This is a genomic window from Acetobacter sp. P5B1, from assembly GCF_018811985.1.
Taxonomy (GTDB): domain Bacteria; phylum Pseudomonadota; class Alphaproteobacteria; order Acetobacterales; family Acetobacteraceae; genus Acetobacter; species Acetobacter cerevisiae.
Genome location: NZ_JACRVS010000011.1, coordinates 1 through 56,637, shown reverse-complemented (window position 1 = coordinate 56,637; position 56,637 = coordinate 1). Strand labels below are relative to the sequence as shown.

Below are 56,637 nucleotides of genomic sequence, written 5' to 3'. Positions count from 1 at the left end.
TTGAAGCGCAGGACTATCTGGAAAGCGGTGCAGATAACCGCCTGAGCAGCGGCTGGCTGAACCGCGCTGTTGCAAGCCTTCAGGGTAAAACAAACAGGCCTGATGGATATGGGCTGGCCATGGGGCTGACTATTCCTCTTCTGTTACGTGGAACGGCCCGGGTTGGAAGTTATGCGCCAGCAGGAAGCCAGCACCCCAGCGAAGATCTTTATCATCAGATTTCTGCTCTGAACGCTTCCGACCCGGTTACAGGACCCGCTTTCAAAAATGCTCTCAGAGCGCGAGGCTTTTCAGATGCGGCCATGACGGGGATGCCAACATCTTCCTCGCTCGACAAGCTCCACAAACCCGACGCCTTTACCCAGCTTTCAACGGCCGCAGGACAGATGCTGTCCACCCTTCATGGCCCTCGGATTGCCGCCCTGGAAATCGGGGGGTGGGATACGCATGCGGCGCAGCTTGGCCGTCTGGGAAGCTCGCTCGCCCAGCTGGATCGGGGAATTGATGCGTTGCGTCAAAGTCTGGGGGAGAACTGGAAACATACGGTCGTGCTTGCCATGACGGAATTTGGCAGAACCGTACGAATGAACGGAACAGGTGGCACGGACCATGGCACCGGCACAGTCACCTTTCTGGCCGGAGGGGCCGTCGCGGGAGGAAAAGTAGGGGGAACATGGCCGGGCTTACGCCCCAGCCAGCTTTTTGAAAACAGAGATCTCGCTCCCACAACAGATCTGCGTGCCGTTGCGGCTGGTGTTCTCTGCGATCATCTCCATCTGTCCCCACAGGCCATTGCAACGGTATTCCCCGGCCCGAGAACAGAGCCAATGAAAGGCCTGATTGCCTCGACCTGAAGGGGCTTCTTTCAGACGACTGATCCGAAACTTGCTCGGGGCGTCATGCGAACCCTGAGGCTGGAGAAAACTTTTCATAAACCACTACCTTGCAATAAATGGTTCTGGTTTGTATTGAATAGCTATCGACAGCCACCAGCGAGTCGTCTGCGTCTGCCAAACGCCGGCAGCAGACCCCTCCGGAACAGGAAAAACCGTGGAACCCAACCTTGTTCAGTTCAAGAAAGGCGTGCTGGAGCTGTGTGTGCTTGCCCTTCTCTCCCGGGCAGATTCATACGGTTATGACATTGCCAGCCGCTTGTCTGAGGCCATTGATATGGGGGAAGGCACCATCTATCCGCTCATGCGGCGGATGCAGAAAGATGGTCTTGTCTCAACCTATTTTGTGGAATCATCCTCAGGGCCGCCCCGCAAATATTATGCGCTGACAGAGCATGGCCGCCAGAGCCTGAACAGCCAGCGCACGGCATGGACTGCCTTCACAAAAGCCGTCCACGCCATTCTGGGGTCTGATGACACAGCACCCGCCGCTTCCACCGAACCCTCTCCTCCCCCCACCACTCTGACGGTGCAGAAAACCGTAAGGAACACAAAGGCATGAACAGCAGACAGATGTTCCTGGACCAGTTGCGCGCAGGATTGAAAGGCCTGCCGCGCTCTGTTGTTGAGGATATTCTTGCCGAATATACCGCGCATTTTGACGAAGGTCGTGCTGCCGGTCGTTCTGACGGTGAGATTGCCGCAGCACTAGGTGACCCGGGCCGGCTGGCGCGGGAAGTCCGGGCCGAAACCGGGGTGCGGCGGTGGGAAGATGAACGGAGCCTGAGCAACGCGCTGGGCGCGATTGTGGGTATCCTTGGGCTCGCAGCACTCGATCTTCTGGTCGTCCTCCCTGTGCTGATGACGATAGGCTCCGTGGACCTCGCGTTTTTCATTGTGGGGATCTGCATCTGTCTGGCAGGCAGCCTGATGCTGCCTTTCGCGCTGATTAACATACTGCCGGGGTTTGATGGAGACTGGCTTCAGGGCCTGCTGATCAGCCTTGGCATGGCCAGTGGCGGGGCTTCGATTGTGGCGGTGTGTGCCCTGTTTACCATCGGCACGCTTAATCTGCTCATCCGCTATGGCCGCGCCCATTACCGCCTGATTGCCAAAGCCAATCCCTCCTGATCCGCCTGCTCTTCAAGGAATTTCATCATGATCCGTGGCATTACAATGATCGCGCTGGGTGGCGCAGCCCTTTCCGCTCTTTGCTTTGGTGCGGCAGCATCCCGCGGGCCGGTCCTCTTCCCGGCAACAAAATGGACCGTTGACTGGACGGACACCGGAGCCGCAGGCCCAACCCAGACGCGCACGCTGGACTGGCAGGGCAGCAACGCCCTGACCCTCAATCTTCCTGCACAGATTATCTACAAGCAGGGAGACAAACCCGGCATAACCGTCAGTGGGTCGAAAAAACTGGTAGAGCGTGTCACCCTGAAGGATAACACGCTGGATATGGCAGAAAATAAAAGTCACCATGTCCATTGGCGGAGTAGTTCACTGATCGTCACCATTACGGCCCCGGCTCTGAATACACTCACACTGAACGGGTTTGGCTCTCTGGATTTGCAGAATTACCAGCAGCCGCATCTGGACCTCACCATCAATGGGGCTGCCAGCGTCAAAGCCCATGGCCATACGAACAGTCTTAAGCTGGTTATTGACGGCGCAGCCTCTGTCAATCTGTCCGACATGACGCTCTCTGACCTTGATCTCTCCATGGACGGAGCCGGGTCTGTCAAAGCCGGACCGACGGGGCGCGTTAAAGTATCCATAGATGGGGCGGGGTCCGTAAAACTCACCAACACGCCGCAATCTCTGACACAGCAGATCGACGGGATTGGCTCGGTCTCACTCCCGCACGGCACAGCAAAACCTGCGCCCAAAACCGCTCCGCAGTCCGATAAGGACAGTGACGGCGGGGAGAATGAGGATTTGTCTTTCTGAGAACAGAAGGCATCGTGCATCACGACGCAACAGGCTGACACCCAATGTCAGCCTGTTTTTTTATGCCTTGTGGGTTCAGACAGACTTTGAGAGCAGGTTGATCACCAGCACCCCTGCCATGATCAGCGCAATACCTGCAAGAGCTGGCATGTCCAGTGACTGTTTGAAAACGGTCGCGCCGATAAGGGACACCAGCACGATCCCTACACCGGACCAGATGGCATAAACCACCCCGACCGGGATCGTCTTAATGGGAAGAGACAGAAAATAGAACGCCACCCCATATCCCAGCAGACTGATGATACCGGGCAGGCGTTTTTCAAAACCATGCGACGCGGTCAGGCAGGAGGTTGCAAACACCTCGGCAATAATGGCTACTGCCAGATAGAGATAAGGTTTACCGGGCACGCGTGACCTCACCAGACAAAGAAGCGAAAGCGCACAACGCGCCGTGCGAACCCTGCCAGACAGCAGGGAAAACAGGCAAGAGCATAGCCTGAAAGGAATGCGTCTCTCACGGCGTGTTCAGCTTCCTGTCAGGTTCAGGCTCTATGCAGGAGTTCCTCCTCACCTGGCGCGTACCATGCCTGAGGGAGAAACCATGTTCAGACCAGGGTGTATGGTAGTTGATGAAGCCCTCCCGCTGTTGCTTAGTTTTGCTGATGGCACTCAGCACTCCATATCCGGCCTATGCTCAGAGTGTTTCCTCCTCACTCAACGCGGACACATCCCCTCGTGACCGCCTCTCCTTCCCCGATGCCCTTGCCATGGCATGGGCGCAGGACCCGCTCCGTTCGGAACTAGGCACCAACCGCCGCTCTGCCGAATCCCGGGCCAAGGCTGCCGGAAGCTGGTTTGCCGGCGGCCCGTCCCTCTCCGGTTCCTATTTTGATGACCACGCCGTAGGCTCCAACCTTGGCTATACAACTTATGAAGGCGGCGTGAGTGTACCGCTCTGGCTGCCGGGGCAAGGCAATGCCACCCGCAAGCTGGCCCGTGCTGATGCAGAGGCCGCCGCTGAACGCAGCCGTGCTGAGCATATGGCCCTTGCCGTCCGCCTTCTGGATGCGTCCGCCGCCGTGTTGCTGGCGCATAAACGCGTCGCCACCACGCAGGCGCTGTCCAGCGCTGCCGCACGCCTGAGTGCGAATGTCGCCCGCGCAGCTCACACGGGCGAGATGACACAGGCCGACCAGCAGATGGCGGAAGCCGCCCTCGCCTCAGCCCAGACGGACGCTGCCATGGCGCAGGAAGAAGCCCAGACGGCCACCGCCGGACTGGTCGCCTTGCTGGGGTCTCCGGTGGTGCCCGACCTTCTGGCCTTTTCCGCACCACAAAGCGCTGAGCAGAAACTTGTGGCCCACACAGTGGAAGACAATGACCCGCGCATACGGACAGCGCAGAAAGAAACCGCCGCTGCCCGTGCCGATCTGGTTCTGGCCCGTCGTTCCTTCATGCCCAACCCGGAGATTGGCGTCGGGGCGATTCATGAAAAACAATATGGCAGCCCTTGGGATAACCGCGTGGGCGTAAACTTCACCATGCCTCTGCCCAGTGCCGTGCATAATGCGCCCCTGCTGGCCGAAGCCCGCAACCGCGTGGCAGCCGCAGAAACGCAGGAGACACTGGCCCGCCGCATGGTGCGGCAGGAACTGGTGCAAATCCGCGCTCGCCTGGCCTCAGCCTCTGCGGCGCTCAAAAGTGCACAGACCGCCGCGCAGCAACTGGACCGCCGCGCGGATCTGATGGAACGCTCATGGAAGTTGCAGGAAAACTCGCTGGATGATGCGCTCCGAGCAAGACAGGCGGCCTATACAGCTGATCTGGTGAGAGATCGGGCGGAAATCCTCTGGCACAGCGCCATTCTTCGCGCCCTGATTGCAGCCGGCGCGATACCCGGGCTTGAGCAAACCCCTTCCGCACGGCCCCGGCAACCTTCCGCACTGGTTGTGCCTACAACAGCAGAAACCGACAGCATGAATGATGCCGCCCCTCCGCACACACGGCAACCGGGGGAAGCGCTCCGTATCCCGGAGATGGTCTCCTCCCCCCGTAGCAGTGGCGCACCAATGCCATGAACAGGCATCCGCATACTCCCCGCACCCATGTTCCTGCCACAAGAACATCCCTGTTTTACAACAGATCATGTTTTCAAAAATCGAAATTTTCATTTATGAAATCTCTTGCCGCTGTTCTGCTCGGCCTGACAGTTGTTCCCGTGCCTGCTCTGGCAGAAGGCACACCTCTGCCGCCCCTCACACTCTCTGCTGAGGCCATCAGGAACGAGGGGATTCATATAACCCCTGTCACGCAGGGCACGCTGGCGCATATGCTGCCCGCCATGGCCCGTGTGCTGCCAGATACAACGCGCACCGTCACGCTTCATACCGCAGGCGATGGGAAAGTGCTTTCTGTGCTCGTGCTGCCGGGGCAGACCGTAAAAGCGGGTCAGCCGTTGCTAACATATCAGAACCATACACTGCATCTGGCCCGCCTGCAGAACGCCCAGACACGGGCCGCCCTTGCCGCCGCCAGCGCGGACCGCGCCAATGCTGCGGCGGCGTATGATCGGGCGCGCACGCTGGCAGGCACAACCGTCTCTGTTGGGGAAATGCGCCGCCGACTGGCTGTGCTGAAAGAAACACAGAACACCGTTGCAACCCATGAGGCGGAACTGGGCGTGCTGGCCCATCGCCTGCAGGAAGAATACACCTCGCCTACGGAAACACATGGCTCGGATGAAACCTCGACCATCATTTCCCCTCTGGATGGAACCGTCACGCAGGTTGAGGCAGCAGTCGCTGCGGATGTCGCCCCACCCGTGCCGCTGCTGACTGTAAGTGACACCGCCCATGTCTGGGTTGTTTCAGACGTGCCGCCACAGGATGCGCAACGCATTGTGCCGGGCGGCAGACAGGAAACCTTTTTCGCATCCTCAGGTGACACACCACAGTCCCCGCCCCTGCTCTCCACCATTGAAACCATTGATACCGCGACCGACCCGACAAGCGGGCTGGTGCGGGTCCTCAGCCGCGTTGCCAATCCTGCCGGACAGTTGCGCCCCGGAACAATGCTGAGCAGCCTTTTGCAAACGACACAGACAGGCTCCGGCCTTATTGTACCAGCACAAGCCGTTCAGACTCTTGGAGACCAGACTGTCGTTTTTGTGCAAACCGCACGAGACCATTTTCAGCCGACCCCCGTGCACATCGGCATGGAGGAAAATGACAAAACTCTTATTCTCTCAGGCCTGAAAAATGGCGATCAGATTGTAAGTGATGGCAGTCTGGCGCTGAAAGCCATGGTGCTTCTGCCCGGTATGGATGCGGACTAAGCCCGTGCGGACATTTTTTGAAAAACTGAATCAGGCCCGCTTTCTGCTGCTGGCCTTTCTGGTGCTGCTCATGGCGGGGGGCTGTGTCGTTCTGTCGGGCCTGCCCGTGGAAGCTGTACCGGACATTTCCCCCCAGCAGGTTCTGGTCTCTGCAGTGGCGCCCGGTCTGGCGACGGAAGAAGTTGAAAAACTGATTACCTTTCCTGTGGAAAGCAGCATGGCTGGCATTCCGGACGTGAAGGATTTGCGCTCAGTCTCCCGCTCCGGGGTCTCGGTTGTTTATGTCCAGTTTGAGGATGGCTCCGACATCAATCTGGACCGCACCCGTGTGAACGAACGCATGGCGCAGGCCCGCACGCTGCTGAGCGTGCCCGGTGTCACCCTGAACATGGGACCGCTAACCACCGGCATGGGGGAAATTTTCCAGTTCCAGCTCAAAGGCCCCGGCCTGTCACTGATGGACCTTAACCGCCTGATGAACTGGACCGTATCCCCGCAGCTCAAGCTGGTGCCGGGTGTAGCGGAGGTCAATATTGGCGGCGGTGCTGAAGAAACGTGGGAAGTCACGCTCGACCCTACCCGTCTGCTCGCTTATGGCCTCTCCGTAGGCGATGTGTATCGCGCCATAGATACCAGCAACGCGGCTGCGGGCGGCGGCTGGATTGAGCATCATGCCGAACAGCAGGTTGTCGCCGGACGCGGACTTCTGCGCTCCCTTAAGGATTTTGGGGCGATCACCGTCAAAACCGGACCGGGAGGCACCGCCATACGCCTGCGGGATCTGGGCCGCATTAACACAGGACCACGCACCCGTCTGGGAGCCGTGACGCGCGACGGAAAAGGGGAAATCGTCACCGGCGTGGTGATGATGGAAAAAGGCGCGAGTTCCGATGCCACGCTGGCGGGCATCCGGGCGGCTTTGCCTGCCATCACGCAATCCCTCCCTGCGGGTGTGACGCTGGCCCCTTATTACAACCGCGCCATGCTCACCAACCGCACCATTGCGACAGTGCGGGAAAATCTTCTGATTGGCGCAGCACTTGTTGTGGCCGTGCTGCTTGCAGTTATTGGTAATTTGCGGGCATCGCTGCTGATTGCGTCCGTTATTCCATTCGCGCTGGTCTGCGCCATGACGGGTATGCGGGTGTTTGGCATTTCTGCCAATCTGCTCAGTCTGGGCGCCATTGATTTCGGCATGATTGTGGATAGCTCTCTGGTGGTCGTGGAGCATGTCCTCACCCGTCGGCTGAAGGAACCAAATCTGCCATTTGGAACATTGGTGCGTTCCTCCGCAGAACAGATTGTGCGGCCTGTCAGTTTTGCCATTCTGGTCATCATCATGGTCTATCTGCCTGTGCTGACGCTGGAAGGCATTGAGGGCCGGATGTTCCGCCCTATGGCACAAACCGTCATCATGGCGCTGGCGGCCTCCCTCCTTTACTGTCTGGTATGGATCCCCATCCTGTGCGTTTCCGTGCTGCGGAACACGCATGTGCCGCATGAAACCCGGCTGATGGCATGGTTACGCAGGCATTATCTGCCCCTGTTCTCACGCTGTGTGCGCAGGCCCCGGCTGCTTGTTGGCGGCAGTCTTGGCGTATGCCTTCTGGCCGCCGGGCTGGCCATGACACTGGGCAGCGAGTTTGTGCCCCAGCTGGAAGAAGGCGCGCTGACACTCACAGCCACGCGCCTGCCCAGCACCGCGCTGCAAACCGTTCTGGCGTCCGTCAAACAGCAGGAGCGGCTGATTAAAAGTTTTCCGGAAGTGGAAACGGTCGTCAGCAACACCGGCACCGGCGCGATCCCGACGGACCCGATGGGGCAGAACGAAACCGATAGCTTTATTTTGCTTAAGGAACCTCGTACCGGGCGCTCTCAGGCAGAGCTGGTCGCCGCCATGAACAAGACCCTACAGGAGAACCTGCCCGATGCCCTCTATTCCTGGAGCCAGCCTGTGCAGATGCGGATGGATGATCTGCTCTCCGGCGTGCGCACCCAGATTGCTGTGTCTGTTTACGGGGATGATCTGCTAACGCTCTCCCGCCTGAGCGGACAGGTTGTTAAAGCCCTCAACAGTGTGCGGGGGGCTGCTGATGTGATGGCAGCGGATGAGGGCACAATTCCGTTCCTGCATATCGACGTCAACCGGGAAAACGCAGGCCGACTGAACGTGCGCGTGCAGGATATTCTGGATCTGGTGGAAGCCATCGGGGGCCATATCGGGCGACCTGCAACTGCCAACAATGCCATTATCGCCACACAGGCCCAGCTGGACCCGGCACAAACACGCACCCTTGCCGCAATTGGTGCCCTGCGCGTGCCACAGGCGGACGGACGTGGGACTGTCCTGCTCTCTCAGGTCGCGGATATTCGGCAGCAGGATGGTCCGCCACGCATTAGCCGGGATGGCATCCGTCGGCGTGTGATCATTCAGGCCAATGTGCGCGGCCGGGATCTGGCTTCTTACGTCGCCGAAGCCCAGAAGGCTGTGCAACGCACCGTCACCCTCCCGCATGGCTATACTATCCGCTGGGATGGACAGTTCCGAAACCTTCAGTCCGCGTCAAAAAGGCTGGGTATTGTTGTGCCTGTCGCCCTCACGCTGATTTTCCTGTTGCTCGTTGCGGCCCTTGGCACCGTGCGACTGGCCCTTCTGGTGTTCTGCAATCTGCCTCTGGCCGCCTCTGGGGGAATTTTTGCGCTGGTACTGCGCGGGCTTCCCTTCAGCATTTCTGCCGGTATCGGGTTTATTGCGCTCTTTGGCGTCGCGGTACTGAATGGCGTGGTGCTGGTCAGCACCGCCGAGCAGATCCGCCGCCGGGGCGTGGACGCCGTGCGCGCCGGATTTACTGCCGCCAGAGAACGCTTCCGCCCCGTTATGGCGACGGCTCTTGTGGCCAGTCTGGGCTTTTTCCCCATGGCGTTTTCCGCCTCTGCCGGGGCGGAAGTGGAGCGCCCGCTGGCCAGTGTGGTGATTGGCGGGCTGGTGACGTCCACCCTGCTGACATTGTTTGTTTTGCCTCTGCTCTATGCGCGTTTTATGAAACAGAAGACCCGCCCAAAAGAGGACACTGATCCGCATGCGTATCCTGATTATGGAAGATGAACCCCATCTTGGTGCTGCCGTGCAGGAACGGGTAAGGCAGGCGGGACATACGGTGGACTGGTTTACCACGCTGGAAGATGGCCGCGCCGCTCTGGCAACTGTGCAGTATGATGTGCTGCTGCTTGACCTTGGTCTGCCCGATGGCAGCGGCCGCACGTTGCTGCGGGAAATCCGCCAGACCAGCTCCCCTCTGGCTGTGCTGATTACCACGGCGGAAGATCAGGTGAGCGACCGCATTGCCGGTTTGTCCGACGGGGCCGATGATTATCTGGCCAAACCATATGATCTGGATGAACTGGTCGCCCGGATTGCCGCCGTGGGCCGCCGCTACCGCCCGCTGGTCGATAACCGGCTGAAAGTGGGCGATATCGACATTGATCTGGAACGCTTGCGCCTGACGCGGGACGGACAGGTGATTGACCTGACAGCGCGGGAATGGGCACTGGTAGAGCTGCTGGCCCGCCGCCCGGGTGCAATCTGCTCGCGTGAGCGGATAGAAGATGCGCTGTATAATCTGGGAGAAGAAGTTGGCAGTAATACCATAGAAGTCTTCGTCAGCCGCGTACGCAAAAAACTGGGCGCGGACATTATCCGCACCGTACGCGGACGCGGCTACTGCCTTGAGCAACCAGCAGCTTCATGACCTCGTCCCCGTACAAACCTGTACGCCCCTGGCGGCTGGCAACGCGTCTGATCCGTGGGGTAACGGGGGTGGTGATTGGTTGTCTTGCGATTGTCGCTCTGATGACAGCCGGTTTTACAAAATACGAGATTACAGAACGCCTGGATGACTCCCTGCAGGAAGTAGGAGAGCGGCTGCAATTTGCCGTTCTGGCCCTGAACCAGCAGGGGCCGGGGCATGATGTGGCGCATCTGTCCGATATCAAACCCACATCGCTGGCCTATCAGATTACGGATACCGCAGGCCATGTCCTGCTACGATCTTCCAATGCACCCGCAGTCCGTTTTACCGTGCCGCTCTCCAGCGGATTTTACATGCTGCCGCAGTTCCGCGTGTATGTAACACCCGCTGCACAAGTGGACCGGTTTATTCTGGTGGGGGAACCCCGCCTGCACCGCACACAAGCCACCCATAAAGCCATTCTGATTGCCGTGCTGCCCATTATTGGCTCAGTGCCCTGCATCTGGCTTCTGGTCATCTGGATTGTGCGCCGGGGACTGCGGCCGCTGGTCCGCCTGCAGGATGAAATCCGGGAACGAGGCAGCGGCAACCTCAAACCGGTGCCGGAACTGGCCTTGCCTGTGGAACTTTCCACCATTCAGGTCGCCGTCAATTCTCTTTTAGAGCGTTTGCAAAAAGCGCTTTCTGCAGAACGGGCTTTTGCCGCCAATGCCGCGCATGAACTCCGCAACCCGATTGCCGCCCTGCTGGCACAGGCGCAGATGCTGCGTTCCACAGCCTTACGCAAACCCTCTGGCGCTGCCAATGCAAACCCCGAAAGTGATACCGCTCAGGATGCTGCAAATACCACGCAACGGCTGGATGCACTCATCAGCCAGATCCATCGCCTGAGCCGAACAGTTGAAAAACTGCTGCAACTGTCACGTGCTGTTGCAGGCACGGCGTTGCGGCGAGATCGGTTTGACCTGCTTCCCGTGCTGCATGTAGTGGCGGATGAACTGGACCGGCCTGACCACGCCTGCCCACGCATTGTGATTGAAACGGGTAACCTGACACAGCTGGAGGTTCTGGGGGATCTGGATGCAGCAGGCATCCTGTTCCGCAATCTGCTGGAAAATGCTTTACGCCATAGCCCGCAGGGGTCTGCCGTGCAGGTGCATGTCACCGCCAGCTCCGCTCTTCCGGCGTGCTGTGTGGCTGACACCTCGGCTGCTGCTGATCAGGCACAAGCCTATGAACACAGCGCCTGCGTCACGATTCAAAACACCTGCCCGCCTCTGGGCCCGGATCTGCTCAATCGTCTGACGGACCCGTTTGTGCGCGGCAATCCCAGCACCGAAGGCAGCGGGCTGGGGCTGGCCATTGCACGGACAATCGCCCGGCAAATGGCCATTCGGATGGACTTATTTTCTCCCATCCCCGGACAGAACGATGGGTTTATGGTGCAGCTGACATTCCAGAAAGCCCCTCCCCGCGCCTGACAGAAAGGCCTCTAGCCAATCCGTTCGAGGCCGCCCATGTAAGGCCGCAGGACGTCTGGAACCGTGATGGAACCATCTTCATTCTGACCGTTTTCCATCACTGCAATCAACGTACGTCCGACTGCCAGACCAGAACCGTTCAGCGTGTGCACAAACACCGGAGCCCCACCACCCTGCGGGCGAAAGCGGGCATTCATGCGCCGTGCCTGAAAATCGCGCGTGTTGGAGCAGGACGAAATTTCACGCCATGCTGCCTGCCCCGGTAGCCATGCTTCCAGATCAAACGTCTTGGCGGCCCCAAACCCGGTATCGCCCGCACACAGCAGCACCCGGCGATACGGCACGCCCAGCTTTTCCAGAATTTTTTCAGCACAGCGCGTCATGCGCTCATGCTCTGCTTCACTCTCTTCCGGCGTGGTGACGGACACCATTTCCACTTTTTCAAACTGGTGCTGGCGCAGCATGCCGCGCACGTCACGCCCGGCAGACCCGGCCTCACTGCGGAAGCACTGGCTCAGCGCCGTCATCCGGCGGGGCAGCGTGAGAGCATCCAGAATGTCTCCCGCGACAGAGGCCGTCAGCGGGACTTCTGCCGTGGGGATCAGCCAGCGACCATCTTCTGTGCGGAAGGACTGGTCGGCAAACTTGGGCAGCTTGTCCGTGCCATACATGGCGGCATCATTCACCAGCACCGGCACCTGTGTCTCTTCGTAGCCGTTCTCATCCGTATGCTGGTCCAGCATGAACTGGCCCAGTGCGCGGGCCATACGAGCCAGTGCACCACGCAGCACCACAAACCGGGCACCGGAAAGTTTGGAGGCCGTGGCGAAGTCCATCAGGCCCAGTGCTTCCCCCAGCTCAAAATGCTGGCGTGCCGTAAAGCTGAACTCACGCGGCGTGCCCCAGACATGCTGGACCACATTCGCCGTTTCATCCGGGCCATCGGGCACGGAAGGGTCAAGCCGGTTGGGCAGGCTGGCCAGAATTTCAGCGCTCTGGCCTTCCAGATCGGCCACACGCCGTTCCAGTATTTCCATCTCGGCGCGGATTTCAATGCCTTCGGCTTCCAGCGCGCTGCTATCACCACCAGTGCGCTTCATACCGCCAATTTCACGCGCCAGCGCCTTCCGGCGAGCCTGTTTTTCCTGCAGAGCCGTCTGAGCCTGACGCCGTTCTTCATCCCATGAGACAAGCTTCTGCGCGACAGGGTCGATCCCGCGGCGAGCGAGATCGGCATCAAAAGCGGCAGGGTCTGCGCGCAGAGCGCGGATATCATGCATGGATCAGGAAGCCTCTTCCTCTGGAGTGGTCTCTTCGGACAGCGGGTCCGGCCTGGTCTTAGGTTCAACAAGCCGGGCTGCCACAATGGAAATTTCGTAAAGAAGGACAAGCGGCACCGCCAGCCCTATCTGGGTAATCACATCCGGCGGCATCAGAATGGCGGCGATGACAAACGCCCCCACAATGGCATACCGACGAAAGCGCTTGAGCATATCGGCGGTCACAATCCCCACCCGTGCCAGCAGGGKGAGCACCACCGGCAGTTCAAACGCGACCCCAAACGCCATAATCAGCTTCATGACCAGTGAGAGATATTCAGACACCTTGGCCTGAAGCTCAATCTGCACGCCGCCAGAACTGCCCGGCGTCTGGAAGGACAGGAAGAACCGCCACGCGATGGGGAAAATGAAGTAATACGCCAGCGCCGCACCCAGCAGGAACAGGATGGGCGTTGCAATCAGAAACGGGGCAAAAGCCCGCTTTTCCGACCGGTACAAACCGGGGGCGATAAAAATCCACGCCTGAATGGCAATAATGGGGAAGGACATAAATGCCGCCCCGAAAAAGGCCACGCGGATATAGGTGAAAAAGGCCTCATACAGCGCCGTGTAGATCAGATGCGGCTGCTCACCCTGCTGCCGCATGATCTCGCCCAGAGGCCGGGCCAGAAAGAGATAGATGTCACCTGCAAAATGGTAACACAGCGCAAAACACACCAGAAAGGCCGCGCCGGACCATAAAAGGCGGCGACGCAGTTCAAGCAGATGGTCAATCAGCGGCATGGGCTGATCGTGAATCGGATCATCCTGCAGGGGTTCGTTCTCCTTCATAGCCCGCGCCCGGCCTCCATGCCGTCAAGCGCCTGCGCAGGGTGCTCACCAACTGACTGACCCGGCACGGCTGGCCCCGGAGCCACCCGACGCTGCCCGTGCATCAGCCGCACGGGGGGCAGAATGGCAGGCGGGAAAAGCCGCGCACGTTCCTTAACAATCCGCCGCACATGATTGGGCGGCAGTTCCGGCGGAGCATCCACCACTTCATCTTCCACCAGCGGGTTGAGGTCATCCAGCCCGGCACCGCTTGCCGCAGAAGGCGGTAGGCTGGGCAGACCAACGCTGCGTTCTTCCAGCATGGCGGTCGAACCACCTGTCGTGCCGGCAACAGCGGTGGGACGCGGCGGCGTATCCAGTCCGCGCGGACCTACGGGGCGGACACCGGGGGGCTCGTCAAAAGACCGCGCCAGCGTGCCATCCCCATCAATGGCTTTCATGATGCGGCCCCGTACGTTCAGGTTCCGCAGATCCCGCACATGGTCCCGCACTTCCGTCAGGTCCGCCTCGCGCACCATTTCATCCACGTGCGACTGAAACTCGCTCGCCAGCTTGCGGGCTTTTTTTACAAACCCGGCCAGCCCCCGGATGGCCACAGGCAGATCCTTCGGACCAATGACGACCAGCGCCACCGCTCCTATCAGCGCAATTTCCGACCAGGCAAAATCAAACATCCGCAGGACCACCCATCAGCATGAAGCGGGAGAACGAGCCTCTCCACCCATGCGTCTCTCTTGCACGCGTACCCCCGCCCCATGCCAGTACGCCGGAGAGGGCAGGATTTACGCGCAGACGCCGCAGATCTATCACGACCGCCCCGGCTCGGAAACAGTTGCGGCTCCGGCATCTGCCTCCGGCTGGGCGGATACGTCATCAGGCTGAGCTGCCGCATCCGGTTCCAGTTCGGGCTGAACGGGGGCAACCTCTCCCTCAGCGGGGGTTAAATCAGGGTCCGTTTCAACCGGATCGACTTCTATACCGTCATCGGAAGGAACAACCTCATCCGCATCTACCAAATGCTCTTCAGACGCTTCCGGCTCTGAAGTGGTATGCTCTGTTGCATCCTGGGCGGGCTTTCTAGCTGAGGTCAGCGTATCCGGCACATCCACCAGAAGTTCCTCGCGCCGGGGCAGGTCAGACAGAGCACGCAGGCCGAAATGCCGCAGGAAATCAGGCGTTGTGCCCCACAGCACCGGGCGGCCCGGCACTTCCTTGCGTCCACGCGGGGCAATCAGAGACGCCTCAATCAACGTATCCAGCACATTCTGGCCGAGACTGACCCCGCGAATTTCTTCAATTTCCACGCGTGTGCAGGGCTGGTGATAGGCAATAATCGCCAGCGTCTCCATGACCGCACGCGGCAGGCGACGGGGTTTTTCCAGCACACGGGTTAGAGCCGGAGCCAGATCTGGCGCTGTGCGGAACTGCCAGCCACCGGCCACTTCCACCGGCATGACGCCACGCCCTTCATACCGCGCCACCAGCGCCCCCATGACAGCTGCCACAAAAGCTCCAAGGTCTTCCACCCCATCTGGCACCAGTTGCCGAAGTTCCAGCAATTCCGCCAGACGCCGAAGACTGACCGGTTCGGTACCCGCAAAAATCAGAGCTTCCGCCAGACGCACGGCGTCATCCGGCACGGCAAGCAGCACATCTACGCCTTGCGGCTCTATACCAGACAGAGCGGCTATAATCTCCGGCGTATCGGCCACCGCCTGTGACGGCTGCGATACCTGCGAAGCGTGCGGGATCGTCTCAGATTCTTCGCTCATGGGGTCTCCCTGCCTGTGCGCCGCGTCCTGCGTCCGGGCCTGTCATCATGCGCGGCTGACGTAGCACTTACCTCCGTTGCTTCAACGTCCTTCACCCGCCTGCCAGCCGTTGCGGCGTCATCCTTATGGTCGGTATCCTCGTCCATCGAAACGTCCTGCTCCTCATGCGGGCGCAGCAGGATTTTGCCGAAGGTTTCATCCTGCCGCAGTTCCAGCCGACCGCTTTTGGCCAGTTCCAACCCCGCAATCAGGGTGCCTGCCACCGCAGCCCGCCGCTGTCGCATGGCCTCCTCCCCCACGCCTTCTTCCGGCAACTGCTCTGGCAAAAAGGCGTCCAGACTGTTCCAGCCCGGCGGGGTTTTGCCCAGCAAACGAGTCAGACGGGCAAGCGCATCCTGCACCGTCCAGAACCGGATGGTGCGGGGTGCATAAATCCGCTTCCGGGCGGTACGCCGCATGGCCGCCATATAGGCGCGCATGAGTTGCGGCATATCCAGCGCCAGACCGGAGCGGTCAATTTCAATCAGGGTTTCGCCCTCACCCCGGGCGAACACATCGCGCCCAAGCCGAGGCCGGGCATCCAGCCAGCGGCCCAGTTCCGTCATGCAGGCCAGCTCGATCAGCCGTTCCTGCAAAAGCTCGGCGGCGTCTTCCCCCTCCGCCGCCAGCTCATCTTCCGCTGGTAGCAGCAGGCGGGATTTCAGCCAGGCCAGCCAGGCCGCCATAACCAGCCAGTCTGCCGCCAGTTCCAGCCGCACTTTGCGGGCTGATTCCACAACAGCGAGATACTGTTCCACCAGTTGCAGGATGGAAATGCGGGAAAGATCAACCTTCTGCGCCCGCGCCAGATCCAGCAGCAGATCAAGCGGGCCTTCAAACCCGTCCAGTGACAGCAGGGGAACACGCGGCACACCGCCATCCCCGCCAGCGTCCGCGCCTACCGGAACAGCAACGCCAGAAGCCTCTGCCGGGTCTGGCAGAGGCTCTGATGTTTCCATCTCTGGCACACTCTCAGGCGGCTGCGCGGCATCCATTCTGTCTGCCCTTAATGGACCTGTGTGCAACCCAGCCCGCGTTCCCGCACGGCACTACAGAAGCTGCGCGTTTCCGCGACCGAGGCAAAGCCCCCTACCCGCAGGCGATAGAATACAGCGTTATCCCGCTGTACTTTTTCGATCACCGGTGAGCGGTCTGCAAACAGGGTCGGGTAGCGCGTTTTCAGGCGGCTCCATTCCTGCTGTGCCTGTGCTTCGTTCTGAAGTGCCGCCAGCTGAACGCGGAACTTCCCGCTGGTGCCAGCACTGGCCGCCGGAGCAGCCTCTTCCGTTTTACGAGCGGGTTCAGCGTCTTCCGCAGGCGCAACCTTTTTCAGTGCGGGCTTAGGAGCAACCTTGCTGGGCACGGGAGCAGCGGGGGCTGCCGTCGGTCCGCTGGCTGCGGCATCCCCGGAAGCGGAGTCATCCGCAACACCTGTACCCGTTTCAGGCAGGCTTTCCGGCTGCTGAGGGGCATCGGTTTGGGCAGATGTGCCCGCAGGAGCAGACGCGTCACCTTCCGGCGCAGCCCCATCTGCTCCGGCGGAAGGACCTTTGGCCTGATCGGCAGATGCGACGTCACCGGGGGCGGAACCTTCCGTGGCTGCCGTTTTGGCTGCCTGCTGGCCATATTGTGCGGCCAGCGCCCCCGGATTAGGCTTTTCCGGCGCAGGCACCGGATGCGCCTGCCCGTCATCAGCCTCCGGCGCACTCAGACCATCCACCTGCATCCCGCCCGGATCAACCGGCTTGGTCTTCATGGCAACCGGCGGCGGCCCGAGCACGGGCACCCCGCTCTGATGGTGGCCCATCAGCGCCCAGCCACCAATGCCTAGCACCAGCAGACCACCCAGCCCGGCGGCTCCGTAAACCAGCCTGCGGGTTCCGGTATCGCTGCTCAGAAACTGAGAAATCACGCCTGCCCCGACGCCGCCCGCAGGGGCAGCCGGACGGCGCGGAGGCGGCGCATCATAATCCGTGCTCATGCGTTCCCGCGCACGGTTGATGCGCTCGTCAAAAGACCCTTTGTCGTTTTCGCTCATTAACGCATCTCCTCCACAGGCTCTACGCCCATGACAGCCAGCCCGGACCGAATCACGGTTGCAGTTGCTGCAACCAGTGCCAGCCGCGCCCGCGTGGCATCAGGCGCATCGGGCTGGAGAAAGCGCAGAGACGCATCATCCCGCCCACGGTTCCACAGCGCGTGGAAATCACCCGCCAGGTCCGCCAGATAGAAGGCCACGCGATGCGGTTCACGCGCAAGTGCCGCGGCTTCCACCAGACGCGGCCATTCTGCCATCCGGCGCACGAGCGCCATTTCTGCATCGGAATTCAGGCAATCCAGCGGCACAGCGGCCAGAGCGTCCGGCGTAATGGCCCCGTAAGAGCCTTCTTCCTGCGCGGCCCGCAGCACGGAGCGGCAGCGTGCATGCGCATACTGCACGTAAAAAACCGGGTTATCGCGCTTCTGCGCCACAACCAGATCCAGATCGAACTCCATCTGCGCATCGCTTTTGCGGGTCAGCATGGTGAAGCGCACGGCATCCTTGCCCACTTCATCAATCAGGTCCCGCAGCGTGACGAAGGTGCCTGCCCGCTTGGACATCTTCACCGGCTGGCCATCACGCAGAATATGCACAATCTGGCACAGCACCACTTCCAGCGGCACGGTGTCGTTCGTCACGGCACGTACGGCCGCCTTCATGCGTTTGACGTAACCGCCATGATCCGCGCCCCACACATCCACCATCATCTGCGCACCACGGGCAACCTTGTCCGCATGGTAGCCAATATCATTGGCGAAGTAGGTGTTGGTGCCGTCCGATTTCCGCATCGGGCGATCCACATCATCGCCAAACTGGGTGGAACGGAACAGGAGCTGTTCACGCTCTTCCCAGTCATCCGGCAGCTTGCCTTTGGGGGGCTCCAGCACGCCCTCATAGAGCAGACCCTGTTTTTCCAGCTTGTCGATAGCGGCATCTGTCACGCCATCGCGCAGCACCTGTGCTTCGGACGTAAAGACATTCTGGTGCACGCCCAGGGCTGCCAGATCATCTTTAATGGCCAGCAGCATCTGCGCCACGGCAAAGTCGCGCACCGTGTCCAGCCATGTCAGTTCCGGGGCCGGATTTGCACCGGGTTCCGCCAGATTATCGCCGTACTGAGCGACCAGTGCTTCCCCCACCGGGATCAGATACTCACCACGATATTGCAGGCCGGTCGGGGTCAGGGCGTCAAACGCCTCTTCCGTCACGGTGGTGCCCAGAGCCTGCAGGTAACGCCAGTAAACGGCCCAAGCCAGCGCCTTAACCTGTGCACCAGCATCGTTGATGTAGAATTCCTTGGTAACGTCAAAGCCTGCCTTGGCCATCAGGTTGGCCAGCGCATCACCCACCACGGCACCACGGCAATGGCCCACATGCATCGGGCCGGTGGGGTTGGCGGACACATATTCCACATTCACCTGCACACCCGCGCCAGACTGCGACTCGCCATAGGCTTCCCCGGCCTTCAGCACGGCGGGCAGGGTGGCGCGCAGCACGTCCGGGGTGAGCGTGATGTTCACAAAGCCCGGCCCGGCAGCGGCCACACGGGCAACGCCTTCAACTTTCTCCAGTGCGGCGACGAGGTCCGTGGCAATGTCGGCAGGCTTGCGGCGGGCCGGTTTGGCCAGCAGCAGGGCCGCATTGGTTGCCATATCCCCATGCGAGGGGTCACGCGCCGGGGTGACTTCCACACGGGCCAGCGTTTCTTCCGACACATCAGGCAGCATCGCCCGAACGGCGGCCAGAACGTGGTGACGATAACGCTGGAACAAACAGTCTGACATTACACTCAAGATCCCAAAGAAAGCGGTAGAACCGCGTTTTCAGCCTGCTATGGACAGATCAGTCAACCGGCGATGTTCTTCCATCGCGTAGCGATCCGTCATGGAGGCGACATAATCGGCCACTGTACGCCGCAATCCGGCCTCGTCTCCCGCCAGAGCGGGCTCGCGCCAGCCATCGGGCAGCAACCTGGGCGACTCCACCAGAATGGTAAACAGTTCGGACGTCACATGCTTGGCCTTGTAGGTCATGCGGTTAACGCGCCAGTGGCGGTAAAGCTTTKCAAACAGGAACTTCCTGATGCTCTTGTTGGCCTCTGCCATCTCGGGGCTGAAGGCCACAACGGGTTCCGATGCCGCCCGAATCTCTTCCACGCTCTGCGGGGCCAGATCAGCCAGCCGCTTACGGGTGCAAACCAGCACATCCGTTGTCAGGGCGTGAATGACGCGGCGGACCATTTCGTGCCGGATGCGCTGCTTTATATGCGGCGTATCCTTCGGTAAATCGGCAGCCAGGTTGCGGGCATCCCGCAGGGCATCCCCCACCAGCGGCACATCCACCAGATCATCCAATGAGAGCAGGCCGGATTTTACGCCGTCATCCAGATCATGCCCATGATAGGCAATGTCATCCGCAAGGGCTGCCACCTGCGCCTCCGCCGAAGCATACGTCCCCAGGTCCAGCGACCACTGTGCATCAATCTCCCGCAAACGCGCCGAGGGGTTTCGCACCGGGCCATTGTGTTTAGCCAGCCCTTCCAGTGTTTCCCATGTCAGATTCAGGCCATCAAACGCCAGATAGCGCCGCTCCAGCAGGGTCACCTGCCGCAGGGCCTGCGTATTATGGTCAAACCCGCCCCAGGGCTGCATCTGGGCGGCAAGGGCTTCTTCTCCCGCGTGGCCAAACGGCGTGTGGCCCAGATCATGCGCCAGAGCCACGGCTTCCGTCAGATCCTCATCCAGCCGCAGATACCGCGCCATGGAGCGCGCCACCTGTGCGACTTCCAGAGAATGGGTCAGCCGGGTACGAAAAAAATCGCCCTCATGGTTGATAAAGACCTGCGTCTTATATTGCAGGCGACGAAAGCCGGAGGAATGCACCACACGGTCCCGGTCACGCTGCCAGGGGGAGCGGGTGAGTGATTCCTCTTCCGCATGCAAGCGGCGCCCCCGCTCCGGTGCCATATGCACGGCGTAGGGTGCGAGAGACATCTGTGCGGCAGCCTGTAATCCCATAAGTCTTCCGGTCCTGCTTGCTCTGGTGTGGGCGGTTTTACCCCCGCGTCCATAGAAGAGGCACACTAGGCCATTGCGTGAAAATTGACCATGCACGCCCTCACTGCCCCTTCAAACCAGAGCCCGCGCACGCTATCTACAAAGACATGACCCAGCCCCAGCCCTTTTCCGTCTCCGATGCCGCAGCCGCGCGCATTGCCCGCGTGATTGCATCACGCACCGCTTCTGCTTCTGCAGAGGGGAAAGCCCCACCTGCCGCGCTGCGCGTGGCGGTGGAAGCCGGGGGCTGTAATGGCTTCCAGTATCAGTTCAAACTGATCGGGCCGGACGATATTGCACCGGATGATATCAGACTGGACAAGGGCGAAGCTCTGGTGGTGGTAGACCCCGTCAGCCTCGACCTGCTGGCCGGTGCGCAGCTGGATTTTGCAGACAAGCTGATGGGCGCGCATTTCACGGTCAATAACCCGAATGCAGCGTCCTCCTGCGGGTGCGGCACGAGCTTTTCCGTCGCATGAAAATCGCCAGCTGGAACGTCAATTCAGTCCGTCAACGGCAAGACCTGATTCTGGACTGGCTGAAACGCCATGAACCAGACGTGCTGATGATGCAGGAAATCAAATGCGAAACCACGCAGTTTCCTGCCGAAGTCTTTCAGGACGCCGGGTATGAATGCGCCGTTGTGGGCCAGAAATCCTACAATGGGGTGGCGACACTGGTGCGCGGTGACTTTGAGACCACCACCGACCACCTGCCGGGGTTTGAAAACCCCGCAGCTCGCTATGTTGAAGTGCGCACGCAAGGGCTGACGCTGGGCAACCTCTACCTGCCCAACGGCAACTCTGGCGGGGAAGAGGGCTACGCAACCAAACTGGCGTTTTTCGATGCGCTCGCCTGCCGCGCTCAAAATTTCCTAAATTCTGAAACCGATTTTGTGCTGGCCGGAGATTATAACGTCTGCCCGACAGCAGAAGACTATGCCCCCGGCGCGCTGGGGCCTGATGATGCCCTGGTGCGGCCTGAAAGCCGGGCCGCATGGCGGCGTCTGGTCTGGCTGGGACTGACAGATGCCTTGCGCGCCGTCCACCCTACCGGCACCGCCTACACGTTCTGGGATTATCAGGCCGGAGCATGGCAGCGCGACTGCGGCCTGCGGATTGACCACGCTCTGCTCTCCCCCCGCGTTGCGGAGCGGCTAATTGATGCCCAGCCTGACAAGGAAGAGCGCGCCATGGAACGCCCGTCCGACCATGTGCCGCTGATTGTAACGCTGAAAGACCCGGCTCCCGCAGCCTGATCGCATACCCACGATTAAGTCGCCCGCCTGACGCGGGACGCAAGACGGAGTTTGTCTGTATGAGCACTGCCCCTCAGTCCCTTCTTTCTATGGCAGAGGCTCTGGCGGACGGCAGGCTGCGCAGTCGGGATCTGGTGGAACAGGCGCTGGACCGCGTTGCGGACCCACAGGGTGAGGGTTCCCGCACGTTTGTCGCCGTGCATGCCCAAGCCGCTCGCGCTGCGGCGGATGAGAGTGACCGCCTGCGCAAGCAGGGTCGCCCCCTTCCCGCTCTTTCAGGCCTCCCTGCCTCAGTCAAAGATCTGTTTGATGAAGCAGGGTCCGTGACCAAAGCAGGCTCCCGCGTTCTGGAACACGCCGCCCCCGCCACACAGGACGCCCCGGCCATTGCCAACCTGCGCAAAGCCGGGCTGATTTCCATTGGCCGCACCAGCATGACCGAATTTGCGTTCTCGGGTGTAGGCATCAATCCGCATACAGGCACACCCGCTAACCCGTGGGACAGAGCAAATCGTCGTATTCCGGGTGGCTCCTCCTCCGGGGCGGCCATCTCAGTCACAGATGGCATGGCTGCGGTCGGTATTGGCAGTGACACAGGCGGCTCGTGCCGTATCCCCGCTGCCCTGACCGGGCTTGTTGGCTACAAGCCTACCGCCTCACGCATTTCCACCGCTGGCACAGTTCCTCTGTCTTTTACGCTGGATTCCATCGGTAGTCTGGGACGTACTGCGTCCTGCTGCTGGGCAGCGGATCGCGCCTTGTCCGGGCAAAGCATTAACCCGACGGATGCGCCTGTGGCAGACAGCATCAGCGCGCCGCGTCTGGGTGTTCTACGTAACTACGTGACCGTCGGCATGGACAGCATTGTGGCCCGCACCTATGAGCACGCCCTCCAAAGGCTTGAGCAGGCAGGCGCTATCCTGACAGACGTGACCTTTCCGGAGTTGGACACGCTGCCGGAAATTAACGCGCTGGGCGGTTTCCCCGCACCGGAATCCCTCACATGGCATGAAAAACTTATTCAAGAGTACGCGGATCTTTATGATCCGTTTGTTTTAAAGCGGATTTTGCGAGGCAAAAAACAGACTGCCGTTGACTACATCACACTCCGGCTGCGCCGCCGCGCCTTGATTACCAAAGCGGCTGATGCACTGGATGCGTATGACGCCATCCTGATGCCCACGGTGCCCATTATCGCCCCCCGCATTGATGATCTGCACGATGATGCCGTTTACGCGGCCACCAACCTCCTGCTCCTGCGCAACCCGACAATCACCAATTTTCTGGACCGTTGCGCCATCAGCCTGCCATGCCATGAGCACGGCTCTGCGCCGGTTGGAATCATGGCAATGGGGCATCACATGCGCGATGACCATTTGTTGAATGTTGCCGCGTGGATGGAGCCGGCTTTGGGACAAACCCCCTCTTGAATTAGCCTCGATTTTCTTATGATTATCAAAAGAACTTTTAGAAAATTCTGTTTTAAAAAAGATCAGAAACACCTGATTACGAAAGGAAAAACTCAATCATGAGATGGTTCAGATCACGCTTCATCTGTCACCTTCTGGGCCACCAGTGGTCCCCGTGGGTGCTCCAGCGTTCATGGGATGGGAAGCAGGATTTCCTCCATCGCCACTGCACGCGACAGGGATGTCTCGCAACCGAGAAAAAAGCACCCTGACCCTGAACAGGAAGAAGCCGTTTCCAGTTCCTCACCTTACGGCTATCGTCTTCAAAATCCCGCAGGAGGCGAATTTGAAAAGAGTTATCCCGGCAACGCTCACACTTCTTTTGGCGGCATGCGCAACGCAGGAAAAGCCCCCGGCACCTGCGGACGATATGAGCGCGTCTCAGCCTGTCCAGCCTGCACCGGCTTCTCCAGAACCGACGGCACAGAACAACGCGGAAGCCACCGTTGTGATGAAGGCCGACATCAGCAAAGACGGCCACAACGTAAACTGCCGGATCATATCAAGCGAAAAGCCTGATCTGGACGATATCTCTCTGGATTATTGCCGCAATGAGAACTATCGACGCCCCATCAAAAACGGTATTCCCGTGATCGAGCATGACCACCTGGTGACCGTTAAATATCACGTGGATAAGTGACGGAGGGATCACCGTTCCCCTTACTCAGGAAGCAGGCTTGCTATCATTATTCGCGTAAGCATACTTCCCTCCTCGGTGCAGGGCGCGCTGATACGCGGGGCGGTCATGAATACGGCTCAGGAACGCTTTCACGTGAGGCCGACCGTCCGTTGCCTCGGCGCGGGCGGCAGCGGCCTCAAGAGGGAAGCTCATCTGAATATCCGCTGCGGTAAAATCATTACTGGCAAACCATGCACTGTCTGACAGGCTGCGTTCCCAATAATCCATATGCAGTTTGACCTGCGGATTAATGAATTTTGCCTGCGCTCCTTTCGCAATCAGGAATGCAAACGGGCGGAAAGGCAAAGGGGCCTTTTCTGGCAGCATCCCGAATATCAGTTTGAGCAAAAGCGGTGGCATAGCCGACCCTTCTGCATAATGCAGCCAGTAGATGAAGCGGATGTACTCGGGTGTATCGCGCGCAGGTGCCAGTCGGCCATTGCCGTATTTATTGATGAGATATTCGATAATCGCCCCGCTTTCTGCCAGCGTCACATTACCATCGGTATCTGTGATGACGGGAGCCTTGCCCAGGGGATGAATGGCCCGCAGAGATTTTGGGGCCATCATGGTTTTGGGATCGCGCTTATAAAACTTGATGTCATAGGGCAATTCCAGCTCCTCCAGCAGCCAGAGAATCCGCTGGGAACGTGAATTGTCCAGATGATGCACGGTAATCATGATAAGCGATCCTTCCTGTGGGTATGAGGCCCCGAGCGCCGCCCCAGACAGTATCTATAAGGACCTGATCATGGCTTTGGTTCCGTGCATCGGATGAGGCCTAGTGGAGGAAGGCTTGTCTTAGACAGCTTAGGTGCAACTCAGGGAAGAAGGACCCTGTCCTGCACGAAGCACTATCAGCTCTCTTGGAAGAAGCGTGTTTTCTCAAACGCCTCAGAAGCCAAAGCGCGCTAAAAAACTGCTTTGGTGAAATTTTTCAGTGATGATTTCAGGAATAAGCCTGAAAAGGCTTATCAAGATAACTCTATCAAAACAGATATTTTTTGAAGTTATCTGGCGGAGAGAGAGGGATTCGAACCCTCGGTACGCTATTAACGTACACACGCTTTCCAAGCGTGCGCCTTAAGCCACTCGGCCATCTCTCCGGCGCGGGAGTGGTAATAGCAATTCTGACGGATCAGGCAAGAGGGAAAACGAGCGTTTTTGCCCGTCAGGCCGAAAAAGTGACCGATCGGGCATTTTGGATGAAGCGGGCAATGGCATCCGGGCTTTTGATACCGGGCGCACTTTCCACCCCGGAGGACACATCCACCGTGGGAGCCCCGGTTATCGCCACAGCCTGCGCCACATTAGCCGGGTTCAGGCCGCCCGCCAGCATCCACGGAAAAGTCGGCATCCAGCCCTTCATCAGTCCCCAATCCAGTTGCTGGGCATTGCCTCCGGGGCGCGTCGCGCTGGCGGGCGGCTTTGGCTCAATCAGCAGTCTTTCCACTCCGGCGGGGCAGTGCGCCGGCAAATCAGCGCGCGCAGACACTGGCTGAGAGAGCCAGACAGGCAACCCAAAGCGCGCACGCACCTCAGTCGCCCGCTCAAAAGAAGCATAGATCTGCAAAATATCCAGCGAGACACCCTCCAGCACACGGGCAAGGGTCTCATCATCAGGATGCACAAACAGCCCGACGCGCGCAGGGCCTCCTGCATGCCGGGCAGAAAGCGCATGGGCCTGCGCGGCTGTCACGCAGCGGGGGGAGCGGTCAAAAAACACGAACCCCACCCAGTCCGCGCCATGTGTGATGCAGGCATCAAACCCGGCCTCTTCCGTCAGCCCGCAAATTTTAACACCACGAGCACCAGAGGCCGGATCATGTGCCATGTTACGCGGCCAGTTCTGCCGCAATGGCAGCCGCAGCGGCGGCCGGATCTGCTGCCTGCGTGATAGGACGACCGACTACAATCCAGTCGGCCCCGGCCTCACTGGCCTGCCGGGGAGTCATAATCCGCTTCTGGTCTCCCGCCTGACTGCCAGCGGGCCGGATTCCCGGCGTGACCAGCAAAGGCGCATCACCCAGCGTATCCCGCAGGGGAGCAAGCTCATGCGCAGAGCAGACCAACCCATCAATCCCGGCCTGCATGGCCAGCTTGCCCAGACGCAGCACCTGCGCCCGTGCGCCGTCCATCACGCCGGTTTGTTCCAGAGCGTGATCATCCAGACTGGTCAGCACTGTAACAGCCAGCAACGCGGGCCGGGCATCAGCCGGAAAAGCCTCGTCACACGCTTTGCGGGCAGCTTCCATCATGGCCAGCCCACCAGAGGCATGCAGCGTCAGCATTTTGGGGCGCAGGGTAGACAGGGATTTAATGGCCGCAGCAACCGTATTGGGAATATCGTGCAGCTTAAGGTCCAGAAACAGCGGGGTTGCGCCCGCTACATCGGCCACAGCCTGAAACCCTGCCGCATAGGCAAATTCCAGCCCAAGCTTTACCGCCCCGGCGGATGGCGCCACCGCCTGCGCCCATGCCTGCGCCGTCGCGGCATTTTGTGTATCGAGTGCCGCAATCAGGCCAGTCTTACGCTTCATGTCAGATACGATCTTCCTGCACGGGAGAAGGAGAGGCATGACCAGTCACGGATGATGCGGGAGCCACAACCTGCGGAGCAACGGCAGACGCCGCCTGCACCTGCGCCAGCTGAGCTTCCAGCTCTTTGATCCGCTGTTCCGCCTTGCGGGCGCGGCGGCGCTGCACCAGCTCGGCTGCCCACAGGCAGAACGCCCCCATGATAAAGCCCGTCGCCGCGACGATCAGGGCCAGCACCCCAGCTGAACACTTCCAGCTATAGGTGAGCAGCCACATATCCAGCGGGTCCTGATTACTGGCGCTGAAAATGACAAGAGCCAGCAGGAAGGGGATAACAACAGTGAGTCTGATCATGGGTTTCTCGTAGCCTTCCAGTGTACGGAGAGCAAGGAATCAGATGAAAGAAAAGACGCAAGAGCCGACTACCTCGCTATACCCCAAATTTTTGTTAAGGTTTGATATTTTAATACTGTTCTCATGGGGCAATAAACGGACTACCCCCCTCGCACATCAGGCACTAATCTGTTACTCATCCCGTACTTTGGCGCTTTTCTTCCTTACCCACCATAGATTGAAATTTGACGACAGGAGCCTTTGCACACCATGGCTGACCAGAACGATTTTATGACAGATTCTATTGGCGGCGCTGCAAGTTCCTCCGCAAAACCCGGCGTTTTGATGGGAATCCAATACGTCAAGGCCGTCACATTTCAGGTTATTGGCGCCCCGACCGTTTATGCCCTTGCTCAGGAACGGCCGCAGATTGCCATTATGGTTGATGTCCGCGCCAATCAGATTGGCGAAAACATGCCGAATTTTGAGGTCGAGCTGGTCATGCACTGTCAGGGCCAGACGGCTCCGGGCCCGAATGGTGAAGAGCCGGTGCGTTTGTTTGAAACCAAGATGACCTATGCCGGGATTTTCACACTCAATCATTCGACGGCGGAAACATTTGAGCCGCTCCTGCTGATTGAAGCCCCGCGCCTGCTGTTCCCCGGGGCGCGGAACCTGCTGGTTACGTTAAGTCGTGAAGCCGGCTTCCTGCCAATTGTGGTCCAGCAGATCGATTTTGCGGAACTCTGGCGCAACCGCCGCGCTCAGGGCTGATAAACTCCAGCGCCCTGCTCTTCTCGTTGGTTTGAAGAAAGGCTGATGCGATGACGTCTCTCCAGTTCCCTCCCCTCTGGAAAGCCTTTGACCCAGAGTGGTACCGGCAGGAATATAAAACTGTTCTGGGAGACGTCATCTCGCTCCCGGATGCGGATCTCAAGGCATGGTACGAGGATCAGGGGGCGTTTTCCGGTCATTCTCCTAACCGCTATTTTGATGAAGAATGGTATCGGCGGAACTGCTCGGAAGCACTGGCTGAGATTGCAGCCAACCGCTGCCGGTCAGGTTTTGAGCATTACTGCCGCAGCGGGTTCAAAACGCAGTCCCCCCACTATCTGTTCTCCGAACGGTATTATACATCCCGCTCCCCCGATATCAGTCTGGCCAACCTGGAGAAAAACGGGTTTGCCAACGGCTATGACCATTTCCTGCGGTCAGGCGACAAGGAACATCGGTCCGGGCACCTGTTTTTCAACCCGGAAGTCTACATTCGCAACAGGCCGGAAAACCCGGAACTGGCGCATCTCTCCCCGTTTATCCACCTGCTGCATGCGGACAAGAGCATGCCGGATACGGTGCAGCTTTCCAGCCAGTTTGATCCCACCTGGTATCGCGTCATCCAACCGCAAGCGGTGCAGGCAGTGGAATACGGGTACACGCCCAACCTGCTGTATCAATTTCTGGCTGATTTCACCCCAGACGGTTTCTAACCTTTCCTCTGCCTTCAAATCGTGTGATTGCATGAGCATCACAGGCCGCTGAGCCTGACGTATTTGAGCCCTACGATGCAGAGGATGAAAAAATGACAGAACAGGCCGCTCTTGATCTGGCAGACAAAGGGCTGGATGACAGCCTGAAGCGTCTTTTTGACCTGCTGCGTATTCCCAGCATTTCCACCCAGCCCGACCATGCCCCCGACTGCCGCAAGGCAGCGGAATGGCTGGTGAAGGAGCTGAGCGAGATTGGCTTTGACGCCAGCACGCGTGAAACGCCCGGCCACCCGATGGTTGTGGCGCATGCCAAAGGACCGGAAGGCTCCCCGCATGTGCTGTTCTACGGCCATTACGACGTGCAGCCGGTTGACCCGCTAAACCTGTGGACCTCCGCTCCGTTTGAACCGGTTCTCGTCAAAGGACCGACCGGGGACATGGAAATCACAGCCCGCGGCGCTGCCGATGACAAAGGGCAGGTGATGACCTTTGTGGAGGCCTGCCGCGCCCTGCGCGCTGCCGACGGCACGTTGCCGCTGAGTGTGACCATGCTGATTGAAGGCGAGGAAGAATCTGGTGGCGTAAACCTGCTGCCGTTTCTGGAAGCCAATCGGGATGAACTGAAAGCCGATGTTGCGCTGATTTGTGACACCGGCATGCTGGGCCGCGGTATGCCCGCCATCACCACCATGCTGCGCGGCATGGTGGGCGAGGAAGTCACCATTACCTGCGCAAACCGTGACCTGCATTCCGGTATGTATGGCAACGCGGCCCGTAACCCTATTCAGCTTCTGTGCGATATCCTGTCTGACCTGCGCGACGGCGCAACGGGCCGTGTCACACTGCAGGGCTTTTATGAGGGCGTGCCGGTCATCCCGGAAGAAACGCGTGCCCTGTGGCGCAAGATCGGCCCGAGTGACGAAGAAGGTCTTGCTCCGGTTGGCCTGAGCCTGCCTGCCGGCGAGATTGGCTATACGGCTCTTGAACAGACATGGTGCCGCCCGAGTTGCGAGATTAACGGTATCAGCGGCGGCTATGAGGAAAAGGGCTTCAAGACGGTTCTGCCCTCCAAAGCCATGGCGAAAGTCTCCTTCCGTCTGGTCGGCGATCAGGATCCGGAAGCCATTCGTGCGGCCTTCCGTGCCCATGTTGAAACCCGCCTGCCCGCAGACTGTAAGGCAGACTTCACGGCACATGGTGGCTCCCGCGCCAGCATCGTCTCTGCGGATATGCCGTTCTTGCCGCCTGCCCTGAAGGCGCTGGAAGAAGAATGGCAACATCCAGCAGCCGTCATCGGCTGTGGTGGCTCCATCCCTGTGGTGACGGAAGTGCAGGAAGCTCTGGGCATGGACTCCCTGCTCATCGGCTTCGGGCTGGAAGATGACCGCGTTCATTCCCCGAATGAGAAGTATGACCTGACCTGCTTCCACAAGGGCATGCGCTCATGGATCCGGGTGCTTTACGCACTGGCTGCCCGGAAAACCCACTGACACAAACACTGAGGGACTGACCACCATGCTGGTGCTGACACAAGGTGACCCGGCAGGCATAGGCCCGGAAATTACCGTGAAGGCCTGGCAGGCGCTCCGGGAAAGCGGACCGGCCTTTGCGTTTCTGGGAGACCCGGCTCTTCTGGAAACAGAGGCTCCTGTTCGTGTTCTTGGAAACATTCATGAAGCCCGAACGGTTTTTCGGGATGCCATTCCGGTTTTACCGTTATCTCTGGCTGTGCCGGTCACCCCCGGCGCGCCGGACAGCCGGAACGCAGGCAGCGTGATCGACAGCATCACGCAGGCCGTGCGTCTGGTGCAGGCTGGTGAGGCCTCTGCGGTAGTCACTAACCCCATCAGCAAGGACGTGGTGAAGCAGGCTGGGTTCACGCATCCCGGCCACACGGGGTATCTGGCTGAACTCTGCGGCGTGCCCGGTCAGGATGTCATGATGCTGGCTGGCCCGTCGCTCAAGGTTGTGCCGGTAACCGTGCATGTGGCGTTGCGCAAGGCGATTGAGCAGCTGACGCCAGAACTGATTATCCGCACCGCCCGCACCACGGTGCAGGGATTAAAGCGCGATTTTGGCCTGACCAACCCGCGCGTGGCAGTTGCGGGCCTCAACCCGCATGCGGGCGAAGGCGGACTGATGGGCCGTGAAGAACTGGACTGCATCATCCCTGCCATCCGCACCTTGCAGGACGAAGGCATGACCATTTTCGGCCCCCTGCCGCCGGACACCATGTTCACGCCGGACGCACGTGCCCGGTACGATGTGGCGTTATGCATGTATCACGATCAGGGTCTTATCCCGCTCAAGACGCTGGATATGGCGGAAGGCGTGAACATCACGCTGGGCCTGCCTATTATCCGCACATCGCCTGACCACGGCACAGCTTTTGACATTGCAGGGACTGGACAGGCTGACCCGAGCAGCCTGCTGGCCGCACTGAGGCTGGCAGCAGAACTGGTCGAAAACCGAAGGAAGGCATCATGACGACGACATCCCGCCCCGCCATTCGGCTTGGAGTGAATATTGACCACGTCGCCACTGTTCGGAATGCCCGTGGCGGCGCTCACCCAGACCCGGTTGCTGCTGCTCTGCTGGCTGTGCAGTCCGGCGCGGATGGCATTACCGCGCATTTGCGGGAAGACCGCCGCCATATTCGGGATGCCGACCTCCAGCGCCTGCGCGCAGAGGTTGAAGCGCCGCTCAATATGGAAATGGCTGCCACGGATGAGATGGTCGCCCTCGCCTGCAAACTGCTGCCGCATGCGTGCTGCATTGTGCCGGAACGGCGGGAAGAGCTGACCACGGAAGGAGGCCTGGACGTTGCCGGACAACTCGCCGCGTTGAAACCCCGTGTTCAGGCTTTAGCGGGAAAAGGCATTCGCGTTTCTCTGTTTATCGACCCGGACCCCGCGCAGATTGAGGCCGCCGCTGCCGCAGGCGCACAGGTGGTGGAACTGCATACCGGAGCCTATGCCGAAGGCCGCGCTGGTGAACTGGACCGTTTGCACGCAGCAGCAACACAGGCCGCCGCTGCAGGACTGGAAGTGCATGCAGGGCATGGACTGACTTATAAAAATGTCGGCCTCGTTGCAGCTCTTCCCGAAATCATGGAACTGAATATCGGGCATTTCCTGATCGGGCAGGCCATTTTTGATGGGCTACCGACTGTGATCCAAACTATGAAGCGCCACATCCAGACCGCCTCGGCGCGCTGAGCAGAGACAAGCAGGACAGACTATGGAACAAACGCCGGGCACGCCCAAAGCACTGATGGCGGCTGTCATCGGGATGGGTATTCTGATTGTGGTGGGCACCCTTGGGCTGGTGGGCGTGATTATCCACCGGATGGGGTCTCATACGCCCTCCACCAGTGCCGCTCTTTCTGCCCCGGCTGTTCCCTTGCAGGATGCCCCCGCGCGTCCGGTTCTGCCTGCTGGCACACATCTGATCAGCATGGCCCGTGTGCGGGATGACCTTCTGGCCCTGCATGTGTCCACCAATGGTGAGGACCGTATTTTGCTCTGGCAGGTCAGCACGGGGCGCATTTTGCCCGGCATAGACAGTGCAGCACCCTTTGCTGGTGCTACACCATGACAGGGACTGATTCTTCAGCTGATCTGTCTCTCTCCGCACAGGATGCACAGGAAAATACAACACGCACGCCGCTGACAGCCATCGGCCTAATGAGCGGCACCTCTCTGGACGGCGTGGATGCCGCGCTCATTACAACAGATGGTATCAGGGTTTTTCATCACGGACCGTCTCTGACAGTCCCTTATGATACCGCCCTCCGTGCCAGACTGCGCGATATTCTGGACCGCGCAGCCAGCCTTTCCGCGGATGATGCGGACCTGCTGGACGCAGAACTGGCGCTGACCGACGTGCACACGCAGGCCGTGCAGGCTGTGCGTGCCAAAGCAGGAAACACTCCTGTGGATGTTATTGGCCTGCATGGACAGACCATTCTGCATGCACCTGGCCGCACATGGCAGATTGGCAATGCCAGCCGCCTCTCTGCCGCGACGGATCTGCCCGTCATTCATGATTTCCGCACCGCTGACGTTCAGGCAGGGGGCGAAGGCGCACCACTTGCTCCGCTTTACCATGCAGCCCTGCTGCATGGGCACGCCACGCCCGCTGCTGTGCTAAATATTGGCGGCGTTGCCAACCTCACCCTCATGACTAAATCTGGCGACGTACTGGCGTGTGACACCGGGCCGGGGAACGCTTTGCTGGATGACTGGATGTTCCGCCATACCGGCCAGCCCTGCGATTTTAGCGGCACCTGTGCTGCGCAGGGAACGGTCGATATGGACTGCCTCTCCACCCTTCTGGCGCATGACTTCTTCCACAAACCGCCGCCGAAATCGCTCGACCGGCTAAGCTTCCATCAGGCGCTGGAACAGATTTCCACTCTGAGCGTTCAGGACGGGGCTGCTACCCTCACCGCCTTTACTGCTGCCGCGATTGCCAGCACCCCGCTGCCAGAGCAACCACTGCACTGGTTTGTCTGCGGCGGTGGGCGACACAACCCGACACTGATGCATATGCTGGCGGAAAGACTATCCGGCACGGTGCAGCCCGTCGAAACTCTGGGATGGGATGGTGATGCACTGGAGGCCGAATGTTTCGGGTTTCTGGCCGTGCGTAGTCTGCGCGGGCTGCCCCTTTCCCTGCCCGCGACGACTGGCGTGCCCTACCCGATGCCCGGCGGTCGGCTGACCTGTGGCGGCATCAGCCCCGCAGGCCGCAGACTGTAACCCTATCTATCCCTTTGCCAGAACAGGGCGGAATTGATCTTCCTGTTCTGGCAAGGCACCATGCGCCCAGCATGCAAGAAGGACCTGACCATGAAACGTGCCCTTATTCTTTGCCTGAGCCTGCAAGGCCTGTCTCTGCTCCCCTCCGTGGGCGCAGCACATGCGCAGACGGTGGTTGATGGCAGTGACAAGAATGCAAGCCCGTTTGTAAAATCTACCCTGCATATGCTGAGCACCCGCTTTGCAGAGGACCACCCGAAGTTCCGAAAAATCAGCACCCATAGCTCTGGTGACAAACAAATTGTCTGCGGTGAAATCAGCCTGCAGGGCAGCAAGGTGCCGGCGGCTGAAAATTTCATGCCGTTTGGCGCCACACAGGGGGAAGAAAACCCGCTGGTGTTTGAAGCGCACACCATCCCCCCCGCGCTGGACTTCCGGGAAGTGAACACATGGATCAACCATGGGGCAGACCTTGAGGATCTGGAAGAAATGGGCTGTGTGCSGGAAGGCAGCTACCGCCAGTACAGTGACCGCCTCAATACAGTGTTACAACACAGAAAAATCAACTAACGCAGCCTTCCAATATTACTGGTCTTTCAGAGCGCTCTCCTGAAAGACCAGAACCGAAAAGGGGCCAGCTATCCCCTTTGTGTTATGACAAGGCTGGCAAAAATACCGCTTTCCTGCTGGAAAAACGCACTCTGGGCATCAATTCCCCCTGAGCCCGCAACAAGCAATTGACACCCCCGCGCCTGCGTGCATGACTATTCGGGTCCAAAATAAAAAATAACAAACCCGGTCGTTTTAAAATGAAAATCCTGTATCTGCTGCTCCTGCTGCCCTTCCTCGGGCTGCTCTGGACGCCCCTGTACGACCGCTACACGCCCGTACTGTTTGGCTTCCCCTTTTTCTACTGGTACCAGCTTGCCTGGGTGCCGGTAACCTCCGTTCTCATCTGGATTGTCTGGAAAAAGGGGCATGACGCATGACCGGCATTAACCCCTGGGCGCTGGGCGTCTTTATCCTCTTTTTTGCGGCAACCATCATCATCGGCAGTTCCATCCAGTGGCTCCGCGGGCTGTTCGGCGGCGGGAAAAGTGCGACTGTTTCGTCTGATGAGGAATGGTCCCTCGGTGGCCGCCAGTTTGGCGCGTGGGTCACATGGTTTCTGGTCGGGGGCGATTTCTATACCGCCTATACCGTCATCGCTGTGCCAGCACTGGTCTATGCAGCGGGTGGGTATGGTTTTTTTGCGCTGCCTTATACCATCATCGTCTATCCGTTCATTTTTCTCGTCATGCCGCGCCTGTGGAAACTGGCACATGCCGGGGGCCATGCCACGGCAGCGGACCTTGTGCGGGCCCGCTTTAACAGCCGTCCGCTGGAAATTGTGGTAGCCATCACCGGCCTGGTGGCGGTTATGCCCTATATCGCTCTCCAGCTGATCGGCATCCGTACGGTCATTCAGGCTCTGGGCCTGCCGGGCGATATCCCGCTGATCATCGCCTTTGTCTCACTCGCCGCCTATACATGGCTCGGCGGCCTGCATGCTCCTGCGCTGACGGCCTTCATCAAGGACATCATGATCTACATCGCCGTTCTGGTGGCGGTTACGGTCATTCCGCTGCACATGGGGGGCTATGCCGCGCTGTTTGCCGGGGCTGATACCAGCCAGCCGGTTCTGCATGCCGGTCAGGGCCTGCCTTATGCCACGCTGGCGCTTTCCTCCGCTCTGGCGGCCTTCCTGTATCCGCATACGCTCACCGGTATTCTGGCGGCAAAATCTGCGGACACCATTCGCCAGAATGCCGTGTTCCTGCCCATCTACACCATTGTTCTGGGGCTGATTGCCATGCTGGGACTGATGGCACACACCGCAGGCATCAAGACGGACAATGCCACCATGGTTGTGCCGCTGCTGTTCCAGAAGATCTTTCCGGCATGGTTCAGCGGCTTCTGCTTTGCCGCCATTGCGGTGGGTGCGCTGGTTCCGGCAGCTGTCATGGCCATTGGGGCGGCCAACCTTGTGACTAACAACCTGCTGCCTCCGCAGAAAGACCCGGTTCGCACCAGCCGCATCACGGCGCTCGCCGTTAAAGTTGGCGCTCTGTTGTGCGTGCTGTTCCTGAACGCCAAATTCGCCATTGATTTCCAGCTGCTGGGCGGCGTGATTATCCTCCAGACTTTCCCGGCACTCATCCTTGGCCTGCTGCGTGTCCGCTTTTCGGCTGTTGCCATGCTGGCGGGCTGGGCTGTGGGCGGCATTTTCGGGCTGGGCCTGTGCTGGATGGACGGGCTGAAACCCATCCATATGGTCGCACTTGGTCCGCTCTCCGGCATGATCTCAACGGGGCTGTTGTCTCTGATGGTCAATCTGGTGGTGGTCGGGCTGGTCACACTGATTAAACCGGCTGCCGAAGTCCCGAATATGTCGGGAGTTGAGCCTCAGAAGCGCACGCTCGTTTCCTGATCAACGAAACCAGCTGACGGCTTCCTGCTTTACAGTGCCCCGCAGAGACAGTTTTGCCTCTGCGGGGCATTTGTCTTTTTACGGAAATAATTTCCATTGCTCCGGCAGCTCTGGTTCGGCACCCTTTGGTCTCATTCTGCCAGAAGGGTCTCCTCATGCCAGACAGCACGCCGCCGCAGATGGGTTTTGGCCAGATGGATCTCGGGCTGACAGACACCCGACCCAAACGCGTCACGCTCAGCCCGGGTGCCACTCTGCTACGGGGTTTTGCGCTGGAGCAGGCAGAAGACATCTTGCGCGCCCTCACCCCGGTTCTGCACGCAGCCCCCCTCCGTAGGATGCTGACACCCGGAGGGCGGCAAATGTCTGTCGCCATGACAAGCTGCGGCACATGGGGCTGGATTACCGATCAGGCAGGCTACCGCTATACGCGCACAGACCCGACCACACAGGCCCCCTGGCCCGCCATGCCGCCCCTCCTCTTTCAGCTTGCCAGCCGCAGTGCTGCCGCTGCGGGCTTTGAAGGCTTTCAGCCCAATGCCTGCCTGATTAACCGCTATGAAGCCGGCACCCGTATGACAGCGCATCAGGACAAGGATGAAGGCGATATCACCCAGCCGATCGTCTCTGTCTCACTCGGTTTGCCCATCCTGTTTTTATGGGGCGGCCTGCAACGCACCACGCGCGCGCATCCCATCTTGTTGGAACATGGGGATGTTCTGGTGTGGGGTGGCAAAGCCCGGCTGCATTATCATGGGGTCAAACCACTGGAACAAGGTTTGCACCCACTAACCGGCCCTGCCCGCTTTAATCTGACGTTCCGGTACGTGAAGCAGGTTGCCCTTTGACTGATGGTGTCTGGGCGTGCGCGCACCTTTTCAGCACTTTTCCGTACAACATCTGCCATCACGCTAGCGCAACAAGACACTTCTCTTTTACACTCTCGCCTCTGATACCTGTTTCCTTTGCTCCGGACACTTGTTCATGCCTGCTTCCTTCCGCCTCTCCCGCCGTATGGCTCTGAAAACCGGTACATTGGCCACCGGACTTGGTCTGCTCGGCATGAACGCCGCATGGGCACAAAACGCGCCCACAGGGCGCTTTGCCACTCTCGATCCGATTTTCCAGAAAGCGGTTCAGGAGGGCAAAACCCCCGGTGCGGTCGCGGCCATCGGTCAGGCCGGACAAACGCTGTGGAAAGGTGTTTTTGGGAACCGGGCGCTGGTTCCTCATAAAGAACCGATGACATGGAACACCCTGTTCGACATGGCATCTCTGACCAAGGTTCTGATCACCGCCCCGGCCATTATGCAGCTGTATGAACGCAGCCTTGTAAAACTGGATGAACCGGTCAGCACGTATCTTCCGGCCTTTGCTGCCAAGGGGAAACAGGCCATTACCGTCCGCCTGCTGCTGACCCACTATTCCGGTCTGGCCCCCGACCTTGATCTGTCCACGCCCTGGCACGGCAAGGAAGCTGCTGTTCAACGTGTGATGGACGCTGTCCCTGTCCATCCGCCGGGTGAGCGGTTTGTTTACAGCGATATCAATTTCATTACGCTGGGGCTGATTGTTGAAAAACTTTCGGGCCTCTCTCTGGATGTTTATGCAACGCAAAACATCCTTCAGCCTCTTGGCCTCTCCCGCACCTTCTTTTTACCGGACAGCGCCCTGCACGATGCCATAGCCCCTACCCAGTATGATGAGCAGAACCAGTTGCTCCGTGGCGTGGTGCATGACCCCACCACGCGCCGCATGGATGGCGTTGCCGGGCATGCCGGCCTGTTCTCCTGCGCGGATGATATGCTGACCTATGCGCATGCTCTGCTGGCTCGTCGGGCCGGGCTACCCTCAGCCTTCCCGCTGCGCCCGGAAACGCTTGTGCTGATGTCCACCCCACAGCAACCTGCCGGTAAGTCTGATCTGCGCGGGTTAGGCTGGGATATCGCAACGCATTATTCGTCACCACGCGGCGAATATTTCCCGGCGAATTCCTTCGGGCATACCGGCTTTACCGGCACCTCTCTCTGGCTGGTGCCGGACAAGGAAACATTTGTCCTGATCCTGACCAACCGTGTCCACCCGGACGGGAAAGGCAATGTTATCGCCTTGCGCAAAGATGTGGCGACCACTGCCGCTCTTGCCCTGCAAACATCCTGATTTTGACTTAGTGGATTGTGCCTGACGGGCTTTTTTCAAAAACGCCCGTCAGAGTCAGCTTCACATCATCCCCCACAGCGGCCATGGCGTTTCTGATCCCAAAAGCGCTGCGTTGAATGGTTCCGTGGGCTTCAAACCCGACGGTATAATCGTGATCCATCGGGTTTTTGCCTGCCCCGACAAAATGGACATGCAGTGTTACGGGCCGTGTCACGCCATGCAGTGTCAGACGTCCGGCTACTTTGGCCTGTGACAGACCATCCGACACAATCTGTGTCGAAACAAACGTGGCATCCGGATATTTGCGGACATCCAGCCAGCCTTCGTCCCAGAGCGTTTCTGTGACGGAACCGGAAGTTGTCGTCAGGGACTGCACAGGTAAGCGCAACGCGACATGGGATTGTTCAGGATGGGCAGAATCAAGCTGGAGAGAACCCGACACGCCAGAAAACAAGCCATGATACCAGCTGACACTCAGGCAGGAGACTGAAAAAACCACCTGTGTACGCAGGCCATCCACATGATACAGACCGCCTTCCACAGCAGGAACTTCCACCACAGCGGGCATCACGTCTGATGCCCGCACCGGCTCAGCAAAGCTGAGCGTCAGCAGAGTTCCCATCCCAACCAGCAGAAAAAAGGCGGCACGTTTCATTGTGCTCTCCCTGTTTTATCGTTCCTCCGATTGAGTGTGTAAGCGGGTTAGCTGGCTGCGAGTTCCCTCACATGTCCGCGTGCGTAAGTCTGCGTCAGAGGCTGCCTTCGCTTTTGCGCCACATTTTGACCTGCCGTTCTATCCACTTCTGGGCAGAAACCTTACGAGACGGATCAAGCATGCGGTACAGGCGCAGGATATCATATTCATCCGGCGTGACTGTCAGAGCGATATCTTCCTGCACATAACCCGTGAGGAAAATTTCCGGCTCCACACCAAACAGGGCGGCCAGTTTGGGAATATGCTTTCTCGCACTCCCTTCCCGTCCCGTCTCCCAGAACGCAATGGCTGGCCGTGACACGCCCAGCGCATCCGCAACCTGCTGCTGCGTCAGCCCGGCGGCCTTACGCAGGATCTTCATTCTCTGCCCGAGATCAGCCCCGGGAGAGACAATATCCCGTTCTTCACTATCGTTTACATGGTCCTCAGACTGGTCAGACATACTGGGTATGTTCCGTCTTGATTGTACCATTTCGTGCTCTCCCAAACATCCGATACGGTTTCCGTATGCGAATGTGGCTCTTACTCTGCCCTAAGCGTGTTTACAATTAACAGGCTGCTATGCCGCATAGTACAGCAGACGCTTGCACAATCCTGTGCAGAAAAATGTTGCCATGCTGAACAGATAGTCCTCTATCACCCGTTCAGGATGGTTAACAGAAATTTTTTATGGATTTTATTACAAAAACCCCCAATCCGTAAAAGGACTGGGGGCTAAATTCATTATACAGAGCATATAAAGTCAGAAAATATTTTACGTATTAGAGTAAATTATTTTCTGACACCTGATATTTAGAAGCTTTGGGTAATACCCGTCAGAATAGTCCGGCGCAGACCATATTGCGGCGCTCCCACACCAATACCGCTGCCATCACGCAGCAGATAGGCGCGGTCAAACAGGTTGGTAACGTCAAGCCGAAGCTGCGTGTTGCCAAGGAAAGAATGCCCAAACAGGTTCTTGAAAGTCTGCACCGCGGCAAAGTTGAACGTTGCATATTGCGGCACAACAGCCCCGTTCGGCACATCACCATCAGCGCGAAGGCCACTGCCATAAACCATGGTGGCGGAAACCCGCAGCGGGTGCCAGCTTTTGTGGAAGAAGCTGTAAGCCGCCCCGGCAGAGGCCGTCCAGCGCTGGTCGTGATCCAGATGAATCCAACGATGGCTGATGTAATTCAGATCATCCTGCCCGAAGTTGAACTGCGCACTGGTGATATCTTTGCCAATCGCGCGAGACCATGAGAAATTCCCGTAAAGAGACAGCGGCCCCTTGTCATAGGAAGTGCTGACCTCGTAGCCGTTCACCTGACCTTTACGGTAGTTAAAGCCACTCAGCACGATTGGCGCGCCAAACTGCCCTTCATCAATCAGGTTATCAGCCAGCTTGTAATAGGCATCAAAAGACACGCGCCAGCCTGGCAGGATCTGCTGCTGAATGCCGGCATCAAAGTAATGGTCGCGCTCCGCCTTAACTGTTGAGTTCTGCATAACCTCTGCAGCAGAACTTGTGTTTGCAAATTTATAAAGCGCAGAGCTGCTGACCACTTCAAACGGCGGCGGAGTGAAGTAGCGGGAATAACCTGCGTGCAGCGTGGCCCCTTTCCAGGGTTTCCAGACAACGTTCAGACGCGGACTGACCTGCTTCTGGCTGGTATATTCGCTTACTCCATCAAAACGCAGACCGTAGTTAATGGTCAGGTTGCGCAGAGGCGTCCATTCATCCTGTGCATACAGGCCGTAAACCGTGCCGGTCTTACCGCTGCCGTCATAGACTTTGACAGGCGCTGAATCAAAGGTCGGGTTGCCATCCTCATCAACACCGTTTGCCCCGAAGACCGTGGAATCAGTTTTGGAGACCGTGCGTTCCACAAAAACCTGGAAGCCAAAGCGTACGGTATGATCTTTTGCAGCATGCCAGGTCACGTCATGCTGTGTGCCGGTGGAGAAAATGGACCGAGCCGCCCGCTGGGCAATACCGTTATAAACCAGATCACCCAGCTCATCCGGTGAATAACGCAGGCTGCTATAACGAGTAAAAACGGAGCTTTGCAGGCTGAACGCGCCAATTTCTTTCTGGAGAGCCAGAATAGCAAAATCCGTAATCTGCTTCTGATGTTCATTCAGACTGGCACTATCCACACTGCCATCAAGCTTTTGCGCCAGATTACTCCCGGTATAAGAGGGTTCTGCAAACTGCGTCTGCTGACCGGGGTTATTTGGCAGCTGATACTCCGCGTTAGACACACCGGCAATAAAGCTGATCCGGGTATTTTCATCCGCTGTGTACCGGAGATGCCCGAGGAAGTGATACTGATTGCTCAGATCATGCACGGCGTTAAAGGATTTGGTCGTGTTTTCAATCCCTACGCGATCATGCACAAAATCTGCAGTCGCGAAGTAATCCCACTTCCCCTGATGGCCGCCATACTGAAGAGACGGGAAAAAGTAATCCCGTGCGCCACCGTAAATGGAGGCGTTCCCGCCTGCATTGGTCGTGCCGTTCTTGGTGGTGATATCCACCACAGCCGCCTGCAAAAATCCGAATTCACTTGGCAGCGCGCCCGTGGTCAGGGACATGCTATCTGCAAAGCGCGTCATCAGAGCCTGACCGAACACATTCAGACCTTCAGGAAGCTGTACGCCATCCAGCCGGAACTGCACTTCGTTATGGTCACCACGCACATGGATCTGACCATAGCTATCCTGCGCCACACCGGGAGCCTGCAAAAGCACCTGATTCAGCGGGGTATTATCCCCGCCCGGAATAGTTTCCAGCGCCTTACGGTCAAAACGGTAAACCGTAGCCCCTGTATCGGGCTGGAGTTCTGATCTGGCACGGTCCAGATGGGCGGTGACCGTCACGCGCTCCGGCGTGTTTGCCAGAGCCGGCTGAATAGAGACGGTTTCCTGCCCCGAGGGCTTTCCTTTAGCCGTATCGTTCTGCTGCACCTTGCGTGCAGAGGTCTGTGCCGTCTTTTTTTCCTGAGCGGATTTTTTCTCAACTGTGGGCTGAAGTGTTTGCGCAGTCTGCGCGGTACCGGCAGGCAAAGCCTGAGCCTGAGCTTTTTCGATACAGAACAGAAAACCGGTTGTCGTGCAGACAGTTGAGCATGCCAGCAGAAAAGAGAGACGAGACACCAGCATAAGATATCGGCCTTTAAGGGTTGGGGAATGAACTAATTTCCGCCTCTTATACGTTATGATATAACGTATCAACGCAATTCTAAGGAAAGGCTTAACCTTACCCGCCCCCTGTTACCTGCAAACCACACTCCCCTCTCCTGCTTTTTCTCCGCTTGTGCCCGCTCAGATTTTCTCGTAGTAATCCGCTCAACCCTCTACGTCCCGTTCGTCTAGAGGCCTAGGACATCGCCCTCTCACGGCGACAACACGGGTTCGAATCCCGTACGGGACGCCATTGGTTTCATTGGCTTTTTTGGCAATACTTCTCCAAAAAATATGGGTTTTTGCACCATTTTTGCACCATCGCGAGGAACGTCGTAGTGTTCTCTCATGGTGGACGAAATCAACACGCCTGCAGGTGATGTCATGAGCGGACGCACGGATCCCTCTACAGGCAAGCCTTTACCTCGCGGCGTGAGCTATCGTGGCCCCAAGCAATACATGACCCGTAAGGTGGTCGATGGCCGCCGGGTGCAGCAGACTTTCTCCTCTGCCGCACAGGCCCGGCGCTGGCTCAATGAAACGGCCGCCAAAGCAGAACTGGGCCAGTTCACAGATACACGCCCTCTCGACAAGATGACGATTGGCACACTTGTTGAACGATATCGCGATGAATGCATGGCCGATCGGAAAGCTGACAGGATCGGGCATATCCCAGCCATTCTGCGCGACACCATACTGTCTTCGGTACGATTATCGAAATTCTCAGCCGCAGACGTCCGTGGCTTCCGTGAACGTATGACCGCGGCCGGATATGCAGCCGCGACTGTGGTGAAGCGCCTTAATCTTTTGGCCTCCATTATCCAACATGCTATCTCGGAATGGGACATCGCCATTGTGAACCATGCGTCTGGCCGCGTTGTAAAACGACCCGAGGGGGCTGACAAAAAGCGGAACCGACGCCTCAAGGAAAATCGGGATTCCTCTCTTCCAGGAGAATTTGAACGCCTGATTGAAGCCGTCAGCGGCTCCCCTCACCCGGATGATGTCTGGCTTGTGCGATGGTCGATTGAGCAAGGCACACGCCGGGGCGAAGCCCTACAGCTTCGCTGGTGCGACATTGACCTTCAGCGTCGCACCCTGAAGCTGGGCGGCGAAAGCGGAAAGACCAAGACGCATCGCCATCAGGAAGAGCACGGGCCAGAGATACGCCCCCTCACGCCGGGCGCACGTCGCCTTCTGATAGAGAAGCTTGCCGCGCTTCCGCATCAGCCCAAACCAACACAGCTCCTCTTTGATGTCGGGACTGAAGCAGCGTTCAGTGTCCGATATGGCCGTATGGTACGAGATGCCGGACTGAAAGATCTGACCTTTCACGACCTGAGACATGAAGCAACCAGCCGGTTAGCAAAATTGCTGCCCAATCCGCTCGACCTCAAACGCGTCACTGGCCATCGCGATCTAAAATCACTGGACCGCTATTACCAGCCCGTTCCTGAAGACATCAGTCGTCAGATTGAGGAAGCTGAACGTGTGTTGGGTATGCTGTCGGAAGATAAGTCCCTGAAGGACTGAAGTCTCTTCATCTCCAGTCAGAACCTCATCACTTCGCCAGAAAATGGAATGAGAGATCAGAGAAAGAATTTTCTTTCTCTGATCTCTCTTCCTGTGCTATCAGGTTTTCACGGTTCAACACCGTTCTTCTCCCCAAAAAACAATCTGAAATCTTGTGTCCTTTGGGGAGTCCTGCATCCTTGGCCCAGTCACCCGTCACGCCTAAAGTTTTGCGCTATCGCGATGCCGCAACCTATCTGGGCATTAGCCATGGTCGATTACGGAATCTGGTGAGCGAGGGACGTGGTCCAGCTTCCGTAACCTATGGCAAACGGGACAGGGCTTTTCCAATTGCCGCTCTGGATGAGTTTATCGACCAGCGTACAACTGGCTATCAACCCGCTACGCCAGAACCCGTCACGATCAAACGTCGGCCAGGCCGACCCCGCAAGACCGAACACCGCAACCAGAAACAGATGGCTCATTGGACTGCAATCATGATGGCACTGTTTATGACCTATCTTCTCTGGGTCTATGGCTTTCTTGGCGTTGCAACCGGCTTCATGACAAACTGAGAACCATTAAAGAAACAGCACTCCTCGTTTTTGCCCGCGAGAAGACAAGCCTGCCATATCTGGAAGGTTCTGTTCGCTCCTTGGACAAAATACAGATGCATCAGATCTCCTGACTATCACCAGAATTTGCACTGAATATAACTTCCGCTTACGCCCTCATCTCAGACACCTAAGCGGTCACGACGGTTGCCCGTAAGCCGACATTGTTAGCACAATCTCAATCAACCATCTTTGAGACACTCCCGTCATTCCCGGTGGCCTCAGCCAACGATGGTTCTCATCAGAACGGGGCATTCCTTGCTTAATCGCACTGTCGGCCAGATACGAGCAAGGCTGCCGCCAGCGTGGGTTGTTGACGATTTCGCTCTACTTGATTGCGCCGTAAGGAAAATCGAAATAGGTTTGAACGGAGACAGCACCTCAAAAACAGTATGCTTGAGGGTGAAATGGGGTGCTATTAGGATGACTGGATGATGTCGGGTGTGCACAGCAATCAGGTAAATAGCGAAAATATCGCTCTTCGATTACCGAACACTACACGGGCAAAGGATTGGCTGTCGCAGTTTGACTTCTTGCATCAGGAAATTGCAGTTAGACTGCTTAGTTCTCTTACGCTCGTATCACACTCCGCATTTGAGCGAGCGCTGCAATCTCTGATCGAACACGAAGCCTCGGCGATTGAGGGACCAGTTGCGCTTTACGCAACACGCGAAGCCGATCCGAACCGCAATTACTTTGAGGTAATGGGAAATCCACATTCCCCATTCGAACCGCTTTCAGCGGTACCCCCCGGAGCAGATCTAGGCAGTGAAGCGAGATGTGCCGCCCTCATCCGCAATCTTACGAAAACGGCTAAGGGCAAGTTTCTCAATCATCCCTCCCTTGAAACACTGCGTAAAGAGCGCGCGCGGGCGATCTTCGTCGTTGATGATATCATTGGATCGGGTAAGCGCACGACCGAGTTCATTTCGGCGATGTGGCATTCGCCAAGCATTATGTCGTGGCATAGTCGCCACCAGATTGTGTTCAAGGCGCTCGCCTTCACAGCCACGGCCCGCGGCCAGCGATGCGTCGGCGCACATCGGTGCCAGCCTGAGGTGATCATCGCAAGGGATTGTCCAACCTTCGAGGACGTTCTTTGGCCTGACGACATCGAGCAGAAGGTCAAGGATATGTTCGTGACCTATGGCGCTCGAACCTCACGTCCAAGGATGAAGTTGGGCTTTGCCGACAGCATGGCCGCTCTCATCTTCGAGCATGGTTGCCCTAACAACGTGCCCGCTATTTTCTGGGCACCAGCGAGCAAAAAAGCGAACTGGGAACCATTGTTTCCCGATCGTTCAATTCTGTCCGAAGAAGCATCCGCCTTTCCCCCCGATATTTTCGCTCGGGATCCGGTCGCGATCTTGAGCGAGCTATCGGATAACGATGAGGCTGTGCCAGCCGCAATATTCGGGCCCGCGCCACTCGGAATGAGTGCGACTACGATCCTCGCGCTTGTTGCCAAAGGAATCCGCAGTCGCGCCGCGCTTAATTATGCGATCGGATACGACATCAAGGAATGTACCACTATGCTCGATCGCTGCGTGGCGCGTGGATATCTGACGCCGACGTTACGGTTGACGCCCGCCGGACGTGCCGAACTCAACTTCGATGGCCGCTCTTCGAATCGTCTGGGACGGCTTCCCTCTGTCGGATCTGACGTGTATTATCCCCGCCAGTTGAGGGGCCCACCGGGAGGCTAGTGCGCGTCCGCAAGGACGCATTGACGTATGCTCAACGGCATGCGTTGGGGCGCGGATTTCCGCTGCCCTCAGAACAAGTCCGCGCTTGACAGGAGGTTGCATGCGACCTCTCTAATCGAGCGCATGTCTCCGGATAGGCCGCATGCATCCGCCTGCGGCGGATATCAAAGTAGTCCTCTATGTGGTCTCCTCAACGCTATCGTGAATTAGGTCTAGAGAAGGGGGTCGACCCAGAAGTCGTCGATCGGAGCGCCGAGGCGATTTCGGATTTCCTCGACTCGTATGCGACCCTGCCGCCAATCCTGACTCTGGGACACTTGGCTGCGCGGACCGGCATCCCCTATTACAAGCTGCGCAAAATCGTGGTCGGCCAACGCACGCTCGAATATCAATATTTCTGGATCAGGAAACGCTCTGGAGGGCGTCGGCTGATCAGCGTTCCCGAACCAGATCTGATGCATATCCAGCGCTGGATTGCTGGACATCTGCTCGCCAGACAGCCGGTCCATCGCGCGAGCGCTGCATTCCGCCCGAAGGCGTCGATCAGTAAATGTGCGAGGCAGCATTGCGAAGCGCGCTGGCTTATCAAACTCGACATCAGCGGATTCTTTGGGTCAATTAGCGAGATTCAGGTCTACCGTGTCTTTCGTAGAATGGGATACGCGCCGCTCGTCGCGTTCGAGCTTGCAAGACTGTGCACCCACGCGCCGGCCAACAGCAAACGGTACCAGCAGGATTCCAAATGGTTAGTAAGGAAGTGTGAATCGCGAAAATTTTATACGCAATGGGGCATCGGCTATCTCCCGCAAGGAGCTCCATCAAGTCCTATGCTGTCGAACCTGATCATGGTGGAGGCTGACAAAAAAATTGCGAAACTCGCTACCAATCAGGGACTGACCTATACGAGATACAGCGACGATATCACATTCTCGACGACGCGAGGCTATGACCGAGAGAGAGCAAAGAAGATCGTGCGCGACACGACGGCGATCCTCAGGCGCATGGGGCTGGCCGTCAACGACAAGAAAACGCGGATCATCCCGCCTGGCGGGCGCAAGATCGTGCTCGGATTGCTTGTTGACGGATCACATCCGAAGCTTACGCGTGATTTTCGGGATCGGCTCCGCCAACACCTTTATTACTTGCAAAAATTCGGCCCCGAAGCCCACCAACTCGAACGCGGTTTTGATACGGTCTCGGGCCTTTATCGGCATGTCCGTGGCCTTATCGATTTCGCAAAATCAATCGATGCGAATTATGCAGCTCGTGTTCAAAAAAAATTCGAGGCCATTAAATGGTCTCTGGATTTTAGTGATTAACCTATGACACTATTCATGTTCATTATCTCCTGAAAAATCTTGACAGCTTATTACGCCGCTTCGTCTTACTTGCAGAGAGAAATGTCGACGCAATGACGCTCCGAAAACGGCAATCACTAGTGTCCTTGACAAAGTCATCCACGTCCTTTGGCTCCTTTTTCGGTCCCAAGAAAGCTGATGGTCGTTTGTTAGGAAAGGCGCCAGCACTCTTCTATGACCGCCATGAGGTGCTAGGCAGATTATTCGCTCGGTAGCCGTTATAAACGTGAATGCTACGAATAGCTATTTTCGGCATCCCTTCCCAATAAGCGACATACCGCTCCCCCGAACCGCCTGTTCGCTCAATATGGGCGGTGCAGACGGGCGGCAGTCGCCTTCATGTCGGACATCCAAGCGCTTACAATGGTTGCCAAGAAGCCGACATTGTTAGGCGAACCGTAATAGGCCGAGTTCGAGACAATTCTGTCATTCCAACGCGGAACCGCGCCCCTACATAACGCTGCAGTTCTCAGGCGAGAAAGCCCTAACGGTCCCACGTACAAAGCAGCCAGCAAGGCCTTGCTGGCCTAGCCAGACGACTTCCAGTTGGGCAAAGTTGGTGCTGGCATCCGGCGTCGGCTGCATGTTCAATAGGAAGAAGAATGGCCACCATCCCCCGTTTGAAATTTGTTTCGGTCGAATACGACAAGCCTATCCCGATCGGTCTTAAAGACACCTTCGTTATCCGTGGAGACAACTGGAACGATTTTGGGAACTATGTCCGATTCGATCTCTACTGGTGCGACGGGCGCAAGGGTCGGACCCAGATCGGAAAGATCAAGATTCTCCAAGGATCGGAGAAGGGGAAAGACTGGTCGGTAGACCGCCGCACGGTACTACCGAACAGCTTCAGCGACGATATCGGGTCGCCCTTCATCTCACTCGGCCAGTCAGAACATTATTACAGTTGGATGCGCGATACGTTCGGCGATGATGCCGTAAAAGTCCTGAAGGCGCTGCGTGATATTTCGGTAATGCCGGGGTTGGCTAGCAGGTTCGATACCTCGACCGTCTTCCGCAACGCCCTGCTACGGGAAAATATTGCGCATCGGGCCAGGCGGTTCGGCGACGCCTGGTCGCAAGGCTTTCGCCCAGACGAAAAGCCCTCGTTCAGCTATGTATGCCAGCTGTCGGATGACGAGCAGTCCTTCAAGACGGATTTCGACTTCCGTCCGACCGATATGCTACCCGGCCGCGTCGTGGGCCTTATCGGCCGCAATGCTGTCGGTAAGACGCGTTTCCTAGCAAAACTGAGCAATGACCTTGCCCAGAACCGCCGGATTTCAGCAAAAGCACTGGAAGAAAGCGATGATCGCTTCCCGGATGGACGGCCGCTGTTCAATCGCGTCTTGGCGGTCTCGTACAGCGCGTTCGACCGTTTCCGTAGACCAAGCTCACACCCCGAGAGCAGCTATGTGTATTGCGGCATCCGCGATGAGGGCGGCGGTTTCTCGCAAGTCGGACTGCAGCGCACTTTCATGGCTAACAAGGCACGCGTCAGAGAGCATGGCCGCGTTCAGGACTGGGTCGGGCACATCGCTAAGATTTTGGACGACACGAGTAAACTGAGCAAGGCGGAATTGCGCGCGGAGATCACGAGCGATAATGAAAGTAGTGTTCTGTTCGATCGGCTGAGCTCAGGCTAGGCGATTCTTTGCCACTTTGTTACTGGCCTGCTCGCTTGGCTCGAGAGCGAAAGCCTCGTCCTGTTCGACGAACCTGAAACCCATCTCCATCCCAATGCAGTTGCCAACCTGTTCGTCGTGCTGACCGAAATCCTGGATCAGAATGCGTCCTATGCGATTGTGGCAACGCACTCACCGTTGGTTATTCAACAGATACCGTCGAAACGGGTTCTACATTTCACGCGGGAGGGGGGTGTCACCTATGCCGATTCCCTGCGCTTCGAGAGCTTCGGCGAGGGGATCAGCGAACTCACTGAACACGTCTTTCGCACGAGCGAGGCCGAAAGCCCCTATCGGGATGCTTTGGATTTGATCGCACGACAAATGCCCCTCGAACAGGCCCTTGCCTTGTTTTCCAATCCGCTGGGCATGAACGCAAAGGCCTATCTTCTCGCGCGGTACGTCCAGGATAGCCAGAAGTGAGGAAGCTAGCGACATGGTTTATGCCACCGACCCATATCCAGCGCTTCGAGTATATCCGGGACAAGAAGAACATAATCTCGCGCAACAAGCTCGTAAATCAACAGGCCGACATCCGCGCACGCTTCATCGACTATGAGACGCGCTTCGCCCACAACACGCTGGCAGGCATACCCGCATCGCCGCTGCTAGCGATCAAGGACGAGTTGCGATCCTGCTACGGCCGCAACAGCGGTATGAAGGCGCTTCAGGATGCGATTGAGGCAGCGCAGGAAGACGGTCGGCTCGTCTGGTGCCCTTATTGTGGTATCACGACGCCTACGAGCTACGATCATTATCTGCCCGCAAGCGAGTTCCCCGAATTTGCAGCACATGCGCTCAACATCGTTCCGGCTTGTGCGAAATGCAACTCGGCCAAAGACGATATCTGGCTGACGACAGGTGTCCGTCAGTTTATTCATTTCTACCTAGATGACATACCGGTCTTTCCTTATTTGAGCGTCCAACTTGTCGCGGATCCGCTCGCGCAGGCGGTCGGCGCGGTATTCGGCTTAAGTCAGGCCGGTATGCCGGCATCGATATGGGCCGTGATGGAGTCCCATTTCCGCCGCCTCAAGTTGATCGAACGCTACAACCGGCAATCGAACACGCTTGTCAATCAAGCGCTCAAAGTGTCCAAGGTCTACCTCGACAGTGGTGGCCATGATGCTGCTTTGTTCTTGGAGAATCTCGCTGCGGATCAAGCGAACCTGTTCGGATCTTATGATCTGCGTGCCGTGCTATGGCGCGCAATGAGCGCAGACCCCGATCTTCCGGTTTGGATAGGCTGGCTCTGAAGCTGTGTCTACATGCCCGCGAGTGCCGAGCGGATGCTGCCTGATCCAGCGTTCAGGCTACCCTTGGCTGGTACGCCAGCGGCAGGTTCAGGTAAAAGCTGCTGTTCAACACGCCGCTTGCGCACGGACACCTCTGATCGGCAGCCGCCACGAACGTGAATGCTGCGAATGGCGGCTTTACTTCTACCTATTTCCAATAGCCGACCTTCTGTTCACTCCCCATTGCAGTCATTCCAAAGAATATGGATTCTTTATTAGACGCCAGCCGACACATAGTGCCTGGCGGACAGATGCTGGCAGCACAATACGATCCAGAAGGAAGGTAACGTAATGCCTCTGGTTACCAAAGGAGTCAGAAATCTGTCAGGACTTTGAGCAGATGTCGGAAATCACTCACACCATGAAGCTGAGGAGCAAAAGCCCCTGGCTCCTCCAGACACCCTGACCATCAAACAAAAACCGAAACTGTCATTCATCCTGCGCACATCCAACACGTCTAAAAAACACGGAATGCGCAGGCTGTGTTGTTCTGTGCCGTCGCAGAGGTACGAAGCCATACTGCTTAAAGAGCATGGTCAGATTGGTTTCATTAAACCATTGCAGATGCTCCGGCGGACAGATATCGGACCATATTGCCAGATCCTGCGGTGTAGCCCGGTGCCCCGCATCCGGTGCAGAGAGATAGACAACCGCGTTTGGCCGTGTGATGGCCCGAAGGGTTTCCATGAACATCACAGGACTTCTCAGGTGCTCAAGCAACTCTGACGAAAACACAAAATCAAAGCGCAGCTCCCGTTTTGCAAAGGCTTCAATATCCTCGGCAAAAAACCTCTGCTCTGGAAAACTGCGCTGGGCAAAGGCAATGCTGTTCTCGCTCAGATCAACGCCCGTGCCACTTCGCGCAAAACGACACAGAGCCGCCAGCATGTGTCCACCGCCACACCCCAGATCTACTATGTCACGATGATACACATATGGAATAAACCACAGACTCCGCCAGAATGCGCGCCACCGGCGGGAGCGATCCTTGGGATAGAAATCCGCACACGCGCCCCGGTAGGTCGTCGCATAATAGGCGGCGATAACCGCCTCAGTCGGCATGGGGTCAACAAACAGGAACGCGCAGTTTGAACAGCGCACAATCCTGTAACCATTCTTCTCAAGCTGTGGGTGACACACAGCGTGACACACTGGACACGTCACAGCAGGACGCACCGAGACATCAGGCAGCGGAAATAAATCCATTTTTTCAACTGGAGATTACTGTGAGGACATCGGCCGCAACGAGGGGCTGGATGTCCTCACAGCACAGCTTTTCTTCTGGAAAACCGTTTAACTCTGGAGTGTTTTCAGGAACTTATACTGATGGGTTGGGCCATCCCATCTCCAGAAAGGCTGTGTGCTACCCGGTTGCCCGAAAGACAGATCATGCACGCCATCCTGTGTAGTCGACAGAATGGTTATATCGACAGCACCATTGTGCCAGACAACCCGATTGTCACGATCAAGAACAGTGAGTTCACCCCCTGTCTGCCCCCAGCATGAGTCCGGATCATAGGTCACGGTCGCACCCTGCAGAACACCACCAAGATCAAGATGCAGAACGCCGATCCTGTTCCGGTTCCCACAGGCATTTTTATATCCGTGTGCGGTTTTTTCCAGATCAGGAACATGCCGCAATACGGCATCATCTTTTGCCGTTGCAACCGGCAGGTCACTACCCGAATAGCTTTTTAACTGGTGAAACGCCGTTCCCGCATCCTGTGCATGTGCTGTCGACACCAGACCACTGGCCGCACAGAGCATGAGAGACAGAGTTGTCATTTTTCTTATCATTTTCTATTTTCCTGTAATCATATTTTAGAAATAGCATCTCACTGGAAGGCTGGATGAGAGGTCCCCTGCCCTCTCGTTACTCCACACCGTAAAGCTGACGCCTGTGAGCATCAGCATCGCATTTCTTGCGCACTTCTTTAACGCTCCCCCACAGGCCGATCCCTGCAGCAAAGGCAATGAAGGGGTGCCACCACATCCCGATCGCAACACCACACAGAACCTGCCCCATCACACCGCCATGGCGTGCGATCTTGTATTCTTCCCTGTGCTTGGCTTCAATTTCCCCGAATTCGGCCTCATACTCTGCCCGACGCTGCTCCAGCCGACTGGAAGACTGCGCGCCAGCCGCGTCCTGCTCACCCATGAAACACCTCATGCACAAGACCGGCGACAACCAGCATGATCCCCACTGGCATCATGATGTCCGTTGCCAGAAAGACCGCACCCAGCCCGATGACCGCAATCACGGCGAGCCCACCCAAGAGTGTCAGCATCTGCCCCTCCCGTCCCGTCTATTCACTTAAAGGCGCCCGATATCACGACACAGGCCCAGCAGATGCGAGAGCCGCTGTTGCAGGACAGTGCCCAGAACGATCAGCCCTTCGAGCAAGCGGGCTCCATCACTATCGCCACGCAGATCATCCAGTCGGCTTCGAAGCAATCCGTGCTCCAGTTCGACCAGCCTGAACACGTCGTGCAGGCCCGCATGTAACTCTTCGAGACGAGGATCCGAGGTATTTTCATGAGACGCAGACATCATAATCCCTTCGACAAGACGAGGGTTTCATGCGAAGTTCGAGAGGCAAACAACGACGCCTCGCACATTAACCTTTCTCAATACATACGATGTTCCGACTATACATACAAGCGGTTTTCTGCATATTTCAAGCCTCCTTGTTCTTCTGGAGGCTTAATGTCCCGACGCAACCGAAAGCGCCCGCTCATGGATGATCAACTGACCCTCATGCGTGAACGGGGAGAGCGGCTCCGTCAGGCCGCTCAGGCCATCGGTATTACACGCGCAGCCAAAGCCGCCGGCGTGCCTTACACAACCCTGCGCGACTATATGAATGGCGGAGAAATGAAGTTCTCTTCCATCGCCTCTCTCGCACGAACCTGCGGTGTGTCTCTCGACTGGCTGGCCTACGGCGTCGGAGAAGAACCACCCCCTCCCCAGACACAGGAGGAAACACCCAGCAGGGGCGGCCATCAGGCCGTTATCCCCTGGCTGGACAATCGCGAAGACGGGCTGCGTATCAGCAAAAGCTGGCTGACCAGAACGTTCCGGCAGGATGGCACAGCCTTACGGCTCGTGAGCGTCATTGGGGATGCCATGCTCCCCACTCTGGTCGAGAACGATCTCGTGATCCTCGATACCGCCAATCAGCAAATTCATGGTAGCGGCCTGTTCGCTCTTGCTGTGGACGACAGTATCCTGATCCGGCGACTTGAACGCCGACTGGGAGGCGGCCTGCGCGTCATCGCTGACAATGACCGCTATCCCCCTCAGGATCTGACACAGGACGAAGCCTCCGACCTGAAGATTGTCGGGGAAGTGCTCTGGACTGGGGGCGTTCCCAAGCGTTAAGAAGCCCCGAGAAAGGCTCCGCAATGCGCTACAAATGATTTTTCGTAGATTATAGTCATTTCTTCGCTTGTTGTATGAGTTTCTTCGCAGTATTTGTTCCTGAGAAATACCGCCTGTTTTGTGGTGGCGATCTCAGGAGTCCTCTGTGCTGTTCTCCCCTGCCCTTCCTCCGCTGACAGACCCTCGGCCGGGTCAGGCCGCACTTGCCCCGTTCGGCAGCTATCCCATGACACGACGCCAGCACCTTGCCCGCATGCTGATGCATGAACGCCCGCTAGGACGAGGACGCTTACGGCGTGTAGCAGTCTCATGGTTCCAGCAGGGACCCCAGATCGTAGATGGCACCTTGTTTGGCTATCGGGTCAGATTTTATCCGCGCGATAACCAGACCGATGCCAAGGGGACACTCTGTGGTGCTCTTTATAATAGACGTGAACTCCGCTGGCTGCGCCGCATCCTCTCCCCAGACGCCAGTTTCGTGGATATTGGCGCCAATATGGGGTTTTTCTCCCTGTACGCGGCCCGCTGCCACACACGCAAAATTCTGACGATTGAAGCCAATCCGGTTCTGATAGCCCGGTTTCGGGAAACACTTGCCCTGAATGAGCCCCTTCCGATCTGGTGTGTTTCCTGCGCGATGGGCGCGACATCGGGAAATGGAGAGCTGAGGCCCCGTCAGCAGGCAGATCTTCGCCGCCCCTTCCGAAAAAACACAGGCAGGACAACAGGCGGCGACCATCCCCATTCGTCCTCTCAAAGATATTGTCCAGGACGCCGGTCTGAGGACCATCACTCTGATGAAGCTTGATATCGAAGGAATGGAACATTCCGTGCTGGACACCTATTTTAGAGATGTCTCTCCGATGCTTTATCCGCGATACCTGATTCTGGAACGTCCCGTTTGCCGAGAGGCGCAACACGCCCTGGAGCATTTGCTGATTGCCAGTTCACTTTACAGGATCAGCGGACGCACACGCGCCAATGTTCTTATGTCACGAAACCCTTCATAAAAAACGATAGATTTCAAAAATAAGATCATTGTTTCAAAGATTCCCTCTATCTGGAAAAACTGCTGCCTGCGAACAGGCAGCAGCGTTAAGATCAGCTCTGGCTTGGGGAGCCTTCCAGCGCATCACACGCCCGTTCAAGCTTCTCGGTCAGATCCTCGCCCAACAAAATCAGACCATCGATGGTGTCTGTCGATCCATCCCTCACCTCTTTCAGACCAGCAATCAGCGCAGCACGCATGATCAGCATGACTTCATAGACATCCTGAACCGGCGCTGAAGTCGCGCAGAATTGATTTGACATGGATAATTTTCTTTCTGAAAAGTCATTATCCTCAAAAACTGAAGAAAAACCTCGCGCGCAGTGACACGGGAGCCCCGACGACACACGAACACGATGACCTCTTCCTTTTTGGGGAGAAGGGCGACAACCCTTCGAAAGCTTCTCAAGAAGATTAAGGGAAACGCTGGTTCTCGATCAGGACAGCTGACCTACGGAAACCAATCAAACGGCAGCCGCAGATCACTCCAATGGGAAAAAGGGGCTGCACAGAGCAGCCCCTTTTCCATCCATCTTCTCTTATACGTTACTCGAAGTCACGGTAGACGCGGTCTTCCATGGCCTGCCACCCCTGAGCTTTCCCGAATGGTTCTGACATTGGGGGCGGTAGTGTGCGGGCAACAGAAAGCGCTGCCAGCATATTCAAACGGCTCTCAGTAAGAAGGTGACGCAAGACAACACGCGACTGCATCAAGCGGGTGAACGCTTCACATTCAAACCAGGGGACCTCGAAGCTGGGCTGAAGATACTCGACGATTTCGGCCAAAGAATAGTCACTGCTTTTGCCCAGATTATAAATCCGGGCGAGCTTATGGAGACACAGATGATGCGGCCGTTCTCCCCAGGGCCCGCCGAGAAGTCGATGCAGGAACGAGACATTATAACCCGCCAAACACAAAGGGAGCTTTTGATCATGTGGAAACACAGCGTTGAAGAGACGATCTTCAACGACGAAGTCACTCCCGCCGCGCTCACCGGGGACTTTCTGCAACACCCCCTGAAAGACGCCGCCGTTCACATCGGTAAATGTGTGATCAGGCCGCATCACCAGATCGCAATACGCAAGCGATATCGGCAGCCCCTCTGCAAGCTGAGGCTGTCCGGGACCTGTTGGCGCAATATCGAGAACCCGGATCGTGCCCTCACTCCAGCGCGGCAGGATAGTCGTGTCTTCTTTTGCTATTGTCATGATCACGCTCCCCGCAGCGCGACGTCATCAACAAGATCGATACAGAGATCTTTCAGTGCGTCGGGTCGCGCAAACATGTCGAGCCAGACCACGACCGGTTCAATTTTTTGAGCACGGTAGAATGCGAGACGCTGATCAAGCCGAGCAAGCCATTTCCGCTCATCGTCATTACGGGTGACACGATCAGACCCGCAGCAGCCCACGACTTCTACGTAGCGGGAAATATTTCCTTTTCGTAATGTCAAATCGGCACGGAACCTCCCCTCATCAAGACAGATAGGTTCGTGCACATCAACATGCATGTTGCGACGTTTGAGAGTGGAGAGCATTTGATAGACAATCCGTTCAGGCAGAGAGTCTAAGATTGTGCCGTCATGAGCAACAGATCCTGATGTTGGTAGATGAGGCCAGCGGCGGACAGCCGTTTGCTGCACACGAGACCATTCAAGTGTTCCACTCTCACCGATGAAAACAAGATGCTGTCCGGCAGATCCGATGAAGCGGAACATATGGGAATTGGGCGGTGCGCCGAGAGCAATGGTCATGTCCCGGTAAAGAAGAAGATCCTCATTAGTTGGGTAAAAGATCGAGGACAGCGCAGACGAACTGCTAGTTTTTGTTGAAAGCGTAGCCATGAGATTTCCATGAAGTCGAGTAAACCCGTAAGGAAGCTATGCCGTGAAGGCCTTTTCCTTTTCTGGGGAGGCTGGCCTGCAGCCTCGAACACTCTCCATCTCCTCGACCTGCTACGACTCACACGAAAACAAGATCCACTTTCTTCATAACGCAAGCACGTCAGTGCAGACAGCACGCTCACTCAGGCGCAGAAAAAGTCGGGAACGACTTCTTTCGTCTATTTTTTGAGAATTTTATCATTTTCACCAACATTTATGTTTGTGGAAAAATCGTTGTATTTTTTGCTTATGATAATTGCTGTATTTCAGGACTTTTCAACGCTCCTTGACGAGCCAAAAGGCGGAAAAGTTTTACTACAAATCAAGAACTTAAATCTGTTCTTTGACTGACCAACTGGCTGCCGTAAGGCAGTCAGTACGAAGTGTTTTTCGGTGCCCTGCACCAAAAACACGGTATCGTGCCATCTCTCGGTAATCCCCCCATTTTTAGTGGGGCATTGAATGAGAATTCAGGCAGCTGTTTTTAGTTTCTGGGCGGGGGTTAGCCCGCTGTTCCCCATGTTGGGTCTGTCATGGTTATATGTCCAGAGCCATTGTGTTGCGACCTCCTGCACGTCCTGAATGCTTTCAAACAAATACTGCTCCAGCCATTCCTGCCGTACAGTTCTGTTGTAGCGTTCAATATAGGCATTCTGCTGCGGATTACCCGGTTGCGTCCCGGTTGCGT

At 57.6% G+C, this 56,637-nt stretch carries 61 protein-coding genes and 2 tRNA genes (1 of these 63 only partly in view); 36 read left to right on the top strand and 27 right to left on the bottom strand.

The window, feature by feature from the left end; translation table 11 throughout:
* The 4 genes from KP703_RS09060 to KP703_RS09045 all read left to right on the top strand — a co-directional run.
* Positions 1–854, top strand: partial view of a DUF1501 domain-containing protein gene (locus KP703_RS09060; RefSeq protein ID WP_215754582.1) — the 3' portion only. It extends 355 nt beyond the left edge of the window; 854 of the gene's 1,209 nt are visible here — the last part of the coding sequence; its start codon lies off the left edge, out of view; its stop codon occupies positions 852–854.
* Between the two features lie 196 nt (positions 855–1,050).
* Positions 1,051–1,455: a PadR family transcriptional regulator gene (locus KP703_RS09055; protein WP_062249361.1), complete on the top strand. Its 405-nt coding sequence runs from the start codon at positions 1,051–1,053 to the stop codon at positions 1,453–1,455.
* Positions 1,452–2,024: a DUF1700 domain-containing protein gene (locus KP703_RS09050; protein WP_062249363.1), complete on the top strand. Its 573-nt coding sequence runs from the start codon at positions 1,452–1,454 to the stop codon at positions 2,022–2,024. The genes KP703_RS09055 and KP703_RS09050 overlap by 4 nt, the downstream gene beginning before the upstream one ends.
* A gap of 27 nt (positions 2,025–2,051) precedes the next feature.
* Positions 2,052–2,843 carry a GIN domain-containing protein gene (locus KP703_RS09045; protein ID WP_215754581.1) on the top strand — a complete coding sequence of 264 codons (792 nt, stop codon included), beginning with the start codon at positions 2,052–2,054 and terminating at the stop codon, positions 2,841–2,843.
* 75 nt (positions 2,844–2,918) lie between these two features.
* On the opposite strand, the gene KP703_RS09040 is transcribed toward KP703_RS09045, so the two are convergent.
* Positions 2,919–3,251 (bottom strand): multidrug efflux SMR transporter, encoded by a 333-nt coding sequence (locus KP703_RS09040; protein ID WP_215754580.1) that lies wholly within the window; start codon positions 3,249–3,251, stop codon positions 2,919–2,921.
* A gap of 254 nt (positions 3,252–3,505) precedes the next feature.
* Here KP703_RS09040 and KP703_RS09035 point away from each other — a divergent pair, with 254 nt between their 5' ends.
* The 5 genes from KP703_RS09035 (at position 3,506) to KP703_RS09015 (ending at position 11,407) form a co-directional block, all read left to right on the top strand.
* Positions 3,506–4,921: a TolC family protein gene (locus KP703_RS09035; protein ID WP_252353958.1), complete on the top strand. Its 1,416-nt coding sequence runs from the start codon at positions 3,506–3,508 to the stop codon at positions 4,919–4,921.
* A gap of 95 nt (positions 4,922–5,016) precedes the next feature.
* A complete protein-coding gene (locus tag KP703_RS09030) occupies positions 5,017–6,177 on the top strand; it encodes an efflux RND transporter periplasmic adaptor subunit (RefSeq protein WP_215754578.1) in 1,161 nt (386 codons plus the stop codon).
* Positions 6,167–9,283 (top strand): CusA/CzcA family heavy metal efflux RND transporter, encoded by a 3,117-nt coding sequence (locus tag KP703_RS09025; RefSeq protein ID WP_215754577.1) that lies wholly within the window; start codon positions 6,167–6,169, stop codon positions 9,281–9,283. The genes KP703_RS09030 and KP703_RS09025 overlap by 11 nt, the downstream gene beginning before the upstream one ends.
* Positions 9,258–9,926: a response regulator transcription factor gene (locus KP703_RS09020; protein WP_215754576.1), complete on the top strand. Its 669-nt coding sequence runs from the start codon at positions 9,258–9,260 to the stop codon at positions 9,924–9,926. Before KP703_RS09025 ends, KP703_RS09020 begins: the two co-directional genes overlap by 26 nt.
* Entirely contained in the window at positions 9,923–11,407 is a 1,485-nt protein-coding gene (locus tag KP703_RS09015; RefSeq protein ID WP_215754575.1) for a HAMP domain-containing sensor histidine kinase, read from the top strand. Before KP703_RS09020 ends, KP703_RS09015 begins: the two co-directional genes overlap by 4 nt.
* 11 nt (positions 11,408–11,418) lie before the next feature.
* Here KP703_RS09015 and serS read toward each other — a convergent pair whose 3' ends face one another.
* The 9 genes from serS to KP703_RS08970 form a co-directional block, all read right to left on the bottom strand.
* The gene (gene serS, locus KP703_RS09010; protein WP_215754574.1) at positions 11,419–12,687 is read right to left on the bottom strand and encodes a serine--tRNA ligase; all 1,269 of its coding nucleotides are present in this window, start codon (positions 12,685–12,687) and stop codon (positions 11,419–11,421) included.
* A gap of 3 nt (positions 12,688–12,690) precedes the next feature.
* Positions 12,691–13,518, bottom strand: a complete 828-nt coding sequence (tatC, locus tag KP703_RS09005) for a twin-arginine translocase subunit TatC (protein WP_215754573.1) — start codon at positions 13,516–13,518, stop codon at positions 12,691–12,693.
* Complete coding sequence (gene tatB, locus KP703_RS09000) at positions 13,515–14,192, bottom strand: Sec-independent protein translocase protein TatB (protein ID WP_081894133.1); 678 nt, start codon at positions 14,190–14,192, stop codon at positions 13,515–13,517. Before tatB ends, tatC begins: the two co-directional genes overlap by 4 nt.
* A complete protein-coding gene (locus tag KP703_RS08995; RefSeq protein ID WP_215754572.1) occupies positions 14,185–14,328 on the bottom strand; it encodes a hypothetical protein in 144 nt (47 codons plus the stop codon). Before KP703_RS08995 ends, tatB begins: the two co-directional genes overlap by 8 nt.
* On the bottom strand, positions 14,325–15,200 hold the full coding sequence (gene scpB, locus KP703_RS08990) for an SMC-Scp complex subunit ScpB (RefSeq protein WP_252353967.1): 876 nt from the start codon (positions 15,198–15,200) through the stop codon (positions 14,325–14,327). Before scpB ends, KP703_RS08995 begins: the two co-directional genes overlap by 4 nt.
* Positions 15,201–15,286: 86 nt before the next feature.
* Positions 15,287–16,288, bottom strand: coding sequence for a ScpA family protein (locus tag KP703_RS08985; protein ID WP_215754602.1), 1,002 nt, complete (start codon positions 16,286–16,288; stop codon positions 15,287–15,289).
* 47 nt (positions 16,289–16,335) lie between these two features.
* Positions 16,336–17,367 carry an SPOR domain-containing protein gene (locus KP703_RS08980; protein ID WP_215754570.1) on the bottom strand — a complete coding sequence of 344 codons (1,032 nt, stop codon included), beginning with the start codon at positions 17,365–17,367 and terminating at the stop codon, positions 16,336–16,338.
* On the bottom strand, positions 17,367–19,154 hold the full coding sequence (gene argS / locus KP703_RS08975) for an arginine--tRNA ligase (protein WP_062141763.1): 1,788 nt from the start codon (positions 19,152–19,154) through the stop codon (positions 17,367–17,369). Before argS ends, KP703_RS08980 begins: the two co-directional genes overlap by 1 nt.
* 39 nt (positions 19,155–19,193) lie before the next feature.
* Positions 19,194–20,363, bottom strand: a complete 1,170-nt coding sequence (locus tag KP703_RS08970) for a deoxyguanosinetriphosphate triphosphohydrolase (protein WP_215754601.1) — start codon at positions 20,361–20,363, stop codon at positions 19,194–19,196.
* Positions 20,364–20,533: 170 nt separating this feature from the next.
* Between KP703_RS08970 and KP703_RS08965 the strand changes: the two genes are divergently transcribed.
* The 4 genes from KP703_RS08965 (at position 20,534) to KP703_RS08950 (ending at position 23,793) form a co-directional block, all read left to right on the top strand.
* Positions 20,534–20,905: an iron-sulfur cluster assembly accessory protein gene (locus KP703_RS08965; RefSeq protein ID WP_061507537.1), complete on the top strand. Its 372-nt coding sequence runs from the start codon at positions 20,534–20,536 to the stop codon at positions 20,903–20,905.
* Positions 20,902–21,684, top strand: coding sequence for an exodeoxyribonuclease III (locus KP703_RS08960; protein ID WP_215754569.1), 783 nt, complete (start codon positions 20,902–20,904; stop codon positions 21,682–21,684). Before KP703_RS08965 ends, KP703_RS08960 begins: the two co-directional genes overlap by 4 nt.
* 59 nt (positions 21,685–21,743) lie before the next feature.
* On the top strand, positions 21,744–23,114 hold the full coding sequence (locus KP703_RS08955) for an amidase (RefSeq protein ID WP_215754568.1): 1,371 nt from the start codon (positions 21,744–21,746) through the stop codon (positions 23,112–23,114).
* Between the two features lie 325 nt (positions 23,115–23,439).
* Positions 23,440–23,793: an energy transducer TonB gene (locus KP703_RS08950; RefSeq protein ID WP_215754567.1), complete on the top strand. Its 354-nt coding sequence runs from the start codon at positions 23,440–23,442 to the stop codon at positions 23,791–23,793.
* A gap of 24 nt (positions 23,794–23,817) precedes the next feature.
* Here KP703_RS08950 and KP703_RS08945 read toward each other — a convergent pair whose 3' ends face one another.
* From KP703_RS08945 to KP703_RS08925, 5 genes are all read right to left on the bottom strand, one after another.
* Positions 23,818–24,513 carry a glutathione S-transferase gene (locus KP703_RS08945; protein WP_215754566.1) on the bottom strand — a complete coding sequence of 232 codons (696 nt, stop codon included), beginning with the start codon at positions 24,511–24,513 and terminating at the stop codon, positions 23,818–23,820.
* A gap of 334 nt (positions 24,514–24,847) precedes the next feature.
* A tRNA-Ser gene (locus KP703_RS08940) sits at positions 24,848–24,938 on the bottom strand.
* 65 nt (positions 24,939–25,003) lie between these two features.
* On the bottom strand, positions 25,004–25,666 hold the full coding sequence (locus KP703_RS08935) for a phosphoribosylanthranilate isomerase (protein ID WP_215754565.1): 663 nt from the start codon (positions 25,664–25,666) through the stop codon (positions 25,004–25,006).
* Position 25,667: 1 nt separating this feature from the next.
* Positions 25,668–26,372, bottom strand: coding sequence for an orotidine-5'-phosphate decarboxylase (gene pyrF, locus KP703_RS08930; protein ID WP_215754564.1), 705 nt, complete (start codon positions 26,370–26,372; stop codon positions 25,668–25,670).
* 1 nt (position 26,373) lies between these two features.
* The gene (locus KP703_RS08925; protein WP_215754563.1) at positions 26,374–26,724 is read right to left on the bottom strand and encodes a lipopolysaccharide assembly protein LapA domain-containing protein; all 351 of its coding nucleotides are present in this window, start codon (positions 26,722–26,724) and stop codon (positions 26,374–26,376) included.
* Positions 26,725–26,973: 249 nt separating this feature from the next.
* Between KP703_RS08925 and KP703_RS08920 the strand changes: the two genes are divergently transcribed.
* The 12 genes from KP703_RS08920 (at position 26,974) to KP703_RS08865 (ending at position 37,583) form a co-directional block, all read left to right on the top strand.
* Positions 26,974–27,477 (top strand): protein-export chaperone SecB, encoded by a 504-nt coding sequence (locus tag KP703_RS08920; protein WP_082779356.1) that lies wholly within the window; start codon positions 26,974–26,976, stop codon positions 27,475–27,477.
* Between the two features lie 50 nt (positions 27,478–27,527).
* On the top strand, positions 27,528–28,190 hold the full coding sequence (locus tag KP703_RS08915) for a hypothetical protein (protein WP_062271402.1): 663 nt from the start codon (positions 27,528–27,530) through the stop codon (positions 28,188–28,190).
* A gap of 92 nt (positions 28,191–28,282) precedes the next feature.
* The gene (locus KP703_RS08910; RefSeq protein WP_215754562.1) at positions 28,283–29,680 is read left to right on the top strand and encodes a dipeptidase; all 1,398 of its coding nucleotides are present in this window, start codon (positions 28,283–28,285) and stop codon (positions 29,678–29,680) included.
* A 25-nt stretch (positions 29,681–29,705) separates the two neighbouring features.
* Positions 29,706–30,677: a 4-hydroxythreonine-4-phosphate dehydrogenase PdxA gene (gene pdxA / locus KP703_RS08905; RefSeq protein WP_215754561.1), complete on the top strand. Its 972-nt coding sequence runs from the start codon at positions 29,706–29,708 to the stop codon at positions 30,675–30,677.
* Positions 30,674–31,408, top strand: coding sequence for a pyridoxine 5'-phosphate synthase (locus KP703_RS08900; RefSeq protein ID WP_215754560.1), 735 nt, complete (start codon positions 30,674–30,676; stop codon positions 31,406–31,408). Before pdxA ends, KP703_RS08900 begins: the two co-directional genes overlap by 4 nt.
* A 22-nt stretch (positions 31,409–31,430) precedes the next feature.
* On the top strand, positions 31,431–31,787 hold the full coding sequence (locus tag KP703_RS08895; RefSeq protein ID WP_062271394.1) for a hypothetical protein: 357 nt from the start codon (positions 31,431–31,433) through the stop codon (positions 31,785–31,787).
* The gene (locus tag KP703_RS08890; RefSeq protein WP_215754559.1) at positions 31,784–32,953 is read left to right on the top strand and encodes an anhydro-N-acetylmuramic acid kinase; all 1,170 of its coding nucleotides are present in this window, start codon (positions 31,784–31,786) and stop codon (positions 32,951–32,953) included. The genes KP703_RS08895 and KP703_RS08890 overlap by 4 nt, the downstream gene beginning before the upstream one ends.
* Before the next feature lie 90 nt (positions 32,954–33,043).
* Positions 33,044–33,523, top strand: coding sequence for a hypothetical protein (locus KP703_RS08885; protein WP_252353957.1), 480 nt, complete (start codon positions 33,044–33,046; stop codon positions 33,521–33,523).
* A gap of 239 nt (positions 33,524–33,762) precedes the next feature.
* Positions 33,763–33,942: a DUF3311 domain-containing protein gene (locus tag KP703_RS08880; protein ID WP_062142706.1), complete on the top strand. Its 180-nt coding sequence runs from the start codon at positions 33,763–33,765 to the stop codon at positions 33,940–33,942.
* Positions 33,939–35,423, top strand: coding sequence for a sodium:solute symporter (locus tag KP703_RS08875; protein WP_215754557.1), 1,485 nt, complete (start codon positions 33,939–33,941; stop codon positions 35,421–35,423). The genes KP703_RS08880 and KP703_RS08875 overlap by 4 nt, the downstream gene beginning before the upstream one ends.
* A gap of 155 nt (positions 35,424–35,578) precedes the next feature.
* The gene (alkB, locus tag KP703_RS08870) at positions 35,579–36,271 is read left to right on the top strand and encodes a DNA oxidative demethylase AlkB (RefSeq protein WP_373687464.1); all 693 of its coding nucleotides are present in this window, start codon (positions 35,579–35,581) and stop codon (positions 36,269–36,271) included.
* A 136-nt stretch (positions 36,272–36,407) separates the two neighbouring features.
* Positions 36,408–37,583, top strand: coding sequence for a serine hydrolase domain-containing protein (locus KP703_RS08865; RefSeq protein ID WP_215754556.1), 1,176 nt, complete (start codon positions 36,408–36,410; stop codon positions 37,581–37,583).
* A 7-nt stretch (positions 37,584–37,590) separates the two neighbouring features.
* On the opposite strand, the gene KP703_RS08860 is transcribed toward KP703_RS08865, so the two are convergent.
* The 3 genes from KP703_RS08860 to KP703_RS08850 form a co-directional block, all read right to left on the bottom strand.
* Positions 37,591–38,238: a YceI family protein gene (locus KP703_RS08860; RefSeq protein WP_252353956.1), complete on the bottom strand. Its 648-nt coding sequence runs from the start codon at positions 38,236–38,238 to the stop codon at positions 37,591–37,593.
* Between the two features lie 94 nt (positions 38,239–38,332).
* The gene (locus tag KP703_RS08855; RefSeq protein WP_062142696.1) at positions 38,333–38,740 is read right to left on the bottom strand and encodes a helix-turn-helix domain-containing protein; all 408 of its coding nucleotides are present in this window, start codon (positions 38,738–38,740) and stop codon (positions 38,333–38,335) included.
* A gap of 350 nt (positions 38,741–39,090) precedes the next feature.
* Positions 39,091–41,439, bottom strand: a complete 2,349-nt coding sequence (locus tag KP703_RS08850; RefSeq protein WP_373687466.1) for a TonB-dependent receptor — start codon at positions 41,437–41,439, stop codon at positions 39,091–39,093.
* A gap of 201 nt (positions 41,440–41,640) precedes the next feature.
* On the opposite strand from KP703_RS08850, the gene KP703_RS08845 reads away from it, so the two are divergent.
* The 8 genes from KP703_RS08845 (at position 41,641) to KP703_RS08810 (ending at position 49,594) form a co-directional block, all read left to right on the top strand.
* Positions 41,641–41,716: transfer RNA gene (locus KP703_RS08845), tRNA-Glu, on the top strand.
* A 131-nt stretch (positions 41,717–41,847) separates the two neighbouring features.
* Complete coding sequence (locus KP703_RS08840; RefSeq protein ID WP_252353955.1) at positions 41,848–42,996, top strand: site-specific integrase; 1,149 nt, start codon at positions 41,848–41,850, stop codon at positions 42,994–42,996.
* Positions 42,997–43,175: 179 nt separating this feature from the next.
* On the top strand, positions 43,176–43,550 hold the full coding sequence (locus tag KP703_RS08835) for an AlpA family transcriptional regulator (RefSeq protein WP_215754553.1): 375 nt from the start codon (positions 43,176–43,178) through the stop codon (positions 43,548–43,550).
* Between the two features lie 470 nt (positions 43,551–44,020).
* Positions 44,021–45,295, top strand: a complete 1,275-nt coding sequence (locus KP703_RS08830) for a hypothetical protein (protein ID WP_215754552.1) — start codon at positions 44,021–44,023, stop codon at positions 45,293–45,295.
* Positions 45,296–45,474: 179 nt separating this feature from the next.
* Positions 45,475–46,614, top strand: coding sequence for a reverse transcriptase family protein (locus KP703_RS08825; RefSeq protein WP_215754551.1), 1,140 nt, complete (start codon positions 45,475–45,477; stop codon positions 46,612–46,614).
* A gap of 641 nt (positions 46,615–47,255) precedes the next feature.
* Positions 47,256–48,299, top strand: a complete 1,044-nt coding sequence (locus KP703_RS08820; protein ID WP_215754550.1) for a hypothetical protein — start codon at positions 47,256–47,258, stop codon at positions 48,297–48,299.
* Positions 48,300–48,302: 3 nt separating this feature from the next.
* Positions 48,303–48,761: an AAA family ATPase gene (locus KP703_RS08815; protein ID WP_215754599.1), complete on the top strand. Its 459-nt coding sequence runs from the start codon at positions 48,303–48,305 to the stop codon at positions 48,759–48,761.
* 20 nt (positions 48,762–48,781) lie between these two features.
* A complete protein-coding gene (locus tag KP703_RS08810; protein WP_215754549.1) occupies positions 48,782–49,594 on the top strand; it encodes an HNH endonuclease in 813 nt (270 codons plus the stop codon).
* Between the two features lie 468 nt (positions 49,595–50,062).
* Here KP703_RS08810 and KP703_RS08805 read toward each other — a convergent pair whose 3' ends face one another.
* The 5 genes from KP703_RS08805 to KP703_RS08785 form a co-directional block, all read right to left on the bottom strand.
* On the bottom strand, positions 50,063–50,734 hold the full coding sequence (locus tag KP703_RS08805; RefSeq protein ID WP_215754548.1) for a class I SAM-dependent methyltransferase: 672 nt from the start codon (positions 50,732–50,734) through the stop codon (positions 50,063–50,065).
* A 192-nt stretch (positions 50,735–50,926) separates the two neighbouring features.
* Positions 50,927–51,418, bottom strand: coding sequence for a hypothetical protein (locus KP703_RS08800; RefSeq protein ID WP_215754547.1), 492 nt, complete (start codon positions 51,416–51,418; stop codon positions 50,927–50,929).
* A gap of 88 nt (positions 51,419–51,506) precedes the next feature.
* Complete coding sequence (locus KP703_RS08795) at positions 51,507–51,794, bottom strand: hypothetical protein (RefSeq protein WP_215754546.1); 288 nt, start codon at positions 51,792–51,794, stop codon at positions 51,507–51,509.
* Entirely contained in the window at positions 51,787–51,924 is a 138-nt protein-coding gene (locus KP703_RS08790) for a hypothetical protein (protein ID WP_215754545.1), read from the bottom strand. Before KP703_RS08790 ends, KP703_RS08795 begins: the two co-directional genes overlap by 8 nt.
* Before the next feature lie 26 nt (positions 51,925–51,950).
* Positions 51,951–52,190 carry a hypothetical protein gene (locus KP703_RS08785; RefSeq protein ID WP_215754544.1) on the bottom strand — a complete coding sequence of 80 codons (240 nt, stop codon included), beginning with the start codon at positions 52,188–52,190 and terminating at the stop codon, positions 51,951–51,953.
* Positions 52,191–52,373: 183 nt separating this feature from the next.
* Between KP703_RS08785 and KP703_RS08780 the strand changes: the two genes are divergently transcribed.
* The 3 genes from KP703_RS08780 to KP703_RS08770 all read left to right on the top strand — a co-directional run bounded on the left by KP703_RS08780 (position 52,374) and on the right by KP703_RS08770 (position 54,028).
* Positions 52,374–53,018, top strand: a complete 645-nt coding sequence (locus KP703_RS08780; protein ID WP_215754543.1) for a S24 family peptidase — start codon at positions 52,374–52,376, stop codon at positions 53,016–53,018.
* Between the two features lie 145 nt (positions 53,019–53,163).
* The gene (locus KP703_RS08775) at positions 53,164–53,826 is read left to right on the top strand and encodes an FkbM family methyltransferase (protein ID WP_215754542.1); all 663 of its coding nucleotides are present in this window, start codon (positions 53,164–53,166) and stop codon (positions 53,824–53,826) included.
* Positions 53,756–54,028, top strand: coding sequence for an FkbM family methyltransferase (locus tag KP703_RS08770; protein ID WP_373687465.1), 273 nt, complete (start codon positions 53,756–53,758; stop codon positions 54,026–54,028). Before KP703_RS08775 ends, KP703_RS08770 begins: the two co-directional genes overlap by 71 nt.
* Before the next feature lie 91 nt (positions 54,029–54,119).
* Here KP703_RS08770 and KP703_RS08765 read toward each other — a convergent pair whose 3' ends face one another.
* The 4 genes from KP703_RS08765 to KP703_RS08750 all read right to left on the bottom strand — a co-directional run.
* Positions 54,120–54,329, bottom strand: coding sequence for a hypothetical protein (locus tag KP703_RS08765; RefSeq protein ID WP_215754540.1), 210 nt, complete (start codon positions 54,327–54,329; stop codon positions 54,120–54,122).
* 283 nt (positions 54,330–54,612) lie between these two features.
* Positions 54,613–55,275, bottom strand: coding sequence for a hypothetical protein (locus KP703_RS08760; RefSeq protein WP_215754539.1), 663 nt, complete (start codon positions 55,273–55,275; stop codon positions 54,613–54,615).
* Positions 55,276–55,277: 2 nt separating this feature from the next.
* On the bottom strand, positions 55,278–55,910 hold the full coding sequence (locus tag KP703_RS08755; protein WP_215754538.1) for a hypothetical protein: 633 nt from the start codon (positions 55,908–55,910) through the stop codon (positions 55,278–55,280).
* A 509-nt stretch (positions 55,911–56,419) separates the two neighbouring features.
* Positions 56,420–56,637: integrase core domain-containing protein (locus KP703_RS08750; RefSeq protein ID WP_215754537.1), on the bottom strand; the 218-nt coding region annotated here is incomplete at its 5' end.

Bases quoted from the DNA above. Each gene is read 5' to 3' on its own strand.
- KP703_RS09050 (WP_062249363.1), top strand. From the start codon at position 1,452: ATGAACAGCAGACAGATGTTCCTGGACCAGTTGCGCGCAGGATTGAAA.
- KP703_RS09045 (WP_215754581.1), top strand. From the start codon at position 2,052: ATGATCCGTGGCATTACAATGATCGCGCTGGGTGGCGCAGCCCTTTCC.
- KP703_RS09035 (WP_252353958.1), top strand. From the start codon at position 3,506: ATGGCACTCAGCACTCCATATCCGGCCTATGCTCAGAGTGTTTCCTCC.
- KP703_RS09030 (WP_215754578.1), top strand. From the start codon at position 5,017: ATGAAATCTCTTGCCGCTGTTCTGCTCGGCCTGACAGTTGTTCCCGTG.
- KP703_RS09025 (WP_215754577.1), top strand. From the start codon at position 6,167: ATGCGGACTAAGCCCGTGCGGACATTTTTTGAAAAACTGAATCAGGCC.
- KP703_RS09020 (WP_215754576.1), top strand. From the start codon at position 9,258: ATGCGTATCCTGATTATGGAAGATGAACCCCATCTTGGTGCTGCCGTG.
- KP703_RS09015 (WP_215754575.1), top strand. From the start codon at position 9,923: ATGACCTCGTCCCCGTACAAACCTGTACGCCCCTGGCGGCTGGCAACG.
- serS (WP_215754574.1), bottom strand. From the start codon at position 12,687: ATGCATGATATCCGCGCTCTGCGCGCAGACCCTGCCGCTTTTGATGCC.
- tatB (WP_081894133.1), bottom strand. From the start codon at position 14,192: ATGTTTGATTTTGCCTGGTCGGAAATTGCGCTGATAGGAGCGGTGGCG.
- KP703_RS08985 (WP_215754602.1), bottom strand. From the start codon at position 16,288: ATGGAAACATCAGAGCCTCTGCCAGACCCGGCAGAGGCTTCTGGCGTT.
- KP703_RS08980 (WP_215754570.1), bottom strand. From the start codon at position 17,367: ATGAGCGAAAACGACAAAGGGTCTTTTGACGAGCGCATCAACCGTGCG.
- argS (WP_062141763.1), bottom strand. From the start codon at position 19,154: ATGTCAGACTGTTTGTTCCAGCGTTATCGTCACCACGTTCTGGCCGCC.
- KP703_RS08965 (WP_061507537.1), top strand. From the start codon at position 20,534: ATGACCCAGCCCCAGCCCTTTTCCGTCTCCGATGCCGCAGCCGCGCGC.
- KP703_RS08960 (WP_215754569.1), top strand. From the start codon at position 20,902: ATGAAAATCGCCAGCTGGAACGTCAATTCAGTCCGTCAACGGCAAGAC.
- KP703_RS08955 (WP_215754568.1), top strand. From the start codon at position 21,744: ATGAGCACTGCCCCTCAGTCCCTTCTTTCTATGGCAGAGGCTCTGGCG.
- KP703_RS08945 (WP_215754566.1), bottom strand. From the start codon at position 24,513: ATGATTACCGTGCATCATCTGGACAATTCACGTTCCCAGCGGATTCTC.
- KP703_RS08935 (WP_215754565.1), bottom strand. From the start codon at position 25,666: ATGGCACATGATCCGGCCTCTGGTGCTCGTGGTGTTAAAATTTGCGGG.
- pyrF (WP_215754564.1), bottom strand. From the start codon at position 26,372: ATGAAGCGTAAGACTGGCCTGATTGCGGCACTCGATACACAAAATGCC.
- KP703_RS08925 (WP_215754563.1), bottom strand. From the start codon at position 26,724: ATGATCAGACTCACTGTTGTTATCCCCTTCCTGCTGGCTCTTGTCATT.
- KP703_RS08920 (WP_082779356.1), top strand. From the start codon at position 26,974: ATGGCTGACCAGAACGATTTTATGACAGATTCTATTGGCGGCGCTGCA.
- KP703_RS08915 (WP_062271402.1), top strand. From the start codon at position 27,528: ATGACGTCTCTCCAGTTCCCTCCCCTCTGGAAAGCCTTTGACCCAGAG.
- KP703_RS08910 (WP_215754562.1), top strand. From the start codon at position 28,283: ATGACAGAACAGGCCGCTCTTGATCTGGCAGACAAAGGGCTGGATGAC.
- pdxA (WP_215754561.1), top strand. From the start codon at position 29,706: ATGCTGGTGCTGACACAAGGTGACCCGGCAGGCATAGGCCCGGAAATT.
- KP703_RS08900 (WP_215754560.1), top strand. From the start codon at position 30,674: ATGACGACGACATCCCGCCCCGCCATTCGGCTTGGAGTGAATATTGAC.
- KP703_RS08895 (WP_062271394.1), top strand. From the start codon at position 31,431: ATGGAACAAACGCCGGGCACGCCCAAAGCACTGATGGCGGCTGTCATC.
- KP703_RS08890 (WP_215754559.1), top strand. From the start codon at position 31,784: ATGACAGGGACTGATTCTTCAGCTGATCTGTCTCTCTCCGCACAGGAT.
- KP703_RS08880 (WP_062142706.1), top strand. From the start codon at position 33,763: ATGAAAATCCTGTATCTGCTGCTCCTGCTGCCCTTCCTCGGGCTGCTC.
- KP703_RS08875 (WP_215754557.1), top strand. From the start codon at position 33,939: ATGACCGGCATTAACCCCTGGGCGCTGGGCGTCTTTATCCTCTTTTTT.
- alkB (WP_373687464.1), top strand. From the start codon at position 35,579: ATGCCAGACAGCACGCCGCCGCAGATGGGTTTTGGCCAGATGGATCTC.
- KP703_RS08865 (WP_215754556.1), top strand. From the start codon at position 36,408: ATGCCTGCTTCCTTCCGCCTCTCCCGCCGTATGGCTCTGAAAACCGGT.
- KP703_RS08860 (WP_252353956.1), bottom strand. From the start codon at position 38,238: ATGAAACGTGCCGCCTTTTTTCTGCTGGTTGGGATGGGAACTCTGCTG.
- KP703_RS08855 (WP_062142696.1), bottom strand. From the start codon at position 38,740: ATGTCTGACCAGTCTGAGGACCATGTAAACGATAGTGAAGAACGGGAT.
- KP703_RS08840 (WP_252353955.1), top strand. From the start codon at position 41,848: ATGAGCGGACGCACGGATCCCTCTACAGGCAAGCCTTTACCTCGCGGC.
- KP703_RS08830 (WP_215754552.1), top strand. From the start codon at position 44,021: ATGATGTCGGGTGTGCACAGCAATCAGGTAAATAGCGAAAATATCGCT.
- KP703_RS08825 (WP_215754551.1), top strand. From the start codon at position 45,475: ATGTGGTCTCCTCAACGCTATCGTGAATTAGGTCTAGAGAAGGGGGTC.
- KP703_RS08820 (WP_215754550.1), top strand. From the start codon at position 47,256: ATGGCCACCATCCCCCGTTTGAAATTTGTTTCGGTCGAATACGACAAG.
- KP703_RS08810 (WP_215754549.1), top strand. From the start codon at position 48,782: ATGCCACCGACCCATATCCAGCGCTTCGAGTATATCCGGGACAAGAAG.
- KP703_RS08800 (WP_215754547.1), bottom strand. From the start codon at position 51,418: ATGACAACTCTGTCTCTCATGCTCTGTGCGGCCAGTGGTCTGGTGTCG.
- KP703_RS08795 (WP_215754546.1), bottom strand. From the start codon at position 51,794: ATGGGTGAGCAGGACGCGGCTGGCGCGCAGTCTTCCAGTCGGCTGGAG.
- KP703_RS08790 (WP_215754545.1), bottom strand. From the start codon at position 51,924: ATGCTGACACTCTTGGGTGGGCTCGCCGTGATTGCGGTCATCGGGCTG.
- KP703_RS08785 (WP_215754544.1), bottom strand. From the start codon at position 52,190: ATGATGTCTGCGTCTCATGAAAATACCTCGGATCCTCGTCTCGAAGAG.
- KP703_RS08780 (WP_215754543.1), top strand. From the start codon at position 52,374: ATGGATGATCAACTGACCCTCATGCGTGAACGGGGAGAGCGGCTCCGT.
- KP703_RS08765 (WP_215754540.1), bottom strand. From the start codon at position 54,329: ATGTCAAATCAATTCTGCGCGACTTCAGCGCCGGTTCAGGATGTCTAT.
- KP703_RS08760 (WP_215754539.1), bottom strand. From the start codon at position 55,275: ATGACAATAGCAAAAGAAGACACGACTATCCTGCCGCGCTGGAGTGAG.
- KP703_RS08755 (WP_215754538.1), bottom strand. From the start codon at position 55,910: ATGGCTACGCTTTCAACAAAAACTAGCAGTTCGTCTGCGCTGTCCTCG.